The sequence below is a fragment of the Sphingopyxis sp. L1A2A genome (assembly GCF_005502465.1).
Lineage (GTDB): Bacteria > Pseudomonadota > Alphaproteobacteria > Sphingomonadales > Sphingomonadaceae > Sphingopyxis.
Window position 1 is genome coordinate 1 of sequence record NZ_SCOT01000016.1, and the last position, 57,671, is coordinate 57,671.

36 protein-coding genes (1 of these 36 running past the window's edge) are annotated in these 57,671 nt (G+C 65.2%); 18 read left to right on the plus strand and 18 right to left on the minus strand.

What is annotated here, in order from left to right; translation table 11 throughout:
- The first annotated feature begins 29 nt into the window (after window positions 1-29).
- Window positions 30-2,627, plus strand: coding sequence for a nitrate reductase (locus FFS68_RS10940; RefSeq protein WP_137753233.1), 2,598 nt, complete (start codon window positions 30-32; stop codon window positions 2,625-2,627).
- Window positions 2,617-3,405: a uroporphyrinogen-III C-methyltransferase gene (gene cobA, locus FFS68_RS10945; RefSeq protein ID WP_137753234.1), complete on the plus strand. Its 789-nt coding sequence runs from the start codon at window positions 2,617-2,619 to the stop codon at window positions 3,403-3,405. Before FFS68_RS10940 ends, cobA begins: the two co-directional genes overlap by 11 nt.
- A 10-nt stretch (window positions 3,406-3,415) precedes the next feature.
- On the opposite strand, the gene FFS68_RS10950 is transcribed toward cobA, so the two are convergent.
- The gene (locus FFS68_RS10950; protein WP_137753235.1) at window positions 3,416-4,126 is read right to left on the minus strand and encodes an anti-sigma factor; all 711 of its coding nucleotides are present in this window, start codon (window positions 4,124-4,126) and stop codon (window positions 3,416-3,418) included.
- On the minus strand, window positions 4,123-4,611 hold the full coding sequence (locus tag FFS68_RS10955) for an RNA polymerase sigma factor (RefSeq protein ID WP_137753236.1): 489 nt from the start codon (window positions 4,609-4,611) through the stop codon (window positions 4,123-4,125). Before FFS68_RS10955 ends, FFS68_RS10950 begins: the two co-directional genes overlap by 4 nt.
- Before the next feature lie 126 nt (window positions 4,612-4,737).
- On the opposite strand from FFS68_RS10955, the gene FFS68_RS10960 reads away from it, so the two are divergent.
- From FFS68_RS10960 to FFS68_RS10970, 3 genes are all read left to right on the plus strand, one after another.
- Window positions 4,738-6,006 (plus strand): S8 family serine peptidase, encoded by a 1,269-nt coding sequence (locus FFS68_RS10960; RefSeq protein ID WP_137753237.1) that lies wholly within the window; start codon window positions 4,738-4,740, stop codon window positions 6,004-6,006.
- A 92-nt stretch (window positions 6,007-6,098) separates the two neighbouring features.
- Window positions 6,099-7,073 carry a hypothetical protein gene (locus FFS68_RS10965; RefSeq protein WP_137753238.1) on the plus strand — a complete coding sequence of 325 codons (975 nt, stop codon included), beginning with the start codon at window positions 6,099-6,101 and terminating at the stop codon, window positions 7,071-7,073.
- A gap of 194 nt (window positions 7,074-7,267) precedes the next feature.
- Window positions 7,268-8,374 carry a 2OG-Fe(II) oxygenase gene (locus tag FFS68_RS10970; protein WP_137753239.1) on the plus strand — a complete coding sequence of 369 codons (1,107 nt, stop codon included), beginning with the start codon at window positions 7,268-7,270 and terminating at the stop codon, window positions 8,372-8,374.
- Between the two features lie 14 nt (window positions 8,375-8,388).
- Here FFS68_RS10970 and FFS68_RS10975 read toward each other — a convergent pair whose 3' ends face one another.
- From FFS68_RS10975 to FFS68_RS17895, 5 genes are all read right to left on the minus strand, one after another.
- Complete coding sequence (locus FFS68_RS10975) at window positions 8,389-8,805, minus strand: helix-turn-helix transcriptional regulator (protein WP_137753240.1); 417 nt, start codon at window positions 8,803-8,805, stop codon at window positions 8,389-8,391.
- A gap of 260 nt (window positions 8,806-9,065) precedes the next feature.
- The gene (locus FFS68_RS10980; RefSeq protein WP_137753241.1) at window positions 9,066-11,270 is read right to left on the minus strand and encodes a BamA/TamA family outer membrane protein; all 2,205 of its coding nucleotides are present in this window, start codon (window positions 11,268-11,270) and stop codon (window positions 9,066-9,068) included.
- A gap of 101 nt (window positions 11,271-11,371) precedes the next feature.
- A complete protein-coding gene (locus tag FFS68_RS10985) occupies window positions 11,372-12,736 on the minus strand; it encodes an HlyD family type I secretion periplasmic adaptor subunit (RefSeq protein WP_137753242.1) in 1,365 nt (454 codons plus the stop codon).
- Window positions 12,733-14,529, minus strand: coding sequence for a type I secretion system permease/ATPase (locus FFS68_RS10990; protein WP_171003832.1), 1,797 nt, complete (start codon window positions 14,527-14,529; stop codon window positions 12,733-12,735). The genes FFS68_RS10985 and FFS68_RS10990 overlap by 4 nt, the downstream gene beginning before the upstream one ends.
- Before the next feature lie 2 nt (window positions 14,530-14,531).
- Complete coding sequence (locus tag FFS68_RS17895; protein ID WP_171003833.1) at window positions 14,532-15,740, minus strand: sigma-70 region 4 domain-containing protein; 1,209 nt, start codon at window positions 15,738-15,740, stop codon at window positions 14,532-14,534.
- Window positions 15,741-16,104: 364 nt separating this feature from the next.
- Between FFS68_RS17895 and FFS68_RS10995 the strand changes: the two genes are divergently transcribed.
- From FFS68_RS10995 to FFS68_RS11030, 8 genes are all read left to right on the plus strand, one after another.
- The gene (locus FFS68_RS10995; protein ID WP_137753244.1) at window positions 16,105-17,676 is read left to right on the plus strand and encodes a TolC family protein; all 1,572 of its coding nucleotides are present in this window, start codon (window positions 16,105-16,107) and stop codon (window positions 17,674-17,676) included.
- A 361-nt stretch (window positions 17,677-18,037) separates the two neighbouring features.
- Window positions 18,038-20,146, plus strand: coding sequence for a calcium-binding protein (locus FFS68_RS11000; protein WP_171003834.1), 2,109 nt, complete (start codon window positions 18,038-18,040; stop codon window positions 20,144-20,146).
- Between the two features lie 464 nt (window positions 20,147-20,610).
- Complete coding sequence (locus tag FFS68_RS11005; RefSeq protein WP_137753246.1) at window positions 20,611-21,597, plus strand: M23 family metallopeptidase; 987 nt, start codon at window positions 20,611-20,613, stop codon at window positions 21,595-21,597.
- 465 nt (window positions 21,598-22,062) lie between these two features.
- Window positions 22,063-31,482, plus strand: coding sequence for a DUF5801 repeats-in-toxin domain-containing protein (locus FFS68_RS11010; protein ID WP_137753247.1), 9,420 nt, complete (start codon window positions 22,063-22,065; stop codon window positions 31,480-31,482).
- Window positions 31,483-31,582: 100 nt separating this feature from the next.
- Window positions 31,583-32,980 carry a TolC family outer membrane protein gene (locus FFS68_RS11015; protein WP_137753248.1) on the plus strand — a complete coding sequence of 466 codons (1,398 nt, stop codon included), beginning with the start codon at window positions 31,583-31,585 and terminating at the stop codon, window positions 32,978-32,980.
- Window positions 32,977-35,163, plus strand: a complete 2,187-nt coding sequence (locus tag FFS68_RS11020) for a type I secretion system permease/ATPase (protein WP_137753249.1) — start codon at window positions 32,977-32,979, stop codon at window positions 35,161-35,163. Before FFS68_RS11015 ends, FFS68_RS11020 begins: the two co-directional genes overlap by 4 nt.
- Entirely contained in the window at window positions 35,160-36,221 is a 1,062-nt protein-coding gene (locus tag FFS68_RS11025) for a cell wall hydrolase (protein ID WP_137753250.1), read from the plus strand. The genes FFS68_RS11020 and FFS68_RS11025 overlap by 4 nt, the downstream gene beginning before the upstream one ends.
- The gene (locus FFS68_RS11030) at window positions 36,218-37,495 is read left to right on the plus strand and encodes an HlyD family type I secretion periplasmic adaptor subunit (protein WP_137753251.1); all 1,278 of its coding nucleotides are present in this window, start codon (window positions 36,218-36,220) and stop codon (window positions 37,493-37,495) included. The genes FFS68_RS11025 and FFS68_RS11030 overlap by 4 nt, the downstream gene beginning before the upstream one ends.
- Before the next feature lie 39 nt (window positions 37,496-37,534).
- Here FFS68_RS11030 and FFS68_RS11035 read toward each other — a convergent pair whose 3' ends face one another.
- The 3 genes from FFS68_RS11035 to FFS68_RS11045 all read right to left on the minus strand — a co-directional run bounded on the left by FFS68_RS11035 (window position 37,535) and on the right by FFS68_RS11045 (window position 42,809).
- Complete coding sequence (locus tag FFS68_RS11035) at window positions 37,535-38,275, minus strand: response regulator transcription factor (RefSeq protein WP_137753252.1); 741 nt, start codon at window positions 38,273-38,275, stop codon at window positions 37,535-37,537.
- Between the two features lie 559 nt (window positions 38,276-38,834).
- Window positions 38,835-40,019: a transglutaminase-like cysteine peptidase gene (locus FFS68_RS11040; RefSeq protein WP_171003835.1), complete on the minus strand. Its 1,185-nt coding sequence runs from the start codon at window positions 40,017-40,019 to the stop codon at window positions 38,835-38,837.
- 129 nt (window positions 40,020-40,148) lie between these two features.
- On the minus strand, window positions 40,149-42,809 hold the full coding sequence (locus FFS68_RS11045; RefSeq protein ID WP_137753254.1) for a sensor histidine kinase KdpD: 2,661 nt from the start codon (window positions 42,807-42,809) through the stop codon (window positions 40,149-40,151).
- 271 nt (window positions 42,810-43,080) lie between these two features.
- Between FFS68_RS11045 and kdpF the strand changes: the two genes are divergently transcribed.
- Genes kdpF through FFS68_RS11070 form a run of 5 tightly spaced genes read left to right on the plus strand, consistent with a single transcriptional unit; the run spans window position 43,081 to window position 48,245 of the window.
- The gene (gene kdpF / locus FFS68_RS11050) at window positions 43,081-43,170 is read left to right on the plus strand and encodes a K(+)-transporting ATPase subunit F (RefSeq protein ID WP_137753255.1); all 90 of its coding nucleotides are present in this window, start codon (window positions 43,081-43,083) and stop codon (window positions 43,168-43,170) included.
- Window positions 43,171-43,182: 12 nt separating this feature from the next.
- Window positions 43,183-44,886 carry a potassium-transporting ATPase subunit KdpA gene (gene kdpA / locus FFS68_RS11055; protein ID WP_137753256.1) on the plus strand — a complete coding sequence of 568 codons (1,704 nt, stop codon included), beginning with the start codon at window positions 43,183-43,185 and terminating at the stop codon, window positions 44,884-44,886.
- 13 nt (window positions 44,887-44,899) lie between these two features.
- Complete coding sequence (gene kdpB / locus FFS68_RS11060; protein ID WP_137753257.1) at window positions 44,900-46,927, plus strand: potassium-transporting ATPase subunit KdpB; 2,028 nt, start codon at window positions 44,900-44,902, stop codon at window positions 46,925-46,927.
- Between the two features lie 10 nt (window positions 46,928-46,937).
- Window positions 46,938-47,525 carry a potassium-transporting ATPase subunit KdpC gene (kdpC, locus tag FFS68_RS11065; protein ID WP_137753258.1) on the plus strand — a complete coding sequence of 196 codons (588 nt, stop codon included), beginning with the start codon at window positions 46,938-46,940 and terminating at the stop codon, window positions 47,523-47,525.
- Window positions 47,526-47,534: 9 nt separating this feature from the next.
- Window positions 47,535-48,245, plus strand: a complete 711-nt coding sequence (locus FFS68_RS11070) for a response regulator (RefSeq protein ID WP_137753259.1) — start codon at window positions 47,535-47,537, stop codon at window positions 48,243-48,245.
- Here the strand turns inward: FFS68_RS11070 and FFS68_RS11075 are convergent, their stop codons facing one another.
- From FFS68_RS11075 to FFS68_RS11110, 8 genes are all read right to left on the minus strand, one after another.
- The gene (locus tag FFS68_RS11075) at window positions 48,246-49,427 is read right to left on the minus strand and encodes a dipeptidase (RefSeq protein ID WP_137753260.1); all 1,182 of its coding nucleotides are present in this window, start codon (window positions 49,425-49,427) and stop codon (window positions 48,246-48,248) included. It lies immediately after the preceding gene.
- Window positions 49,424-51,001 (minus strand): serine hydrolase, encoded by a 1,578-nt coding sequence (locus FFS68_RS11080; protein ID WP_137753261.1) that lies wholly within the window; start codon window positions 50,999-51,001, stop codon window positions 49,424-49,426. The genes FFS68_RS11075 and FFS68_RS11080 overlap by 4 nt, the downstream gene beginning before the upstream one ends.
- Window positions 50,998-52,134: a hypothetical protein gene (locus FFS68_RS11085; RefSeq protein ID WP_137753262.1), complete on the minus strand. Its 1,137-nt coding sequence runs from the start codon at window positions 52,132-52,134 to the stop codon at window positions 50,998-51,000. Before FFS68_RS11085 ends, FFS68_RS11080 begins: the two co-directional genes overlap by 4 nt.
- Window positions 52,131-53,171 carry a DUF1611 domain-containing protein gene (locus FFS68_RS11090; RefSeq protein ID WP_137753263.1) on the minus strand — a complete coding sequence of 347 codons (1,041 nt, stop codon included), beginning with the start codon at window positions 53,169-53,171 and terminating at the stop codon, window positions 52,131-52,133. Before FFS68_RS11090 ends, FFS68_RS11085 begins: the two co-directional genes overlap by 4 nt.
- A 20-nt stretch (window positions 53,172-53,191) precedes the next feature.
- Window positions 53,192-55,378: a TonB-dependent receptor gene (locus tag FFS68_RS11095; protein WP_171003836.1), complete on the minus strand. Its 2,187-nt coding sequence runs from the start codon at window positions 55,376-55,378 to the stop codon at window positions 53,192-53,194.
- A 4-nt stretch (window positions 55,379-55,382) separates the two neighbouring features.
- Window positions 55,383-56,525: a membrane dipeptidase gene (locus FFS68_RS11100; protein WP_137753265.1), complete on the minus strand. Its 1,143-nt coding sequence runs from the start codon at window positions 56,523-56,525 to the stop codon at window positions 55,383-55,385.
- Between the two features lie 87 nt (window positions 56,526-56,612).
- Window positions 56,613-57,617 (minus strand): dipeptide epimerase, encoded by a 1,005-nt coding sequence (locus FFS68_RS11105; RefSeq protein WP_137753266.1) that lies wholly within the window; start codon window positions 57,615-57,617, stop codon window positions 56,613-56,615.
- Window positions 57,617-57,671: the 3' end of a serine hydrolase domain-containing protein gene (locus FFS68_RS11110; protein WP_137753267.1), read on the minus strand. Its footprint extends 1,925 nt past the window's final position; the window shows 55 of its 1,980 coding nt (coding positions 1,926-1,980); its start codon lies beyond the right edge, outside the window; its stop codon occupies window positions 57,617-57,619. The genes FFS68_RS11105 and FFS68_RS11110 overlap by 1 nt, the downstream gene beginning before the upstream one ends.

Sequence of the window (57,671 nt, forward strand, 5' to 3'; positions counted from 1 at the left end):
CCCCTAACCCCTCCCTATGAGGGAGGGGAATGATGACCGCCATCCGCACCACCTGCGCCTATTGCGGCGTCGGCTGCGGCATCAGTGCGACCGTCACCGGCGCGCGACAGGTCGAGATCGCGGGTGATCCCGACCATCCTGCGAACCGCGGCAAGCTCTGCTTGAAGGGTACGCATCTGGGCGAGACCGTCGGACTCGAAGGCCGCCTCCTCCACCCCATGATCGGTCAGAAACGCGCCAGCTGGGACAAGGCGCTCGATCTTGTCGCGAAGAAATTCCGCGAGACCATCGCCCGCCACGGCCCGGGCAGCGTCGCCTTCTACGTCTCGGGCCAGCTGCTCACCGAGGATTATTATGTCGCCAACAAGCTGATGAAAGGCTTCATCGGCACCGGCAATATCGACACCAATTCGCGGCTGTGCATGTCGAGCGCGGTCGCCGGGCACATGCGCGCGTTCGGCGAGGACGTCGTCCCCGCCACCTATGACGATCTCGATGCGGCCGACCTGATCGTTCTTGTCGGGTCGAACACCGCCTGGTGCCACCCGATCGTCTATCAGCGCATCCGCGCGCGCTGCGACGCGGGCGCCAAGCTGGTCGTCATCGACCCGCGGCGCACCGAAACCGCCGACGAGGCCGACCTGCACCTTGCGATCCGCCCCGGCAGCGACGTCGCGCTGATGAACGGGCTGTTGCACTATTGCCGCGAGGCGGGCGTGGTCGATCAGACTTACCTCGCCGCACATGTCGCGGTGCCCGACAATTTCTGGGACCAGCTTGGAGAGGGGAGCGACCTGTGGTCGGTGGCACGGACATGCGAAGTGCCGGCCGCCGACCTCAGGCGTTTCTATGAGCTGTTCGCCGCCCATCCGCGCACCGTCACGATGTTCAGCCAAGGGATCAACCAGGCGACCGCCGGCACCGATCAGGTCAACGCGATCCTGAACCTCCATCTCGCCACGGCACGCATCGGCAAACCCGGCGCCGCGCCCTTCTCGATCACCGGCCAGCCCAATGCGATGGGCGGGCGCGAGGTCGGCGGGCTGGCAACCACGCTTGCCGCGCATATGGATTTTGCCCCCGAGAACCGCGCGCGCGTTCAGCGTTTCTGGGCCGCGCCGGCGATCGCCGAAAAACCGGGACTGAAAGCGGTCGATCTGTTCCGCAGCATCGGTGAGGGACGGATCAAGGCGCTGTGGGTGATGGCGACCAACCCCGCGGTGTCGATGCCCGACGCCAACCGGGTGCGCGCGGCGCTGGCCGACTGTCCGTTCGTCGTCGTCAGCGACGTGATCGAAAAGACCGACACCGGCGCCTTTGCCCATGTCCGCCTGCCCGCCGCCGCCTGGGGCGAAAAGGACGGCACCGTCACCAACAGCGACCGGACCGTCAGCCGTCAGCGCGCGCTGTTCCCGCTGCCCGGCGAGGCGATGCCCGACTGGTGGATCATCAAGGAAGTGGCGCGGCGCATGGGGTGGAAAAACGCCTTCACCTATGACCGCCCCGCCGACATCTGGCGCGAGCATTGCCGCCTATCGACTTATGACAATGACGGCGACCGCCTGTTCGCGCTGCCCGGCGCGGCGCAGGGCGGCAATGCTGCTTATGACGACATGGCGCCGTTTCGCTGGGGCGGCGACCACCCCTTTGCCGACGGGCGCTTTTCAACGGGCGACGGCCGCGCGCGACTGGTCCCGGTCGTCCAGAAGGCGCTGCCCGAACCGCTCGCCAAATGGCCGCTGACGCTCAACACCGGGCGTTACCGCGACCAGTGGCACACGATGACGCGCACCGGCCTCGCGCCCAAGCTGGCGCGGCACCGCGAGGAGCCACTGGTCGAGGTGCATCCCGACGACGGCGCGGCGCTCAATCTCACCGACGGCGGCCTCGCGCGCGTCGATACGCCGCAGGGCGACAGCCTCTTTCGCGTCGCGTTCCACGCCGGGCAGCGGCGCGGCGAAATGTTCGTGCCGATCCACTGGACCGACCGGACCAGCAGCGGCGGTCGCACCGGGCTCCTGTCGCGCCCGCTCGTCGATCCGGTGTCGGGCCAACCGGGGTTCAAACGCACCCCGGCGGCGATCGCCCCGGTCGCGGCGAAATGGCGCGGCTTCCTGCTGCTGGCCCGTGACATCGCCGATCGCCCCGCCTGCCTGTGGGCGACGCGGATCGCGGTGCCGTCGGGCGCCCTGTGGGAGCTTGCGGGCAATAGCGACCTGCGCGCCATTGAGGCGCTGCTGCCCAAAGGCGAGCGCATCGAGGCGCAGGATGCCGGGCGCGGCACCCGCCGGATCGCAATCGTCGCCGACGGGCGGCTCGCCGCGGCGCTGTTCGTCACCGAAACCGGTGAGCTGCCACCGCGCGACTGGCTGATTGCGCAGCTGTCGGCGCCCAACGTCGCCCCGACCCTGCTAGCCGGGCGCGCGCCGGGCGCCCAGATCGATGCCGGGCCGATCATCTGCGTCTGTTTCGACATCGGACTCAATACCATCACCGCCGCGATCCGCGATCAAGGCCTGGCCGATGTCGCCGCGATCGGCGCCGCGATCGGCGCCGGGACCAATTGCGGGTCGTGCCGCCCCGCGCTCGCCAAACTCATCGCCGAGGAGAAGATCGATGCCGCATGACGATTTTGCGCCGGGAAGCGTCTGGCTGGTCGGCGCCGGGCCGGGCGATCCCGAGCTGCTGACGATGAAGGCGGTGCGGCTGATCGAGGCCGCGGACATCGTCTTTACCGACGCATTGGTCGGACCCGCAATCCTGGCGCTGATCCCGCCGCACGCCGAGCAGGTCAGCGTCGGCAAGCGATCGGGCCGTCATTCAAAGGATCAGGGTGCGATCGACGCGCTGCTGGTGGCCGCCGCCGCCGCGGGCAAGCGCGTCGTCCGGCTGAAGGGCGGCGACCCTTCGCTGTTCGGCCGCGCCGCCGAAGAAATCGCGGCGCTCCGCGCCGCAGGGCATCCGGTCGATGTCTGCCCCGGCATCACCGCCGCCAGCGCCGCGGCGGCATCGGCGGGCCTTTCGCTGTCGCTACGCGGGGTCGCGCGCGACGTGCGCTTCGTCACCGCGCACAGCCAGCGCGGCGAAGCGCTCGACCTCGACTGGGACGCGCTGGCGAAAGCCGGCACCACGCTGGCCTTTTACATGGGACGCAGCGCCGCCGACGCCATTTCGCGCGAGCTGATCGCGGCGGGGATGGCGGCGGACACGCCCGTGCTGATCGTCTGCGACGTCAGCCTGCCCAGCGAAAAACAGCTGACGACCCGGCTCGACCTGCTCGGGCTCGCCACGCGTGCGCTCGCCGACAAGGCGCCGACGCTGATCCTGGTGGGTGAGGCGATGCGCCAATTGACGCGGGCAGAGATTCGCGAACCGATCGGAAGCAAGGCGCGCGCCGACCTTTGATCGGCCAGCATTATTGCGCCTGGCGCGCGGCCCAGCCACCGTCGCGGGCGGCGCGTTCGGCATCGGCGTCCAGCGGTTCGCCGGCCATCATGTCCGCCGCCATCGCGGCCAGTTCGCCCGACGCAGCCTGTCGGTAATCGCCACGCGCTTGGCCGCGCCGGGTGCGTTCCAACTGCCAGCCGCCGCCGGCTCGGCAGCCGATGCCGTCGATCGCACCGCTCTCAAAACTTCGGCAATAGCGACCGGCGTTGTCGCGGAAGCTGAGCCCGATCCGCACCGCCGCGTCGGCGGGCTGGTTCGATGCCAGCCGGGTGTCGAGCGCATCGGCCAGCGGTCCCGACGCCACGAGCACGCCATTTTCGCTCGTCACATCGGCGGTCGGCGCCCACGGCTGCAACCCGATCGTCAGGCCGAGCACCAGCGAGGCCGCAAGCGCCCCCCAGTGCATCGGTTCCAAGCGCGAACGCCTGGCCGCGCGGCGGCCGTTCAGGCTGGTATCGACCTTGTCATCCATGACCAGCAGCGCGCTGAGCCGCTCGGGCACTGCTTCTTCGGCGACGGGGGCGTAGTGCGCGGTCAATTGGGTCCGCAGCGCCCGGAGACGCGCAATCTCTGCCGCCAGCGCAGCGTCGCCAGCCGCCTCGCGTTCGACCCGGCGGAAGGTCAGATCGTCGAGTTCGCCGTCGACGAACGCCGCGACAATGTCGGGGTCAAAGCTCATGCTGCCTCTCCCAGATGATGGATCAAGGTTTCGCGTCCGCGCGCCAGGCGCGAGGTGACAGTGCCGATCGGCACCTCCAATATGTCCGCGGCTTCGCGGTAGGCATAGCCTTCGACGAGCACGAGCATAACGACCTCGCGCTGTTCGTCGGGCAGACGCGCCATCGCGCCATCGACATCGCCGCACAAAGCGCCGGCCTCGACCTCGGCGATCCCGTCACCGGCGATCTGTACGACGTCGCCGTCGATCGATTGATGCGGACCACGGCGGCCGGCGGCGCGGCGCTCGTCGATCCAGAGGTTGCGGGTGATGCGATACATCCAGCTATCCAGTCTTGTTCCTTGTTGCCACTGATCGCGTGATTTCAAGGCGCGTTCGATGGCCGCCTGACACAGGTCGTCGGCATCGCTGGCGTGGCGCGTCAAGCCGCGCGCAAACCGGCGCAAGCGCGGCAACAGGGCCACCAGTTCCTCTTCGAAGCGCATATCCGCCTTTTCATCACAGCTGGGGAAGAAACGACGCGATCCTATCGTTTCTTCCGCGACATGCTAAAGTTTTTCCAAATCATGCTGCGGCCCCCTGCCGCCACCCCGCCCGAACGAGGAATTTTCGTGCGATATCTGACCGCCCTGTTGCTGATGATCGGCCTGTTGTTGGGGAATGCGCCGCAGCTGCGCGCCCAGATTGCGCTGCCTTCGGTTCAGCTTCCCGACGCGGCGCGCACCTTGCCCCCCCTCCCCGACCTTGGCAACCAGCCGCTGATCGCGGTGGGCGATACATTGGCGCAGGCACGATTGGGCCGGATCACGGACATCTTGCGCACCCAGCGCGACCGGATCGAGCCCGACCGCAACGGCCAGCCTGCGGTTCGCGGCATCCTGATCGCCACCGGCATCGACGACGCGATGATTGCGCGCGCGCAAAGCGACGGGTTCAAACTGATCGATCGCGATCGCATCGACGGGCTCGATCTGGAAATCGCCCGCTTTGCCGTGCCGCCCGGGCAAAGCCTGGCGCGGGCGCAAAAGCGCCTCGCCAAGCGCCTCCCCGATGCCGCCATCGATGCCGATCATCTCTATTTTGCCAGCGGACCGGGCGGGTTGCTGCCCGCCGCGGCGCTGGCCACTGCTCCCGCCCGATCGTCCGCAACGCCGCTGGGCCTGATCGACGGCGGCGTCGCCGCGCATCCGTCGGTGGCGGGCCGGGTCGAGCAACGCGGCTTTGCCAGCGGCGCACCGACCGCCAGTCGCCACGGGACGGCGGTCGCATCGCTGCTGATCGGCAACGGCGCCGTGCGCGGCGCGGCGCCGGGGCAATCGCTGCTTGCCGCCGATGTCTTTGGCACCGACCCGGCCGGCGGCAACGCGAGCGCCATCGCGCGGGCGCTCGGCTGGCTCGCCGGGCGCGGAGTCGCGGTGACGACGATCAGCCTGGTCGGCCCCGACAACAAGCTGCTCGCCATCGCGATATCGCGCGCCCAGCAGCGCGGCATGCTGATCGTCGCGGCGGTCGGCAACGACGGTCCCGCCGCACCGCCCGCCTATCCCGCCTCCTATAAGGGTGTGTTCGCGGTGACCGGCGTCGATGCCAAACAGCGCGTCCTGACCGAAGCCGGACGGGCGCTGCATGTCGATTTCGCGGCCCCCGGTGCCATGGTGCTCGCCGCCACCGGCGCGGCGACGGCCGAACGGCTGCGCGGCACCTCGTTTGCCGCGCCGCTGGTCGCCGGGCGGCTCGCGCACCATTATCCCGCCGCATCGACCGGCCATATCGCGGCCGCGGTCACCGCACTGGTCGTCGAGGCCCGCGATCTGGGCAAGACGGGCCGCGACAAAATCTATGGCCATGGCCTGATCTGCGGGCGCTGCGGCGGCCAGTAACCCCGGCGGGCTTTTTTTCGGAAGAATTTCGCCAGCCCCATCGTTCTCCTCTCAGACCCGCCCCTTCGGGTCGCAAATTCAGGAGACGAACAATGGCTAATCGCATTTTCATTTCGAGCCTCGCGCTGGCCGCGGCGGCGATGACATTTTCGGCCCCGGCGTCGGCGCAGTTGCTGGGCGGCAGCGGCGGGCTTGGTGGCGGGCTCGGCGGCGGGCTCGGTAGTGGGCTGGGCGGGACGCTCGGCAATCCGACCGGTCCGATCGGCGGCACCCTTGGTTCCGCCGGCGAGCTCGGCGGTTCGGGCCGCGGCGACACCCAGATCGATCGCCGCTCGGGCCGGGTCCAAGGCAAAGGCAGCGCCGATGCCAACGGCAAAGGCTCGGCCAACGGCAATGGCGACCTGCTCGGCAACCGCCTGGGCGGCAGCGCCAATGGATCGGGCAACGCCGCGGGTAGCGGCGCCATCGACGCTCAGGCGGTCGGCACCGACTTTGTGGGTCAGACCGCACGCGGCGCGGTTGGCACCGCGCGGGGCACCGCTTCGACCGTCACCGGCACCGCGCGCGGTGCGGTCGGGACTGTCCGCGATCGGGCCGGTGGCGCGCTGTCAGGCGTCTCAGGCAGTGCCAGCGGCGCTGGCTCGGTCGCGGGCAGTTTTCAGGGCGGACTGGGCCAGCTGGCCGCCGCGGGCAGCGGCGCCGCGAACGGCAGCGGCATGTTCGCGGTCGAACCGGGCATGCCCGTCACCGACCCGCGCGGCAAAGTGATCGGTTATGTCCAGACGTTGCGCCAGACCGGCAGCGGTGTCGTGCAGGCGGTGACCGTCGAAGTCGGCAACCGCGTTGCCACGCTGCCTGCCGCCAGTTTTGCGGGCTCTGGCGACGTGCTGGTCACCGGCATGACCAAGGGTCAGCTGAAAAAAACCGCCGATCAGCAGGACGAGGCCGCAAGCCAGCCTGCCAACCGGCCCGCGAGCCAGTCGGCGAGCGAACCCAGCAGCCAGCCCGCACCGCAGGCTGCCCAAAAAAGCAATCGCGCCGATCGCGGCAACACCCGCGCCGACTGACGATTTGGTATCTCGAAAGAGGGAATACGCCGGCCTTTGCGCCGGCGTATTTTTTTGCCGCTCGGGCGCTCCGTCCCTTCCGATCAGACCGCTGTCCTGATTTCGATCAGCCGGCACCGGCGCGAGGGCGCTTGTGCGCCCTTGCCCGCGATGCTAAAAAACTTGGGCATCACGCGGGGGCGGGGGGCGATTTCATGAATCAATTGCTGAAGAGTGTCGATTCAATCCCGAAACCGGGTTTCGGTTCACCTGGGCCATGGTTCAAAGCCCATGTTCTGGATGTGAACCCGCACTATAGTTTTCACACCGTCGCCGGCCGCGTCACTGTCCTGTTTTTCATGGGAACCGCTGCGACGCACGAGATCAAAGCGGCGCATGACATACTGATCGGTTCCGCGGATCGCTTCGACGACCGCCAATGCTGTTTTTTCGGAATCACGGTCGATCCGGACGATGAACCCGCGGGCCGGATCAAAACCCGGATTCCGGGCATCCGCTATATCCTCGACGACGATCGCGCAGTCAGCACCGCCTATGGCGCCTGCCGCGACGGATCGGACCTGTACGAACCCTATATCATGATCCTCGACCGCCAGCTGCGCGTCGCGGGGCGCTTTTTCATTGCGGACGTGCAGGACGCACTGGCGCTGGTCGAAAGCCTGATCGACGAAGCCGCGCCGGAGGATTGGGCGCCGGTGCTGCTCGTCCCGCGGGTGCTTGACCTGGCAACCTGTCAGACGCTGATCCAGCTGTACGACGCCGATGGCGGCCAGGAGTCGGGCTTCATGCGCGACGTCGGCGGCAAGACGGTGACGATCATCGACCATGGCCACAAGCGCCGGTCCGATGTCACGATCAAGGATGATGCGCTGTGCCGGATGCTCAATGTGCGGGTCAATCGATGCCTGCGGCCGGCCATTCAACGCGCGTATAATTTCGACGTGACGCGTATGGAGCGATATATTGTCGCTTGTTATGACGCGTCGGTCGGCGCCCATTTTCGCGCCCACCGCGACAACACGACCATGGGCACCGCGCATCGCCGCTTTGCGGTGACGATCAATCTGAATGATGAATTCGACGGCGGCGAGCTGCGGTTTCCCGAGTTCGGCACCCGGACCTATCGCGCGCCGCCCGGCGGCGCGATCATCTTTGGCTGCAGCCTGCTCCACGAAGCGACGCCGGTCACCAAGGGACGGCGCTACGCCTTCCTGCCCTTTCTTTATGACGATGCCGCCGCGGCGCAGCGCGAGGCCAACAACCAGTATCTGGGCGACGGGGTCGGCGTCTATCGAAAATAGCCGCTTTCACCAGATCAAAGTTCGATCGAGATTTTCACATTCTGGGCTTTGATGCCGGCGAGTGCCGCGATGCTCAGCTTCGCGGCATAGATCATGATGCTCAGCCGCTGTGGATTGGCAAGACCGGCCGGAATCTCACCATGTTGCCAGCCCGTCGACATCATCATGTCGAGCTCGTCGTCCTGCGACGCCGCCTCGAGGCCGCCGACGAGTTCGAGTTGCGATATGCCGAGCACGCCGGCCAGCACCCGCAGGTTGCTCAGCCGCGGCTGCGTCTTGCCCGACTCCCACGCCCAGATCGTTGGCCGACTCAATCCCGTGCGAACCGCAAGTTCGGACCGGCTGATCCCGCACTGTTCGCGAAACCGGCGCAGCCGCGTCGGCAAGGGTTCGACCATTTCAAATTCGATCGGGTGGGCCGAGGCGCTCATGGCGATAATGTTTCGCCGCGCGCAGACTGCGGGGCGCGGAGCAGGCAACGCCGACGTTCGCCGCGCTCGGCACGCCCTGGAATCAAGCCGCTTTCGCTGATGATATCCGCATCCATTGACGCCCCCTCAAGCACCGCGCCACGATAGACAGTGAATCTCAGAAATCGCAGTTTTCCGCCATTCCCCGATGGGGACATGCGAAAATCCGCCTGTCCCGCGATCGCACATGTCGCGGCCGAACGCTGCGCTGGGATCGGGGGCTAGAACGCGGTGCCCAGCGCGATCGAAAATGTCTTGGCCCGGTCGCCGTTCTGACGCACGACCGGTTGCGCGAGGTTGAAGCGCAGCTTGCCGGGGCCGGCATTGAACGACAGGCCGACACCCACCGCGACCCGCGGCTTTGCCGAATTGCCGATCAGCCGCTCGCCCGGCAACAGTTCGGCTTTGGAGGCGCCGAACACCGAACCGGCATCGACGAAAAGGCTGGGCGACACGCCGAATTTGTCCATCGCCCCGTCGAGCCGAAACGACACTTCCAGCCGCCCCACATAATAAGCGCGGCCACCGACCGCCGTTGTCAGGCCCGCAGGGGCGGTCAACGGCACCACCTTGGGTCCGATGCCGCGCAGGTCGAAACCGCGCATGCTGTTGCCGCCGATATAGAAGCGGTCGAACAGCGGAATCTCGCGGCCGCCGATCGGCTTCATCAGCCCGCCCTCGATACCCAGCGAAACATCGATATTGCCGCTGAGCCGGCGATGAAAATTGCCGCCGACACGCGTCCGCACATAGCGCGTGGTGCCGCCCGGTCCAGCAACATCCTGCGTCACCCGCAACTGGAACCCGCGCGTCGGATCGACGGTGCTGTCGCGGCGATCAAGGCTGACCGAAACGCTGAGCACCGAGCTCGTCGACTGGCCGAGCGCATTGCAAAAGGGGCTGCCGTGAAGCCCGACATCGCACTGGGCGTTTTTCTGGCGGATGACGAAATCCTCGTCGGCATAGCGATAATTGGCCGCAACGCGCAAACCGCGCCCCAGCGGCTTGCCGAGGTAGACATTCACCCCGCGCGCGGTTTGCCGGAACACCGAGGATTTTTCCTGTTCGTCGAACCCGACCGCCGTCGATTGCGAATAAAAGAAGGTCGGCGCCACCGACAGCTTGCTGCCCATGAAATTGGCGTCGGCGACCCCGAACTCGGCCAGCCGCTGGATCTTCGAATAGCGCACCGACGCGGTGATGTCGCGGCCGGGAGCGCCGATATTGGTGCGGGCAATCTTGACCGTGCCGATCGGCCCTTCGAGCGAGGAATAGCCGCCCGAAAAGGCAAGGCCGCCGCGCGGCAACGTCTTGATCGACAGCGGGTCGGTTTCACTGGCCTGGCCGTCGGCGCCGTCGATGCCCGTCGCGATGTCGGTCACCGCTTCGACGTCGCTTTCGCCTGCCATCGCGCTATCGTCCGCGGCCGCTCCCAATTGGGAAGCATCGGGGCGCGCAGCCAGTGCGGCGCGCCGCGAACCGGGATCGCCCAGCCAGGGCGCGGTCGACACATCGGCATCGAACGCCGGAAATTTGCGCAGGCTCGCCGCCGCTTGCCGGCCGGTCCGCTTGGCGCCGCCGATCGCGAAGCACGGCGGCCCCATGCGGTTCTGCGCCGCAATGACGCAGGAGAGATGCACCATGTCGGCGGGCAGCGCCGGCGCATCGAACGCGGTGACGGGCGCCGACGGCGGAAAACGCGCCGTGAAGACCGGCTCCAGCCGCGTCGGCACCGACTTCGCCGCGGTGCGTGACACACGGCTGCGCTTCGTCCCCTTGCCGCCGCCGACCCGGTCGTCGGACTGCGTCGCGGGTGACGAACGCTTGCTGCCAAGCGGTTCGCTCCCCGTGTCCGGGCAGTCGCCACCGGCCCACCCGCCGCTTTGCCATGCGTCGGCGCCGCGCGCGATCAGCGCCTGCCGCCGCGCGCCCGCGGTCTCCAGCCAGGGCGCGGCGGAAACATCGGGGTCGAAGGCCGGGAATGGCGCAGGCGCCGCCACGATTTTCGCCGCGCCGCGCTCGACCGCTGCCGGTGACGGCGGTTCGGCGCCCGCGGCTTCATCCGCCGCGGCCATCACGGGCGCTGTCGGCGCGTCCCAGTCGATCACAAATGATGCATGGGGATCGGCACCATCGTCGGCGATCGGACCGCCGACAGGCCAGATGGCGTCTGCCGGTTCGGGCGCCATCTGCACCGTCGAAACAAGATCGTCGGATCCGGCGGCGCGCGCCATCGCCGCTGTCCGCGGCTGGCCGCGACCGAGCGGCTGGCCTTCGGTCAGCGACAGCACCCGTGCCATAGCGGTCGATTGGCGCAGCGCCGGATGCGGTGACGATTGGAGGATGACCGGCTCGCGCGCGTGCAGCGGTGCCGTCTCGCCGAAACCAAATGTCACCGCGACGCCCAGCGCAGTCCCCTGCACCATCTGATGGACACCCCGGAACAAGATTCCGTACCCCGACAACCTCTTCCCCCTTTTGCGCCGGCCAACCCCTGGCTCTCATTGTGGTGAGAGCCGCTTCGGGGTCATCCTTCCCGGAAAGATCGATTGAAACTGTCGATCATCGGCTGGAACAAATATTGCAGCAAAGAACTGGACCCCAGGTCGATGTAAACTTCCGCGGGCATGCCCGACATCAGCTGGACATCGGGGTATTTCTTCAGCTGCTCGGCCGATATTTCGACGATCACTTTATAATAAACCTGCTGCGCGTCCTTGTCATAGATCGCATCCGGGCTGACCTCTTTGACGACGCCAAGCAAATTCGGAATGACGCGCGCTTTATAGGGCGTCAGCTTGATTTCTGCCTCCAGCCCCGAATGGACCATGTCGATGTCGTTGGGCCGCAGGCGCGCCGACACCACGATCTTTTCGGACGTCGGCACGATGTCGAGGATCGGTTGACCGGCACCGATCACCCCGCCGGGCGTGATCAGCCGCAAATTGGCGACCCGGCCATCGACCGGCGCCACCACCTGCTGGCGGCTTCGAATGTCGCCGCTGACCTTCAGCTTTTCGCGCGCCTCGGCGATCCGCAGCTGGACTTCGCGCTGCTGACCCGCCGCTTCCATCACCATCTGCCCGCGCAACGACACCATCTGGGCGCGCGTTTCACCGATCGTGTCGCGCAGCCGGTCCAGATTGTTGGTCAGCTTGCCGCGCTCGCCATCGACAAACGCCTTCTGCCTCTGCAACGCGAGCAGCCGCGATTTACGTTCGAGCCCCTCATCGACCAGCATATCGACGCCCATCTGTTCGTCTTCGAGCAGCTTTGCCTGGTCGGTGAGTGCCACAATCTGGGCGTCCGAGCTGCGGATGTCGGCACGCGACTGGCCGATCCGCTGCGACAGGATCTGCGCCTGTTCCGACAAGCCGCGGCGCCGCGAAGCAAATTCGGCATTGGACGCGGCGATGATTTCCTTGACCTCGGGGTCGTCTGCCGCCGCCAGCAGTTCGGCCGAATAGCGCACCGTGGGCAGCCCCAGCCGCTCCGCCGACAACCGCGCGTCCTGCGCGAGCAGGCCGAAAAAGGTCGATCGTATCGCGGCGTCGGACGCATCACTCTGGGTCGCGTCGAACAGCACCAGCGGCTGCCCGGCGCGCACCTGCTGCCCCTCGGCCACCAGAAAGCGGCTGACGATGCCGCCCTCCAGATGCTGGACCGTTCGCCGTCCGCCGCCTGCCGCTTCCAGAAACCCGCTCGCGATCGCAGCGCTGTTGAGCGGCGCCGCCCAGCTCCAGACAACAAAGGCGAGGACAAACAGGCCGATCGAAATCAGCGCCAGCCGAAACGATCCGCTGACCTTGGGGCCACCGCTGTCGCCATCAGGCGCGGGAAGCGCCAGGCGCACCGGTTCATGGTCACCGCCCAGCTGAAAGGGAATGTTCATGCCTCCATCCCCTTTTGTTTGAACATCGCCGGGGGCGTCTTGGCGGGATCGCTCGGAGGCGGTGCCTCGCCGGTTGGAATCGCCCGCCGTTTCCCGGACATTTCTTCGACCACCGTCCGGGCGTCGCCGAATTTCGCGACTTGGCCATCCATCAGTAGGAGGATCTTGTCGGCGAGTTCGAGCAAATTGGAACGGTGCGAGACGATGATCGTCGTCATGTTCAATGCCTTCAATTTCTTGATCGTCGCCAGCAAGGCCGCATCGCCGCGGGCATCGAGGCTGGCGTTCGGCTCGTCGAGCACCACCAGCGGCGGCAGGCCGAACAGCGCCCGCGCCAGGCCGACGCGCTGCCGCTGGCCGCCCGACAGCTGGTATCCGCCGTCGGTGAGCAGACAATCATAACCGCCGTCGAGGCGCAGGATCATCTCGTGACAATCGGCGAGCTTTGCCGCCGCGATCACATCGGTATCGACGGCGTCGGGACGAAAGCGGCCGATATTCTCGCGGATCGTGCCGGGCAGCAGTTCGACATCCTGCGGCAGATAGCCGACGTTCGGACCGAAATCGCTGCGCATCCAGTCAAAGGTGTCGGCGCCGTCGAGGCGGACATGGCCCGAAATGGGCTTCAGCACGCCGACGAGCAGGCGCGACAAGGTCGTCTTGCCCGACGCCGACGGACCGACGATCGCGAGCGACATCCCCGGTTCGATCGCAAAGCTGACGTTTTTCAGGATCGCGCCCTTCATGCCCGGCACGGCGTAGGTCAGATTTTCGATCGCCATGGCGCCGGTCGGTTTCGGCAACGCCATCTGTGATGGCCGCGGCGTCGGCAGGTCGCAGAATTGCGACAGGCGTTGCAGGCTTTCGCGCGCGAGCACGAATTGTTTCCAATAGCTCATCGCCGCCTCGATCGGCGCGAGCAGCCGCGCGATGAGGATCGACCCGGCGATCATCGCGCCGCCGGTCAGTTGTTGGTCGAGCACCAGCAAGGCCCCGACCCCCAGCACTGCGATCTGCACCAGATTGCGGACGAATTTCATCCATGCCAAAATTCTGCTCGACTGAAATTGGGTTGCGTCGACCGCTTCGGTCTCGGCAACATAGCGGGTCCGCCAGTGCGCGACGGTGTCTTTCCCCATCCCCATCGCATCGATGACTTCGCTGTTGCGCACCAGCGACTCGGCATATTGCATATTGCTTGCGGCGAGCGACTGCGTCTCGCTGATCGCGGTGCGGGTAATGCGTTCATTATACCAGGTCAGCCCGAACAGGGTCACCGCGCCGATCGCCGCGATCAGCCCGAATATCGGGTGCAGCAAGAATACGACCAGCAGATAAAAGGGCACCCACAGCATATCGACGACGCTGAACACCGTCGGCGTCGAGATGAAATTTTTCACCTGCGCCATTTCGCGCAGCGCTTCGAGCCGGGTGTTCGGCGCGATCAGCCGCTGTTCGAGCGAGCGGATCAGCAGCGACGGGCCGAGTTGCTGGGCCATCCAGGTCCCGACCCGATTGGCGACCTGCTGGCGGATGCCGTCGAGAATCGAACCGAGCCCGATCACCAAGGTGATCGCCAGCGCCAGAAAGAACAAGGTGTCCTTGCTCTGGCTGGTCAGGACGCGGTCGAAGACCTGCATCATGTACAGCGACATGGCGAGCGCCGCCATATTGGTGATCGCCGAGAACAGGATCAGCCGGACCGCAATCGCGCGCTGGGGGCGCAAAAGATTTCGCAACAGATTGTCGGGATTGGCGGGCGCGCGCCGGGCCGCGATGGCGTTCCAGGCCATGTTTAACGCTCCCAGATCGCCGGGCTGTCCGCGGCATGCAGCGGCAGCACGAGCCCCGAGATCAACCCGGCGAGCTCCATCTGGCGATGCACGCCCAGTTTGGCGCGCACCCGCTTCAGATAGGTTCGCGCGGTTTCTTCCGACAGACCGCATCCTTCGGCGGCGTTGCACAGGCTGCTGGATTTCAGAAAATGACCCAGAAAACGCTGTTCGGATGGCAATAGCCCAAGCGCTTCAAGCAACGACGTCGGCGCATCGACCTTGCCCGGTCCCATGATGATCACCATCGCGCAGCGGGTCGTGCCGTCGCCCGTCCGCGACTTGGCCGAAATCACATAAGCAAGGCGCCACTCGCCGTCGCGGCAATCGAGCCGGAAGACATCTTCGACCGGCGCATCGGCGGTCGCCGTCGCGGCGCGCCGGATGCTTTCGCGCAGCTGTTTTGCCTGCCCCGGGTTGGCGGCGACGATGGTTCCGTCGGCGCCGCGGATCAGCCATTTGCGCTGCTCAACCAACCCCGCGGCGGCGCTGTTCAGGAACAGCGGTTGACCATCGGCCGACAGCAGCGCCATCGACAGGGAAACCCGGTCAAACATCCCCTCCAGCATGGCGGAGCGTTGCGATTGGTGCGCCAGTTGCGCGGTACCGGTTGCCGATTCGGCCAGCAGCGGCGCGATCAACTGCAAGGAACCGGCATCGCGATCGCTGAATTGGTCCGCGCCGTCCTGGCGAAAGAAGAGCGCACGAATGATCTTGCCGTCACGCTTCATCTGGATGGCGATGCCGCTGTGCAGCGCTGTATTTGCTGCTGCATCGCCGACACCGCCCGCGGCGATTCCCAGACCGAACGCTGCGCCCGAAAAATGAAAATGATGCACTGGCTGCTCGCCGATCCGCGCCCACAGATCATCCGCCATCGTCAGCAGCTGCCGGGTAACCGCCATGTCGCCGCGCACATGATCAAAACCGATCAGGAAGGCATGGCGCTGGGGACCGGAACCGGGAAAGGCGACGGTGAGGATGGCCGATGCAATGTCGAATTGCGCCAGATAGTCGTGCCACAGCCGACGGGTGTTCGCCGCAACATCAAGCGCGTGGGTATGACCCGACGCCCCTTTGGAATGATCATGTTCATCGACCCCTTCAAAGAGATCGAAATCGTCGCGAACTGCTTCTGCGTAATGCGTTGAAAATTCCATGGTCGCAGACATTATGGCCCCCATAAGACATGGTACCCGCAACGAAGCCAAAGCTCGCAACAGGGGATGCACGCGCGACCATGATGTCTGGCGCGATGTTCTGAGTACGGTCCAGAACGCGCGCGCCCGCCGGGGTTGCCTGAAGCATTTTCTACCCGGCGTTAGCTGTCGATTGATGCGAATCTCTCGATAGCGTCGCCTGCCGTGACGGCTGCAAGCGACCCCCATTGTCTATTTCGATTCGGCGGATTGAGTCTATTATCCCCTCGGACATATCCGTTAGGGTAGTTTCCCGCCCTGCCCCCGCGCATTACTCTGGCAAGATCAGAACAAGAGGGGTCGGCACTCGAATCCGCGATGATTCAGGAGGGGTGACGTGCGCAAATCATGGATATTCTTGGCGAGCGCGATGAGCGCGCCCGCCGCCGTAGCGGCGTTCGCGGTCGGCTCCGCGCCGCTGATGGCGCAATCGATGTCGCCCAGTATCGCGCCATCGAGCACGATGGCGTCGCTCGCCCGCCAGGTCATTCAATCGAACCCCGACATTGCGGCGCAGCGCCAGCAAGTCCGAATCGCCGAGGCGCGGTTGCAGGGCGCCGAGGCCGGCTATCTGCCGACGATCGAGGCCAATGGCACCGTCCAGCGGCGCGAGATCGACATCAAGAATGGCCGCAGCACCAATGATTCGCAATTCACCGCCAGCCAGGCCGGAATCGAAGCCCGGCTGCGCTTTTACGATGGCAATCGCACCTATAACGCGGTCAAGATTGCCAAGGCTGAGCTGGACGCCACCACGGCGGGACTCGACGCAACGACGTCGGACATCCTGCTCGAAATGCTGACGAGTGCCGCCGACGTCCATCTCAACCGCAAGATCCTGCAATATTCGCAGGCGCAGAGCGAGGCGATCGGCGAACAGTTGCGCGCGACGTCGCGCCGACTCGAATTTGGCGAAGCGACCCGCACCGACGAGGAACTGGCGCGGGCCCGGCTCGCAACGTCGCAAGCCGGGGTTCTCGCCGCGACCGAGGAACTCAGTATCAACGGTCACCAGTTTCGCGCCGTCAGCGGGCAATCGGGGACGATGGTGCCGCCGTTGCCACCGTTGGCCGCGGTGCCCGGTTCATTGCCCGCGGCCCAGAAAATCGCATTGGACACCGCGCCGCGCTTGCGGGCGGCGCGGCTCAATGCCCAGGCCGGCAAATCGGGGGTGCGCTTTGCCAGCGCCGCCTTGCTGCCGCAGCTCGACGCGGTGAGCGGCTATGACTATCTGACCGGCGGCGCGGCCAACAACTTCACGGGCAAATATCCCGACGACCGCTCGTCGCTCTATTATGGGCTGGAGGTGCGGGTACCGATTTTCCTGCCGCGCGATCATGCCGAGGTGCGCCGCGCGCGCGCCGTCCGCGATCAACGCTTCTCGCAAACCGATGCGGCGCTGCGCACCGTCGCCGAAGAGGTCGCCAGCAGCTGGACCCGCTGGCAATCGGCAAAAAGCACCATCACCGCCGCCGAAGCCGCAGTGACCGCGATCGAGGCCGCGGCCGAAGGGATCAAGAAAGAGGCCGTCGGCGGCAACCGCACCCTGACCGATGTGCTGAACGCTCAGAACGAACTGCTATCCGCCCGCGTCACCCTCGAGCGCGCACATCGCAATGAATTTGTCGCCCGCGCCAGTTTGCTGGCGGCGACGGGGCAGCTCGATGCAAAAGCGATTCTCGAGGGCCGCTGTTGCGGCGCCGACACCATCGATCGTCCGGGCATGTCCGCGCTGGGCCGACCGATCATGGCCAGCACGGGCGCGGTCGTCGCCAACCCGTCGACATCGCCGCGGCCGCAGACGTCGTCGCTGGGGCGCCCATCCGACCGCACCGTCGAGAATGACGTCGCCGCGGCGATCAATTCATCGCGCCCAGCCACCTCGTCGCTCGGCCGCAAGCTGAATTAGGATCGGTTTCTGTAATCTGACCACGCCGTTTCGACCTGGGGTGGAACGGCGGAAATCTGCGCGTCCGATCGAATTTTTGTGCCCTCGCCAAGCGATGATCTGCCCCATAATGAACCACTTCACAAAATTGTCGGCCATGTCCCCAAGCAGGAATATTCGGCCCCAGTGACCCGCCATATCCATTGGTCATGGCCTCGAATTTTCGCGGCCATTGGGGGGATGATCAAGCCGAGTCGGCGAAACCGCATCCCTGCGACCCATGAATGAAGAGGATAGCGAAATGCCTACAGTTGGACCTTCTAACGCACCGAACACTCCGAAGCTGCCGACCGCGCGCGGGCAGGTACTTGGAACCAATGCGGTGGATTTTATCGACCTCAACGCAATCGTCTCCACCTCCACCCTGCCGTATAATGCGCGCGGTAATGGTGGGAACGACACCGTGTATGGCAATAACCTCGACAACGACCTCTATGGCGATGCCGGGAACGACAATGTCATCGGTCGTTATGGCAATGACCGCGTCGACGGCGGCACCGGCAACGACACGCTGATCGGCGATCAGGCGTCGTTCGTCGTCGTCGGACCTGGAAACGTTGTCTATACCGGCGATGACAATGGCGGCCTCGACGGCAACGACACGCTGCTCGGCGGCGCCGGCAACGACACGGCCTGGGGTGGCGGCGGAAACGACTTCATCCGCGGCGATGCCGGCAACGACACGCTCTATGGCCAATCGGGCGATGACCGTATCGAAGGCAGTGCTGGCGATGATTTCATCGACGGCGGCACCGGCAACGACAATTTGTACGGCGGCACCGAATCTGACATCGTGCTTGGCGGCGACGGCGACGACTACATCAACGGTGGCACCAATGCCAACGGAGTTGACCAGTTGTTGGGCGGCGCCGGCAATGACGTCATTTTTGGCGACGGCGGGCCGAACCGCAACGCCGATGGCGACTATGCCTATAACCAAAGCGGCTATAACCCGGGCCTCGGTCACGCCGACGTCATCCTGGGTGGTGACGGCGACGACCAAGTCTTTGGTCAGGGCGGCGACGACCTGATCTTCGGCGAAAATGGCGACGACTTGCTGTGGGGCGATGATGGCAACGACACCATCCTCGGCGGCAATGGTTTCGACCAACTCGACGGCGGCGAAGGCAACGACTTGTTGCTCGGCGAAGACGGCGATGACGAACTGGACGGTGATGCCGGCAACGACGTCATTCGTGGCGGCAACGGCCTCGACTTCGTTCAGGGTGGTGCCGACGACGACGACATCGGCGGCGGTGCCGATAACGACACGCTGAACGGCAACGACGGCAACGACCTGGTCCATGGCGACGACGGCGACGACCTCATCTGGGGTCAGAGCGGCGACGACAACCTGTTCGGCGACGACGGCGACGATGTGATCCGCGGCAACGGGGATCCCTTCTTTGATCCGACCGATCCGTCGACCACGGATGCCGACACCATCTCGGGCGGCAACGGCAACGATACCGTCAACGGCGACGAAGGTGACGATGTTATCAGCGGCGACGCCGGCAACGACACTCTGTCGGGCGACGATGGTAATGACAACATTTCCGGTGGCACCGGCAATGACGTCATCAGCGGCAACAACGGGAACGATGTTGTGAACGGTGATGCTGGCAGCGACCTGATCTTTGGTAACGCCGGCAACGACAATCTGTCGGGCAATGACGGCAACGACCAAATCTTTGGCGGTACCGGCAATGACACCATCAACGGCAACAACGGCAACGACTTCCTGGCTGGTGAAGCTGGCAACGACACCATGTTCGGTGGCGATGGCGACGACGTCATGTCGGGTGACTTGGCGACGGATGGTCTGGGCCTTCCTGGTGGCGGCAACGACACCATGTCGGGCGGCAACGGCAACGACTTCATGCAAGGCGGCTTTGGCCAAGATGTCATGAATGGCGATGACGGGGATGACACCATCTTTGGTGACACCGGCAATGACACCATCAATGGTGGCCTTGGCGATGACTACATCGAAGGTGAACAGGGCAACGACTCGATCACCGGTGGCGAAGGCGACGACCATATGTCGGGCGGCACGGGCAAGGACTTGTTCAAGTTCGACTCGACCGATGCATCGCCGGGCTTCGGCAATGATGTGATCGGCGCACCGGGCTTCCTGGGATCGGGCCGCGACTTCAACCTGGCGAACCGCGATACGCTGGTGTTCGATGTCGACCCCGGCTTCGATCCCAACGTCGACATGCTGGTCATCACGGGCGACTGGGATGGACAAGGCGACGCGCTCGATGTCCTGGTCTTCACGGCGGCCGGTTCGGTCATCATCGAAGACTTCTGGGAAGGCGCCTCGGCTCCGATCGCAGCACTGGCAGCCGCGGGTGCCTATGACTCGGTTGCTGCGATTAATGCGTACAGCCAGGGCAATGCGACGTACGACATGATCACGTTCGTCTGAGGACAAGGCTTCGTACGGGGAGCCACTCCTCGACGGACCTCTGCTAACTGGAGGGCAGGCCGCGGCCTGCCCTCCTTTTTGTGTCTGGAGCGCGAAACATTTTTGTCGATGTCCCAACGAAATAGCCATGCCGCGCCCCGCCAAATTTGGCGATGTCCCCATCAGGGAATGGCAGGAAACCGGGATTTCCGCCAATTTTGACACAAGGATGACAGGGCAAGAATCATCCTAACGATGCCTGCTTTAGCCGAGCAGGTCTGCAGAGACAGGGTGTAAGAAAAGTAAGAGTTCTGCCAACGATCAGTGGGTGCCTTATCCACCGGCGCGTAGCAGATCTTCGAGTTCGGTCAGCTCCTGCTGGCTAGCCGTGTCCGCCGCCACGCCCCCTGGCGGCGGCCGGCGTCGAAGTTTCATCGACCTCCACATCGCGTCACGAGCATGTCGCCCGTATCGAGAACCCGACCATGATGCAGGCGTTCCTCCTTTCCTTTTCACTGGCCATGGTGTCGTTGCAGGGGCCATCACCCACGGTCGCCCCGGCATTCGGCTTTCCCGTCGAATGTACCGTCGGCCAGACCTGTCTGATCCAAAAGCTGGTCGACCATGATCCGGGCCCGGGCCGCCGCGACTATCGCTGCGGATTGCTGACGACCGACGGGCATGACGGCATCGATATCCGTCTGCGCACCATGGCCGAAATGCGCGCGGGCGTTCCCGTGGTGGCCGCCGCCGCGGGGACGGTGCTCCGCACCCGCGACGGCGAACCTGACGTCAGCGTCGGCGAACGCGGCGGGCGCGCCGGCAAGGACGCCGGCAACGCCGTCGTGATCGACCATGGCGACGGCTGGCAGACGCAGTACAGCCACCTGCGCCAGGGCAGCATCGGCGTGCGCCCCGGACAGCGGCTTGGGGCGGGCGAGCGGATCGGGCTTATCGGCCTGTCGGGCAACACCGAATTTCCGCATCTTCATTTCACGGTCCGGCATCACGACGCCGCGATCGATCCGTTCGTGGGCACCGGGTCGTTGGTCCCCTGCGGCGTAGCGGCACCCGCCACGGGACTATGGACGCCGACGGCGGCACGCTCCCTCGGTTATGCCCCCGCCGCCGTGATTGCCGCGGGCCTTGCATCGATCGCGCCGCCCAAGCCGGTCACCGATCGCGATCCACCCCCGGCGCTGGCCGGGCCGCGCGCGCCGATGATCCTGTGGGTCGACGCCATGGGCGCGCGGGCTGGCGATCAGCAGCGGTTTTCGATTGTCGGCCCAGACGGGCGGGTTGTGCACGACCAGCAATCGGAGATCGCCGACGGCGGCCTGAGCTGGTTCGCCTATAGCGGCAAGCGCGCCCCGGCGACGGGTTGGCCGCGAGGTCGGTACCTCGGTCGCTATGCGTTGCGACGCGGCGGCGCGATCGTCGCCAAAATAGACGTCCATGGCATTATCAAATAAGAAAAAATACGAACATCCCTTCAGATTTTTCTACTGACTTTTATGAGTAGATTGATAATTCAGATGATAGATCTTGTCATTGTTATTTATAAAGAAATTTATTGAGGCATAACAATCGCGCAATCATACTCATAATGCGACAATTTTTTGCAAACAAGTTTACAATCTATAAAGATATTAAGAAATAATTAACTCATAAGATATTGATCCTATACAAAAGTATAGGTGCCCATACCGGAAATTGCCATTGCAGAATCACCCCCCTGGGTTTGTATTTGCGGGGTCAGTGACAAGGCACGGGCATCGGTCGCCAAAGAGAACCCAGCACGATCACAAGAGCTTGCATTGCTCGTCCGCGCGACATCCGGCGCGGAAACGCAGTGCCATTCGCCCGTTGCCGCAGCGACCCCCGTACAGGTCGCTGCCGAGGGACTGGCGAGCTTTGAGGTGCAGGGGGCATAAGCGATGGAGCTGAAGCGGAATGAACAGGTTGGCGAACTCGCCACCATAGCCAAGGCTGTTCCGCCGGGCGCGACCAGCATCCTGCCGGTCGATGGCGTCATCCAATTGCCGGCCGGCACGCGGCTCGACGCGATCAAGCTGTCGGGCAATGATCTGGTCGTCACCCTGCCCGACGGGCAAGTGCTGGTCATCATCGACGGCGCGTTGCGTATCCCGCAGATCAAGGTCGGCCCGATCAACATCCCGGCGCCAACGGTTGCCGCGCTGATCGCGGGTCAGGAACCCGAGCCCGCCGCCGGTCGACCGCAAAGTTCGGGTGGCAATTTCGCCCAGACGCCGGGTGACATCGGCGACCCCTTTGCCCTGGGCAATCTGTTGCCGCCGACCGAATTCGGCTTTCCGCGGATTATCGACCTTCAGGTCATTCCCGGTGCGATCGACAATAAACCCAAAATTCTGATCACCACCCCCGACCAGGCAGTCGGCGTCACCGCCGCGACGGCCGTGGTGTCGGAAGCGGCGCTCGCGGCGCGCGGGGCCGAACCTGCCGGAACCGATCCGGCCTCGCCGCGCGAATCAACCAGCGGCACGATTCAGATTACCGCGCTCGACCAGCCCATTGTGGTCGCGGTCAACGGCACCGCGGTGACCGCGGTGGGACAGATCATCACGACCCCATTGGGTCAGATCACCATCACCAGCATCACGCCAAGCCTGATCGGCTACAGCTATACGCTGACCGACAACAGCACCAACCCCACCGCGACCGACACGGTCACCATCACCGTGACCGACGGCGATGGCGACGTCGCCACCGCGACCCTGACCCTGACGATCGAAGACGACGCCCCGATTGCGCGCGCCGACATCGACGATACCGTGCCCGGCAGCACCGCGCCGCAGGGCGGGAACGTCATCACCGGTGCCGGCACCGCCAGCGGGTCCGCGGGTGCCGATACGCCCGGCGCCGACGGTGCAACCGTTACCGGGATTCAGAGCGGGGCAGGAACCGAGTTCAGCCCGACGGGCGCGCCCGTCACCGGTCAATATGGCCGCCTGCTCATGGCCGCCGACGGCAGCTATGTTTATATCCGGGCGGCCGGGACACCAGGCGGCGTCTCCGATGTCTTCACCTATCGGCTGACCGATGGCGATGGCGATGTTTCGACCGCGACCCTGACCATCCGGATTGGCGACAGTGCACCCAGCCTGATTGTGCCCGGCGCGGGCGACGACGGCACCTTCGTCGATGAAGCCGGTCTGCCCGAGCGCGACGGCGAAAGCGCGGGCTCGCGTGACGGCGACGATTCCAATATAGCCTTGGGCGTCATCCAATATGGCGCGGGCGACGGGCCGGCGGCGATCACGATCAATGGCGTGGCGGTAACCGAAGTGGGTCAAGCGATCGAGCTGACGACCGGCACCTTCTACATCGTCGCGATCAATCCCGATTCGATCGAATATGCCTTTCTGCTGACCGACAACACGCTGGGCGATACCACGTCGCAACTGATCACGGTCGGGATCACCGACCTGGACGGCGACACCCTGTCCGCCGGTTTCAACATCGACATCATCGACGATGTCCCCGAAGCGGTCGCCGATTTCGACAGCATTGCCGCGGGCAGCTTTGGCCCGGCCGTCGGCAATGTGATCACCGATGCCGAAAATGATGGCGGGCGGGACATCCCCGGCGCCGACGGTGCGCGTGTGTCGTCGGTTTCGGGCGCCGGAGACGCTGTTGCCGCGGGCACGCCCGTTGCGGGACTCTACGGCGTCCTGACGCTGAACAGCAACGGCAGTTACAGCTATGTCCGCAATCCCGGCACGCCGGGCGGCGTGTTCGATGTCTTTACCTATAAGTTGACCGACGGCGACGGCGACACGGCAACCGCCACGCTGCGGATCGCGATCGGCGATGGCGGCGTGACGATCGACCTGCCCGACGGCGACGACGACGGCCAGCTGGTGTCGGAAGCGGGCCTGCCGAACGGATCGGCGCCCGATAGCGGCACCGCCACGACCCAGGGCAGCTTTACAATCGCAGCCACCGACAGCGTCGGCAAAGTGACGATCGCGGGACAAGAGGTGACGGCGGTCGGGCAGACGATCGCCGGAGCGTTCGGAACGCTGACGATCACCAGCATCAGCGCGACGTCGATCGGCTACAGCTATACCCTGACCGACGCGACCAGCGGCGACGATGTGATCGAAACCTTTGGCGTCGTCGTGACCGATCTCGACGGCGACAGCGCGAGCGGCACGCTGAGCATCGTGGTCGAGGACGATGTCCCGACGGCGATCGACGACATCGACTTGCTGCAGTCGGGCAGCGGCCAGAGCGCCGACGGCAACGTCCTGACCGGCGTCGGTGGTACCGATGCCAACACCAGTGACGGCGAGGCCGATATTCAGGGTGCCGACGGTGCCACGGTTACCGCCATCTCGTTCGGCGGCGAAAGCGGCGACATCGACGGCCTTACCGTCGGTGCCTATGGCACGCTCGAGATCGCGGCCGATGGCAGCTATGTCTACACGCTCGATCCCGAAAACCAGGACGTCCTGGGCTTGGACGGCAATGACGAGCTGACCGAGACTTTTGAATATGTCATCACCGACGGCGACGGCGACGAGGCAACCGCGACGCTGACCGTGACGATCCGTGGCCGCGACGATATCGTGACGATCAACGGCCTCAATCCCGAGGGCGCCGAAGCAACCGTATCAGAGGCCAATCTGCCCGACGGCTCCGCGCCCGACGGCGATGCGCTGACCCGGACTGGCAGCTTCACGTTCGGCGCCGCCGATGGCGTCGTGGCGATAACCATCGCCGGCGAAACCTTGTTCGATGGCGCGATCGCCGCCGGACTGGTCATCACCACCGATCTGGGCATTCTGACGATCACCGATTTCGAGCCGATCTTTGACGCGGCGGGCGACATCGTCGGCGGTACGATCAGCTATAGCTATGAACTGACCGACAACAGCGTGCTGCACAGCGGCGCGACCAATGCCGCGCTGACCGAATCCTTTGCGATCAAGATCACCGACAGCGACGGCACCGTCGCCACGGCGAGCTTCGACGTCCTGGTCATCGACGACAACCCGGTGGCGGACGCCGACGAGGGCGACGTTGGCGAAGGCCAGACGCTGGAAATCGATGCCGCGAACGGCCTGCTCGCCAACGACACGCCGGGCGCCGACGGCGCCGAAATTCTGGGGGTGCGCGCGGCCGGTGAAAATCCGTCGGCGCCGGCTATTGGCGGCATCGGCGCCGCCATCGTCGGCCTCTATGGCCAGCTCACCGTCGCCGCCGACGGCAGCTATATCTATGTCGCCAACCCCAATGCCGTCCCGCCCGCAGGCGCCGAAGATGTCTTTGTCTATACACTGGCCGATGGCGACGGCGACCGATCGACCGCCACCCTGACCATTCGTCTGAGCGACGCGGGCTTATCCGCCGACGCGGTCAAGCTCCAGGTCAACGAAGCCGCGCTGCCCACTGGCAGCAATTCCGACAGCGACGCCGAAACGGTGGTCGGCGACCTCAACGACAATGTCGCGGGCGGCACCGGACCTTTGGCGTTCACGCTGACCGGCACCGGGGTCGGCACCCATGGCACCCTGACGCTGAATGCCGACGGCAGTTATGTCTATACGCTCACCACGGCGGTGGCGGGGGCGCTCGCCAACAACGGCACCAATATCGTGCCCGCCGTCGAAACCTTTACCTATAATGTCACCGATGCCTTCGGCAATGTGACCCAGAATGTCATCGTCATCGATGTGATCGACGATGTTCCGGTCGCGCGGTCGGCACCGTCGATCACGGTGGCAGAGGATGCCGCGGCGATTTCGGGCAATTTGCTGGCCGATGACACACAAGGCGCCGATGGCGCCGCGGTGACGTCGGTGACCATCGGCGGCGTCGTCGTTGCCGTGGCGGCAACGGGAACGACCACCTACAGCAACGCCAACGGCACCTACACCTTTCAGGCCAATGGGGCCTGGACCTTTGATCCGGTATCGCAGATCAGCGCCTTCCCGATCCACGCCGACTTCACTTACACGATCACCGACGGCGACGGCGACCAGGCGGCGGCGATCCAGCAGATCCGGCTGGCCGACGGGGCATTGCCGACGGCCAGCGGCCCGATCCAGCTGACCGTCGATGACCAGCATCTGGAAAGCGGATCGACACCGTCGCCGGTGCAGCCGGTTTCATCCAGCGGCAACATCGTCTTTACCCCGGGGTCCGACGCCATCGCGTCGATCGGCTTTGGCGACATCTCGACGCTCGACGGCGGGCTCAGCTGGACGCTTGAGTCCGACACCCAGATTATCGGCTGGGACGCCGATGAAAATCCGGTTGTCGTGATCGACCTGAACCTGTCGGGCAATGTCGCGACGGTGACCGTCACGCTGCAATATAATTATGGGCTGCACCCCGACGTCACGATGGACGATCTGGCCGAACTCGGTTTCATCGAGGTCGTCGCCACCGACAGCGATGGCGATCAGGTTGCAGGAACGGTCAATATTTCGGTCTCCGACGACGTTCCCTCGATCACCGCATTGTCGCCGCCGGCAGGGCTGCTGACGGTCGATGAGACCAATCTTGCGCTCAACGCCACGGCCAGTTTCGCCAGCCTGTTCAACACGACCATCGGCGCCGATCAGGCGGGCAGCAGCACCAGCTACGCGTTCCAGGTGACCACGGCTTCGGGGCTGGTCGATGTTGCCACCGGCTCAAAGATCGTGCTGCAAGCGATCGGCAATGTGGTGGAAGGCCGTCTGCAGGATTCGCCATCGGTCGTCGCCTTCCGGCTGAGCGTCGCCCCCGATGGCCAGGCAACGCTCGACCAGATCCGCGCTGTCCGCCACCCCGACGAGAGCAATCCCGACGACCCGGTGACGCTGTCACCGACGATCATCCGGCTGACCGCCACGGTCACCGACGGCGATGGTGATCAGGCGTCGGCGATGGTCGCGGTTGGCGCGACTTTGGTCTTTAAGGACGATGGCCCGACGATCGACGCGACCAACGCCGACACCAACACGATCACCCTGACGACGCAGGACGCCGATACGCGGGGCAGCGCCTTTGACGTGGCGACCGCCGATCTGTCGTCGGCATTTTCGACTTCGATGGTCAATTTTGGTGCCGATGGCCCCGCTGGTGCGGGCCTGGTCACCTGGACCTATTCCCTTGCGCTGGGCTCGGCGGTCGCGACCGCCGCCTTGACCAGCAACGGCGTGCCGGTCACGCTGGCCCTTGTCTCCGGCGAGATCGTCGGCAGCGCGGCCGGCACGCCCATTTTTTCGATTGCCGTGAACGCCGCAACGGGCGTCGTCACCTTGACTCAATTTGCCGAAATCGACCATCCGTTGCCGGGCTCCTCGAGCAATTACGCCGCGCAGCTTGTCGAACTGGCGGCCAATCTGGTCGAACTGCGCGGCACCGCGACGATCGTCGATCGCGATGGCGACAGTATCTCGGACACCGTCGCCGTCGATCTGGGCGGCAACATCCGCTTCGCCGATGATGGCCCGTCGATTTCGGCTGGCGGCACCGCCCCCACGCTGACCGTCGACGAAAGCGATTTCGCGGCGAACGCGACGGCGAACCTGTCAGGACTCTTTGCGCCAACGACCGATTTCGGCGCCGACGGCCCGGGCACCGTGGCCTATGAACTGGGGATCACTGCCGGGGCGAGCGGCCTGATCGATTCGCTGACCGGCGAAGCCGTCATCCTGTCGATCGAGGGCGGCGTCGTGTTCGGGCGCACCTCGAGCCAGGAAGTGTTCCGCATTTCGGTGGCACCGGGCGGCCTCGTCACCTTCGACCAGTCGCGCGCGGTGCTCCACCTGCCCGATACCGGCCCCGACCAGACGCTCTTCCTGTCGGGCAGTAGCCTGATCACGCTGACCGCCATCGCGACCGACGGCGACGGCGACACCGCACGAACGACCGCCGACATCACCGGCCGCTTTGCGATCCGCGACGACGCGCCGCTGGCCGTCCATGACGAGGACAACGTCTCGCGCGACGGACAGATTTTTGCCGACGGCAATGTCCTGACCGGTATCGGTGGCACCGACGACAACGGGATGGATGGATCGCCCGACAATGCCGGGGCCGATGGCGGCCTCAGCGTCGTCGGCGTGGCGTTCGGAGCGACGGTCGGCACCATCGGCGCCGCATTGGCGGGCGATTATGGCTCGATCATGATCGCCGCGGACGGCAGCTATCGCTACGATCTCGACCCCAATGACCCGGCGGTCATCGCGCTGACGTCCAGCACGACGCTGACCGAAACTTTCCAATATACGGTGCGCGATGCCGATGGCGACACGTCGATCGCGACGATCACCATATCGATCACCGGCGCCAATGATTTCCCGATTGCGCGCGCCGACACCAATTGGGTGCTCGACGGCCCCAGCGGTTCGGACCCAAGCGCCGCCGGCAACGTCCTGCAGGACATCGCGCATCCCGGCGCACCGTTCGGCAGCTTTGCCGACGTCGCCGACAATGACCCCGATCTGGAAGCGATTACCGTCACCTCGGCGGGAACCTATGTCGGCCTTTACGGCACGCTCGTGATCAACGCCAACGGCAGCTACACCTACACGCTCGACGAGGACAAGCCGGTCGTCAACGCGCTCGACAGCGGGCAGACGCTGGTGGAAAGTTTCGCCTACACGATCAGCGACGGATCGCTGTCGGTCGGATCGACCCTGACGATCACGGTGTTCGGCACCAACGACGCGCCGACGATCGGCACCGCGATCGCGCGGGTATCGGAAGAAGGCCTGCCGAACGGGCTTCCCGACACCGCGCCCAACGCAACGCTCGACACCACCAACAGCACGACGTCCAGCGGCACGCTGGCGATTGCCGACGCCGACGCTGGCGAAACGCTGAGCGCGACGCTGGGCAGTCCCGGCGCGGTGCTGACCGCGGGCGGCGTCCCCGTCGCCTGGACCGGCGTCGGCACCGGCACCCTGATCGGATCGGTCGGGGGATCCGAGGTCATCCGCGTCACGCTGGCATCGAACGGCGCCTATACGGTGACGCTGTCGCGCGCCGTCGATCACCCGACCGTCGCCCTGGAAGACCTCAAGGATTTCTTTGTCCCCGTATCGGTCTCCGACGGCACCACGACGACGACCAATGCATCGGCGATCCGCGTGATCATCGAGGATGACGCCCCGACCGCTACCGGCGAGACGGGCGCGACGTCGCAACCGATGCAGGATGTGAACACGCTCTTCATCCTCGATTTCAGCGACAGCATCGACAATGGCGAACTCGACACGATGATCGATGCCGTCCAGGGCGCCCTGTCACAGCTGGATACCGCAGCCTCGGGCGCGCTGACGATCCGCTTCGTCATCTTCTCGTCGGGTTCGTTCGCCTCACCGTCCTTCACGACCGCGGCCGATGCGAACGCCTATCTTGACTCGCTGAACCCGCTTGGCGGCGGTGTGCGTCCGTCGCAGGATGCGCCGCCCGACGGGATCGGGTTCAACACCAATTACACCGGCGCGATCCAGACCGCGCTCGCCAATTTCTCCACCATCCCGGGCGCCAGCAATCAGGTGTTTTTCCTGAGCGACGGCAACCCCAACCAGCAGGTCCAGTTCGGTGGCATGCCCCCGATGGTCACCAATTCGCTGACCGCGGCGACTGCCACGGCGTGGAACAACTTCGTCGACAACAACAATGTCAATGTCACCGCGATCGGCATCGACAACAATCCGCTGCAACCGCTCAATATCCAGCGGCTGCGCGACGTCGACCTGAACGCGGCGCCGAACAACGAACCGATCCTGGTCGACGATTTCCAGGATCTGGTCGCGACGCTGCTGGCGGTGATCGTCCCGTCGGCGGTTTCGGGCGATCTCGACGCCAACGACTTTTTTGGCGCCGACGGTGGTCGATTGCTGTCGATCACCATCGGCACCACGACCTACACCTGGGATGGCGCGTCGAGCATCGCGCTATCGACCGGCGGCACCATCGCCGGCACGACATTGGCCGCCATTGCGACGCCGATGGGCGGGACGCTGACGCTCAATTTCGCGACCGGCCAATATAATTACCAGCCGCCCAGCCCGATCACCGTCACCGCGACCGAGGTGTTCAACTATGTGGTGACCGACCGCGACGGCGATACCGCGACGGCCAGTCTGTCGGTCACCATAACCGCGCTGGCGCCGCCGATCGCAGTCGACCTTGACGGCGACGGGGTCGAGTTCGTGTCGAACGCAGCAGGGGTCAGCTTCGACTATGACGGCGATGGCATTGCCGAAACCACGGCCTGGGTCGCGGCCGACGACGGGCTGCTGGCGATCGACAAAAATGGCGATGGCAAGGTCAACAACGGCGCCGAACTGGTGTTCGGCGGCGCGGGCCTGTCCGACCTGCAGGGGCTGGCCGCGGCTTATGACAGCAACGGCGATGGCAAACTCGACGCGGCCGACACCGATTTTGCGAAATTCGGTATCTGGCACGATGCCAACAGCAACGGCGTGACCGATGCAGGCGAATTCCGCTCGCTGATCAGCGAAGGCATCACCAGTATCGCGCTGACATCGGACGGGCGCGCCTATACGGCCGCCGATGGGCAGGTGCAGGTAAAGGGCGAAGCACTCTACACCCGCGCCGACGGCAGCACCGGCAAGCTCGCCGATGCGGCCTTCGCCACCAATTTCGCCGATCAGCAGCGGGTTGCCGCCGCAACCGGCACCGCGGGCGTTTCGACCGCGATGCTTGTGGCCGGGCTGGCCGCCGCCACCCCGCTGGCGGCGCGCCCATCCGCGGCGCCCGATGGGGACGCCGCGGTGGCGGGCCAGCAGGCCGGCGTATCGGGCGAAACCGCCGAACAATCTGCGCCCCTTCCTGCCGGCAAGGCCGACGGACTCGTCCATGAATACTTCTCCGGTCCGGCGACGGCGCGGATCGAAGCCGACCCCGGGCAACGGCAGATGGACGAAGACGAGAGCCGCGAACTGCGCAGCGACGAACTCGACACGATGGCGCCCGACCCGACCTATGGCCAGCTTCTCACCGACACCGAGCTCGACCTGTCGTCGGCGCCGGTCAGCGGCGCGGCATCGACCGATCAGGTCCAGATGACGCTGCCCCCACAGGCGGTGCTCGACCCCGCCGCGGCCGAACTCGACGCGATCGTCACCGCCGCGCTGGAGGGGCCGCAGGTCGAACTCGACGCGCTGCTCGGTCCCGCACCGCCCGCGGACCCAGGGCTGGCAAAGATCATGCTGGGCGACGGCGGCGCGAATGGCGTCCTTGGTGACAACGGCATGGATGTGGCCGGACATTCTTTCATGGCCGATCTCGCGCAGCAGCATGTCGCTGTGCAGCTCGAACAATTGGCGTCGGCCGGCCACGCCTAAGCGACCGGCAGCGATGCCGGAAATGATGAAACACCGGCGCAGGTGAAAGATCACACCGAAGGATCTTCGACTTCGACCGGACAAATGCAGGGGACACAAGATGCCGAAATTTCGTACCGCAGCATTGTTGCTTACCGCCGCCGCGCTCGTCGCGGTGCCCCATGTCGCCCGGTCCCAGCGCATCGAGCTGAAAACCGCGGTCGAAACCGCGGTGCAGACCAACCCTGAAATCAACCAGGCGGTCGAGAACAAGACCGCGATCGAATTCGAGCGCGAGCAGGCGCAGCGCCTGTTCGCGCCGCGTGTCTCGGTTGAAGGGTCGATCGGGATCCGCCGCCTCGAAAACAGCACGCGGCGCACGCTTGGCATCGCCGACAACGAGCTTTACCCGATGGAGGGCGGCGTTAGCGTCGAGCAGACGCTGTTCGACGGCGGCGTCCGGCGCAACGAGGTCAAGCGTCAGGCAGCGCGCACCGACGGCGCCGCCTTCCGGGTCGAGGAGCGTTCGCAATTTATCGCGCTGCAGGTGACCCGCCAATATCTCGACTATCTGTTGCAACAGCGCATCGTCGCCGCCTCTGAAGACAATATCGATTTCCACAGCAAGCTGGTGACCGACCTGCGCGAAGGCGTTGCCAAGGGGTCGTTGAGCATCGCCGATCAACAACAGGCCGAAGAACGGCAGCAGGCGGCCCGCGCCCGGGTGACCGAGGCCAATCTCGATCTCGTCAACACCTCGGCATCGTTTCGCACCCTGACCGGTCTCGACCTGGTCGACGGCGCCGCGCTACCGCCGTCGCTGGCGGGCAATATTCCGGCGACGCTGGAAGATGCGCTGGCGCGGGCGCGCGAGCGCAACCCCCGGGTCCGCGAAGCCCAGGCCGACCTTGACGCCGCGCACGCGCTGGTCCGCAAGTCGAAATCCGAAATGTCGCCGACCCTCGCGCTCGAGGGCAACGCCCGGATCGGCGACGATATCGACGGTTTCCGCGGCGAAACCAATGACCTGCGCGCCGGGCTCGTGCTGCGCTGGGACATTTTCAACGGCGGCATCAAACGCTCGAAGGTGCAGGAAATGTACCGCCGCGAAAAGGAAGCGCGCTACCGGATGGACCAGATGGTCCGCGAGGCCGAAGAGGATGTCCGCGTCGCATGGAACACCTGGGACGCGCAGGGAAAGCTGGTCAAGGAACTGGAAGAACAGAGCCGGGTTTCGGACGAATTGTTGCGCTCGTACCGTGCGCAGTTCAACGTCGGTCGCCGTTCGCTGCTCGACGTGCTCGATGCCCAGAACACCCGATATAACGTTCAGGTTCGCACCGAGACCGCAAAGTTCGCGCAATTTTACTCCGAATTCAAATTGCTGGCGGCGCTCAACGACCTGCTCGCAGCGATGGATGTCCAGCCGCCCGCTGCCGCTGCCGCCACCGCGCGCGACCGTTTCAAGGTCAAGCCGACCCCCGAGATAAATCCGGAAGCGATGCGGGATCCCACATGAATTATCCAGCAGACGCCCGCGGCGCGCGGCGTTCGCGCCAACCGCCGCCCGCGGCAGATTTTGAAGCATGGCGCGCTACCCCCGCCCAGGGTGACGAACTGCTGGGTGCGGTAGCCGCGGTTGCGGCGCTGTTCGAGCGTCCCTTCTCCGATCTCCGGGCGAAAAAGGGGCTGGCGCTCGACGATGACGGCCTGGTGCCGCTCGACCAGCTCGACCACGCTCTCGCGGCGGTCGGCCTGCGCTGCGATCTCGTCCGCCGCTCGCTGGCCGGATGGAACGCCCACGACGTCCCCGCCATCCTGCTGCTGGCGGACGACCGATCGCTCGTGCTGACTGCGATGGACGATCAGGGCTGCTGGGTCCGCCTGCCGGGCGCGAGCAGCGACATTCAGATCGACCGCCGGCTGTTGGAGACCGCCTATTCGGGTCAGGGCGTCATCGTCCGCCATGACCCGGCCAGTGAAACGGCGCGCGAGCGGCCGTGGGATCAAGCCACCCGCCAACATTGGTTCTGGAGCGAAGTCTGGAAGGAGCGCGGGCAATATGGCTATGTCATGTTCGCCTCGCTGCTGATCAACCTGCTCGCATTTGCGATGCCGTTGTTCACGATGAATGTGTACGACCGCATCATTCCCAACAAGGCGGCTGCCAGCCTGTGGATGTTGGCACTCGGCGCGCTGTTTGCCATCGCGGTCGAATATGGCCTGCGGCTGGCGCGCACCGGATTGGTCGACGAGGTCGGCCGCGGCATCGATGCCCGGCTGTCGCAGCGCCTGCTCGACAAGGTGCTCAACCTGCCGCTGGCGACCCAGCGCGGCAGCACCGGCGCCCTCGCACGGCGCGTGACCGACTATGAACAGGTGCGCGATTTCTTTGCCTCTACCACCGTCGTCCTGCTGACCGACATCCTGTTCCTGGTCGTGTTTGTCGCGCTGATCGCGGTGCTCGGCGGGTGGCTGGCGGTCATACCGCTCGTTGCGATGATGGTCATGCTGGCGATGGGTTGGGTGCTGCAACGCCGGATGAGCGCTGCGGTCGCCGACGCGCAGGTCGACGCCAGCATGTTGCAGACCACGCTGATCGAAACGATCGGCAGCCTCGAAACGGTCAAATCCTGCCGCGCCGAAGGCCGGATGCTAGGAAAATGGCGGCGTCTTTCAGCATCGAACGCCTATACTCAGGAAGAAATGCGCAAGCTGACCGCAACCGCGGTCAACCTGGCGACGCTGTGCCAGCAGGCGACCGGCATCGCGCTGATCATCGGCGGCTTTTATCTGTTCAACGCGGGCACCATCTCGATGGGCGCAATCATCGCAATCGTGATGCTCGCCAGCCGGTCGCTCGCCCCGGTTGGGCAACTCGCTTTCCTGATGACGCGCGGACGGCAGGCCTTCGTGACGCTGAACAGCCTGCAACAATTGATGGATCAGGATGACGAGCGCGACAAAGGCAGCCGCTCGATCACACCCGAGGTCCGCGACGGCCGGTTGCAGCTGGACCATGCCGGTTTCTGTTACCCCGAAACCGACCGCGAATCGCTTGCCGACGTCAGCCTGTGCATCGAGCCCGGCGAGCGGGTCGGGCTGATCGGCCGCGTTGCGTCGGGCAAGTCGACACTCGGGCGGGTGCTGTGCGGTCTTTATGACCCGACGAGCGGCAGCTATCGCATCGACGGCCTGGAAAGCCGGCAATATGATCCGCACGACCTGCGCTCTACGCTGCGCTACGTCGGCCAGGATGCCGAACTGTTCAGCGGCACGGTGCGCGAGAATTTGCTCGTCGGCGCCAGCGATGCCGACGACGCCAGCATCATCGATGCGGTCCGGCGATCGGGAGCCGACGAGTTCCTGGGCCGCGACACGACGGGTTTCGATTTCCACATCGGCGAACGCGGTGCGCGGCTGTCGGGCGGACAGCGCAGCTTTCTGGTGCTGGCCCGCGCGCTGATGACCCCGGCGCATTTGCTGTTCCTCGACGAACCGACGGGCGCCATGGACAGTCAGACCGAAAAACATTTTGCCGAGCGGCTGCAAGCGGCCATTCCCGCGAGTCAGACGCTGGTCATCGCCACGCACCGGATGACCGTACTCGGGCTGGTCGACCGGCTGATCGTCATGGACAATGGCCGGATCGTCGCCGACGGCCCGCGTGACGAGATCCTTGCCCAGCGAGCCGTAGCATGACCGCCGCGACCGCCCGCCGATATGGCACGGTGGCCAGCGACGACAACCGCCGCACGATCTTGTGGCTCGCCGCGATGGCGGCAGTGGTGACGCTGCTCACCTCACGAACGATGTGGGAGCAGTTGATCTTGCTTGTCGGCGGCAACAGCCCGGATACCGTCTACAGCAGTCCCGACGCGCCGGTGATCGCCGACCCTGAAATGGCGCGGCTGATCAAGCTGACCGAAGAGCCGGGCCCGACGGCGCTCTACGCGCCGGAAACCGCGATGACGCGCAACCAGGCGATCCCCTTTTCCACCGGCCCAGTCGCCTCGGCCAAGCCATTTCACCCTGCCACTGCCGATCAAAGAGCTGTGATGACCGCGCTGCGCTGCTTGACCCAGGCGGTCTATTTCGAAGCCGCCTATGAACCGATCGCCGGACGGCGCGCGGTCGCGCAGGTCGTCATCAACCGCGCGCTGCACCCCGCCTTCCCCAAGTCAATCTGCGGCGTCGTCTATCAGGGCGTCAATCGCCCGGTCTGCCAGTTCAGCTTCACCTGCGACGGGTCGCTCAATCGGCGCCCCAATCCCGCCAAGTGGCAGGAGGCAGAGGATGTCGCGCGCGCCGCGCTCGCGGGTTATGTCGAAACCTCGGTCGGGCACGCGACCCATTATCACGCCAATTATGTGTCGCCCTATTGGGCGCCCAAACTGGTCAAAATTGCGCAGCTGGGCGCCCATATCTTTTATCGCTGGCCGGGAAAATGGGGAACGCCGGGGGCTTTTTCGGGTCGCTATAGCGGGCTGGAGGCAATCCCGGCGATCCTGCCGCGCAGCGCCATCGTGCGGTCGCGCGACGGTGCTGACGGGCAAAACCTGATCCAGGCATCGGCCGGCGGCACCCTCGATGCGGTGCAGGAGCGCCGCGCCGACAACGATGCCGGCGGCCGTCTCGACCCATCGCTCGGCTGGGAACTGGCAATCCCCGAACCCGAAGAAACCAGCCGGGCATCACGCATGATGGCACGGCAACAGGGCGGCGAATTTGACGTCGCTGCAAAGGAGAGTGGTTCATGATCAGATCGCAGCCCTATGTCGGCACGCGCCGGATCATCCTGGCGTCGGGGGTCGGTCTTTTTGCCTTTGTCAGCTGGGCCAGCTTTGCCCAGGTCGATGAAGTCACCCGCGGTCAGGGGCGCGTCATCCCTTCGAGCAAGGCGCAGATCATTCAGTCCGCCGAACCGGCGACGATATTGAATATCGTCGTGCGGTCGGGGCAACCGGTCCGCAAGGGGCAGTTGTTGGTGCGCCTCGACGACACCGAATCCTCTTCGCAGCTCGGCCAGATCGCGGCCGAAAACCGCTCGCTGGCCGCCCGCGCCGCGCGGCTGGGCCGCGAAGGCAATGGCGCGGCGGGCGGCGATTGTACGCCCAACGCAAGCGGCGTTCGGCCTGCCGAGTGCAGCCAGGAAGCCGACCTGCAATCGGTCCGCGCGGCGACCCAGCGCAGCCGCCGGATGGCGCTGAACGCCGCGGTCGAGCAGCGCCGCCGGGATTATGGCGAAGCGCAGGCGACGATCGCCTCGCTGCGATCGAGCCTTGGGCTGGCGCAAAGCCAGGTCGATCTGCTGGCACCGCTCGCCGCCAAGTCGATCGTGCCGCAAACCGAACTGCTCAATGCCCAGCGCGAGGCGACCGAAGTGCGCGGCAAGCTCGCCGCGGCCGAGCAGGCGGCGTCGCGCGCCGCCGCCGCGATCAGCGAAGCGCAGGCGCAGGCCGCATCGGCCGGTCTGGAGTTCCGGCAGGAGGCGCTCGACGAGCGCAACCAGATCGTCGCCAAGATGGCGGTCAATTCGGAATCGCTGCGCGGCGCCGCCGGACGCCAGCAGCGCAGCGAAATCCGCTCACCGGCAAACGGCATTGTCAACGATGTGCAGGTTACCACGGTGGGCGGTTTTGTGCAGGCCGGGCAAAAGATCATGCAGGTGGTGCCGGTCGGCGACAAATTGTTGATCGAGGCGCGCGTCGCACCGCGAGATATTGCGTTCATCAAGGTCAACGACCGCGCCAATGTCAAAGTCACCGCTTATGATTTTGCGGTCTATGGCGGCCTGTCGGGGCGTGTCGTCCAGATTTCGCCCGACAGCCTGTATGACGAGGCGACCAAGGAAGCCTATTTCACGGTCGTTGTCGAAACCGACGTCGCCTATCTGAAAAGTGGGGAGCGCCAATTGCCGATTACCCCCGGGATGATCTGCGACGTCGAGGTGCTGACCGGCAAGAAAAGCGTGCTGAGCTATTTGTTCAAGCCGTTCCTGCGCGCCCGGTCGGAAGCGTTTACCGAGCGCTGAGAACGGCGAGGTCAACGGCGGCGGCGATGTCGGTCGACGTCAGGCCGCCCGGCCCGAATAGGGCGGTGGCCTAACCACGGCGCGGACGGGTCTTACCTCGCGGAGGGTCAGCTGCACCGGCTCCCCCAGGCCATTCTTGACCCCCCAGGTTGCCGCCTGCGTGCGGTTTTCGACGCCCAGCTTGCGCAGGATCGCCTTCACATGCACTTTGACAGTGGCTTCGCAGATGCCGAACTGCCGCGCGATCACCTTGTTCGCCATCCCGGCCATGATGCTTTCGAGGATTTCGATCTCGCGGTCGGACAAGCCCACCGACGCCGCGCTGCTCTTCCAGTCCCCGCCCAGCGCGGCCGGAACCCAGCTGGTGAGATTGTTGACGAGCTGCGATGGAAAGACTTTCTCGCCCAGCGCCGCCAATTTGATCGATTCGACCAGCGGAGCGCACAGGATTTCCTTGACGATGACCGCGTCGACGCCGATCTGAAACGCCTCGACCACGTCTTCAAAGACATAGTGATCGAAAAGCAATGCCAGCTTTGCATGGACCTTTTTCGCGGCAAGCCGACGGCATGCGTCGAGTCCAAAGCCGGTATCCCCGCCATCGACGACGATGACATGGCCATCGACGTCATCGGCTATCGCCCCCTGAGGGTCAAACAGCGCCGAGGCATCGGCAACCGATGCTTCGATCTGAAAGCTCTCGCCGGAAAGGATGTTTCGCAACCCTTCCCTCGCGATTTCATATTTCGCCAAGAGCGAAATCTTGATCAACTGCGACATTTCCGCCTCCCCTGAATTCTCAGTCAAGGCGACCCAACTTGTCTGGACTTCGGTCTAAACCCCAAATACCCTTTGTTTTCCATCGCGGCGGACCCCTCCCCACGTTGAATAAATTAACCTTTTAGTTTCGTTATCCAATAACTACCTATAAGGTTATACAACTTAATGACAGATTCTACGAGGATTTTGATACATACCCACTAAGGGGTATCGGCGATTCCCGCCCTACGCACCGCCGCTCGACTGTCGCGCGCCGCAAACCCGATTTAATTGCATCTAATGCAGCATGTTATTTTTCGGCGCCGCGGCAACCGCGTCCCTAGCCTTTCGGGTAGGCGCGCGCGCGCGGGCCGCCCCGAATTGGGCCGCATTCACTAATAATATTGGTTAATGCCCCGCGGCCGACCGATAAGGGGCCTGTTTTGCGCGCGTCAGTTTGCGCGAGTCGCGGCAAGCGCGATGCTGCCAGTTTGGCGATATTCGCGATTGCCCTAAAACAGTTCGGGAAATGCAGCAAAAACGATGCCGCGCGACCGCGACATTGTTTGCCGGTCAGACCCTATCTGGTCCCACGCGACGACAAGCGCCCGAACATCCTGGGCAGTGCGTTGACGATCGACAGATGCGCCGAAGCGAGCTTGGTCCCTGCCCGGCCGGCGACCGCGGTTTTGAAGGACCGCCGTTCGGTCGCGGCGGGCGCCGCGCTGGCGAACACCACCGACGATGCCTTCGCTGTCGCCGCAGCCGCCATCACCACCGGCGCCGGGTTATCGCGATAGCCGTGGACCCAACGCCGACTGCCGCTGAACGACAGGATCGGGCGCACGGCATTGGCCTGGCGCCCGTCGTAGATACGGTCGGTCATATTATCGAGCACGACCCACCCGGCGTTCGACCGCACCAACAAGAACGCATGGTCGGCGTTGATCGCCAGGTCGCGCAGCAGGACGAGCTTCATGCGATCGTCGTCGATGCCCGCCGCGCGGAGCATGTGCATTTTCAAGATGGCGAAATCTTCGCAATCGCCGCTGCCGCGGGCCATCGTCTCGTCGGCGGTCGCCCAAAAGTCGCGCTGCCGGTAATTGCGGTTGTCGTCGATATAGGCGATCTGGCGATTGACCCACAGGTTGACCCGCTCGAGCGTCGCGGCTTCGCCCAGGCCGTGGGTCACCGCGGCGCGATCGAGCTGCGCCTGCATCAGTCGCGCCGCCGGGGCGCGGCGAACGCGCGCCCAGCGATCGTCGAAGCGGGTCGTTTCAACCGGGATGGCCAACGTCCCCAGCTCGCTGTCGTCATCCAGCGCGGGGGCCGCGACCGCGGCGACCGGCGCGGTACAATCGCGGCGCCGCGGCCAAGCGGCCTGTGCCAGCGACAGGACCAGCAGGCGCGCGGGCTTGACAAAGCCGTCAGCCCCCGCCCTGACCGCGCGAACGGCGCCGGGTTCGCCGCGCGCCGGGACGATCCGGGCGATCGGCGCCGGCTGTTCCTGGCTCATCCGCATCCGATCGAGCGCGCTTGGCATGTCCGGGGCGACGGCAAGCGGCGCAGCGGAAGAAGGCGCCGACGAGGCCAGCACTGCGGTCGCGCGGCAGGTGTCACCGACCGTAAAATGCTTGGCATTGGCGACCTTCGCGACCGGTGTCTCGATCGCCGCAGAGGCCGTCGCAGGCAGCAGGACGGCGATGGCGGCCATGGCAAGCGCGGCAACGCCGATGAAGGCAGGAGGAGACGGGCGCGCGTTCATAGCGCGAGCCATGACGGAGCGAGGTGAGAATATGCTTCAGCGACATGGTTAACGCCGCGTTGACTGTCGGAATGCGCCGATGCCGCCGTACCCCGCTGACGGAGCATTTACGACGCAGCGCTGAGTCGGTTAGTCGGCCATCGCCACGACCAGCTTGTCGGGAAAGGTCAGCGTGAAGGCGCCGCCGCCGTCGGGGTGATTGGCGGCCGCAATGCCGATGCCCAGCGCGTCGGCAAAGCCCTTGGCAATCGCGAGCCCCAGCCCGCTGCCGCCATGCCGATCGGTGCCGGCGCCCTGGGCAAAAGTATCGAAAATCGCGGTTTCGGTGCCCGGTTCCAGCCCGGCGCCGCGATCGCGGACGGTCAGCAGCAGCGCATCGGGGGTACGGCGCCCGATGATCGAGATCGGCCCGGCATTGCCGCCGTGCTGGACCGCATTGGCGACGAGGTTGAGCAGAATATGATGGAGCAGCCGCTCGTCGGTTTTGACGAACGGCAGGCTGGGCGGCACCTGAAAATCGATATGATGCCCGCGCAGCATGTCTTTGAGGTCGTGGACAACCCCGGCGACCGCGTCGGTCAGATCGACCGACGCCAGGCTGAGATGGATACCGCCCGCGTCGATCCGCACCAGTTCGATCAGATTGTCAAGAAAGCGGCGCAGGCGCGACAGTTCGGCGCGCGCGGTCGGCAGCGAACGGGCGTCCGGATGCTCGGCGCCGATCGCCTCGATCGCCGCAGTGACCCCGGTCAGCGGGGTGCGCAGGTCGTGGCCGATCGACGACAGCAGCGCGGCGCGCAGCCGGTCGCGTTCCTCGAGCACCGACAGGCTGCGCATCTCGTCCTCGAGATAGAGGCGCTCGTGCGCCAGCGCCGCCTGTCCGATCAGGGTCGAGAGCAAGGTCGCCTTGTCGGCGGCGACCGGCGCGCTGTCATCGTCGCGCGCGATGCCGAGCACCGCTAAGACGCCCAAACTGGTCTTGAGTGGGTGGAACTGCCAGTCGGAGGCCAGCAGGGTACCGGTGCCGCGCCCGGCGGGTTCACCGCTGCTCCACGCCCATTCGGCCGCCGCCTGATCGATCGGCGAGATCGTCGCCTCGCGCGGACACGCCACGATCGAGGTCAAAATACCGTCGGTTTCGGCGAGCATGACGCAGCGCACCGCCAGCAGCCGCGACACTTCGTCGCACGTTGCCACCGCGGTCGCTTCGCGGTCCGACGCGCGCGCCAGCATCTGTCCGAACGCCGCGAGCGACGCATTCTCTTCGGCGCTGCGCACCCCGATCCGGGCGCGGGTTCGCAGCCTTCCGGCGAGGTTGCTGGTCACCGCCGCCACCCCGGTCAGCACCAGCATCGTGAGTACGCTTTGCGGGTCGGCGATGGTGAAAGTGTGAATGGGGTCGAGAAAAAAGAAGTTGAACGCCAGCGCCGCGGCGATGCTGGCGAACAGCCCGGGACGCAGGCCGTAGAGCGTCGCGGTGACGATGACCGGGACCAGATAGAGCAGATCGACCGCGCCGCGCCCGATCAGCGGCTGCGCAAACTTCGCAAGCAGCGTCGTCGCCGCAATCAGCACCAGCGCGCCTATATAGGCCGCCGGCTGGCCCCAGCCGCGCAGCCAGCCTTTCCACCCCGCCTCGCTGGTCGCCGTTTCAGGCGAAGGAATGACATGGGCGGCCAGATCTTTGGAGCCGCGGATCAGCGTTTCGACCACCGATCCGTGGCGCAATTCGAACCACCAGCTGCGCTGCGAGCGGCCGATGATCAGCTGCGTCGCCCGCTGTGCGTCGATCTGGCCGCGCAGCCCGGCGATGACATTTTCCGACGGGATGGTCGCGATCGTCGCGCCCAGCGTTGCGGCGAGCGACAGTGCGGCGGCAATCCGGCGCTTGGTGTCCTCGTCGAAATTCTCGCTGCGCGGGGTTTCGATATGCACCGCGGTCCATGGCGCGTTCAGCCCATCGGCAAGCCGCTTCGCCGTCCGCACCAGCGCGTCGACCCCCGGCTGCTCGCTGATCGCCACCAGGATGCGCTCGCCCGCCGCATAGGTGCCCGCGACGCCGCTGGCATCAAGGTCGTGCAGCATTTGGCGATCGACGCTGAGCGCCGCGCGGCGCAGCGCCATTTCGCGTAGCGCCGACAGGTTCGGTTTGGAAAAGAAATGGCCGAGCGCACGTGACGCTTCCTGCGGTACATAGACTTTGCCGTCTTTCAACCGGTCGATCAGTTCGTCGGGCGGCAGGTCGACGAGCTTGATCTCGGCGCCCTCGAACACGCTGTCGGGCACGGTCTCGCGCACCCGGACGCGGGTAAAGCTGGCGACAACGTCGTTGAGGCTTTCGACATGCTGGATGTTGAGCGTCGTATAGACGTCGATCCCGGCATCGAGCAGCTCGGCGACGTCCTGCCAGCGCTTGGGGTGGCGGCTGCCCTCGACATTGGTGTGCGCATATTCATCGACCAGCGCCAGCGCCGGCGCGCGGCGCAGCACGGCGTCGAGGTCCATTTCGGTGAGTGTCCGGCCGCGATATTCCTGTTCGCGGCGCGCAACGACTTCCTGCCCGGCAAGCAACGCTTCGGTTTCGGCGCGGCCGTGGGTTTCGACCACCGCCACGACGACATCGACCCCGTCGCGTTTCAGCGCCGCGCCTTCCATCAGCATCGCATAGGTCTTGCCGACCCCGGGCGCGGCGCCGAGGAAAATCTTGAGCTCGCCGCGATCCTCGCGCCGCGCCTGGCGCAGCAACGCGTCGGGCGAAGGTCGTTTTTCCGGGGCAGCAGGCGTCGGCATGAACGGGGCTTAGCTGAAGGCGGACGCCAGCGCCAAGCCGCGACGCCGGGACTTTATGGAAACCTTATGCCGATCGGCGGATTCGCCCGCGAAACTTTACGGCAAAGGGGCGTAGCGGCGCCCACATCCTGTCGGATTCCCCGCCGCACCCGCTGGGGGGCCGACTTGGCCGGAGACTGAAACCATGTCCGATATTTTGTGGCTCGGCCTGATCGCGCTGCTGTTTGCGGCGACGCTCGGTTACGCGCGTCTTTGTGACGGAGCGTAAGCCGTGAGCACCTCGCTGATCCTCGCTGGCGTTACCGCCGCCGCCCTCCTCGTCTATCTGCTCGCCGTCTTGCTGCGGCCCGAGCGTTTCTGATCGGAATCTGACATGACCGTCGCTGGCTGGGGCTTGATCCTCCTCTTCGTCGCCATCCTCCTCGCGCTCGCCAAGCCGATGGGGATGTGGCTGTTCGCGCTCTACGAAGGGCGCGCCACTCCGCTGCACCGGGTCTTCGGCCCCGTCGAGCGCGGTTCTTATCGCCTCGCGGGGATCGACCCCAATGAGGAGCAGGGCTGGCGGCGTTACGCGCTGCACATGCTGTTGTTCAACGTCGTGCTGCTGTTGTTCACTTACGCGATCCTGCGGCTGCAAGGCGTGCTGCCGGGCAATCCGCAGGGGTTCGGGGCGGTCGGCGCCGACGGCGCATTCAATACCGCGGTCAGCTTTACCACCAACACCAATTGGCAATGGTATTCGGGCGAGACGACGCTGTCGAACCTATCGCAGATGCTCGGGCTGACGATCCACAATTTCCTGTCGGCGGCGACCGGTATCGCGATCGCTTTCGCGCTGTTCCGCGGTTTCGCGCGGCGCGAGACGAAGACGATCGGCAATTTCTGGGCCGATATGACGCGCGTCACCCTCTATCTGCTGCTGCCGATCTGCATCGCCTATGCGATCTTCCTGATCGCGAGCGGCGTGCCGCAGACGCTGGCGGGTTCGATCGACGCGACCACGCTGGAGGGCGTCAAGCAAACGATCGCGCTCGGCCCGGTCGCGAGCCAGGAAGCGATCAAGATGCTCGGCACCAATGGTGGCGGCTTCTTTAACGCCAACAGCGCGCATCCGTTTGAAAACCCCACCGCTCTCACCAACCTCGTCCAGATGCTGTCGATCTTTGCGATCGGCGTCGGGCTGACCTGGTGCTTCGGCAAGGCGGTCGGCGACACCCGCCAGGGCTGGGCAATCCTCGCCGCGATGGGCGTGCTGTTCATCGCCGGGGTCACCGTCACCTATTGGCAGGAAGCCGCGGGCAACCCGGTGCTGCACCAGCTGGGCGTTGCGGGCGGCAATATGGAGGGCAAGGAGGTGCGCTTCGGCATCGCCGCGTCGGCCCTGTTCGCGGTCGTCACCACCGCCGCGTCGTGCGGCGCGGTCAATGCGATGCACGACAGCTTCACCGCGCTTGGCGGGATGATCCCGCTGTTCAACATGCAGTTGGGCGAAATCGTCGTCGGCGGGGTCGGAGCGGGCATCTATGGCTTCCTGCTGTTCGCGATCCTCGCGGTGTTCGTTGCCGGGCTGATGGTTGGGCGCACCCCCGAATATGTCGGCAAGAAGATCGAGGCGCGCGAGGTCAAACTCGCGGTGCTTGCGATCGCGATCCTGCCGCTCGTCATCCTGGGATTCACCGCGATCGCCAGCGTGCTGCCTGCGGGCCTCGCCGGGCCGCTCAACAAGGGACCGCACGGCTTTTCGGAGATTCTCTATGCCTTCACCTCAAGCGCCGGGAATAACGGTTCGGCCTTTGCAGGACTGAGCGCAGGCACGCCCTTTTACAACGGGATGCTCGGCGTCGCGATGTGGCTCGGGCGCTTCTTTGTGATCGTCCCGGCGCTCGCGATCGCCGGCAGCCTGGCCGCCAAACGGCATGTCCCCGCCACCAGCGGCTCCTTCCCCACCACGGGCGGGTTGTGGGTCGGGCTGCTGGTCGGGGTCATTCTGATCCTTGGCGGCCTCACCTTCCTGCCCAGCCTCGCGCTTGGTCCCATCGCCGATCACCTCGCGGTGACCAGCGGCCAGCTCTTCTGACGGATATAAAGCCATGAACGCTCCCACTTCAATGTTCAGCGCCGCCCTTGTCGTCCCCGCAATGCGCGATGCAGTGTGCAAGCTCGACCCGCGCCAGTTGATCCGCAATCCGGTGATGTTCGTCACGGCCGTCGTCGCGATGCTGCTGACCGTGCTGCTGGTCATCGGCGAACCCGGATTGCCCATCGGGTTCGAGATCCAGCTTGTCATCTGGCTGTGGCTCACCGTCCTCTTCGGCACCTTTGCCGAAGCGCTGGCCGAAGGGCGCGGCCGGGCGCAGGCGGCCTCGCTGCGCGCCACCAAGGCCGAGCTGCGCGCCAAGCTGATGCTTGGGGTCGGCGACACCTATGAGATTGTTGCCGCCAGCCAGCTGGAAAAGGGCGAGATCGTCCTGGTCGAAACCGGCGACCTCATCCCCGCCGACGGCGAGGTGATCGAGGGCGTGGCATCGGTCAACGAAGCCGCGATCACCGGCGAAAGCGCGCCGGTAATCCGCGAGGCGGGCGGCGACCGATCGGCGGTCACCGCAGGCACGCGGGTGATTTCGGACCGCATCAAGGTGCAGGTCACCGCCGAGCCCGGTCAGGGTTTCCTCGACCGCATGATCGCGCTCGTCGAAGGCGCCGAACGCCGCAAGACCCCGAACGAGATCGCGCTGACCATCCTGCTCGTCGGGCTGACGATCATCTTTCTGATCGCGGTATCGACGATCCCCGGCTTTGCCTATTATGCCGGCGGCTCGGTGCCGGTGGTGCTGCTCGCGGCGCTGCTGATCACGCTGATCCCGACCACCATCGCCGCCTTGCTGTCGGCGATCGGCATCGCGGGCATGGACCGGCTCGTCCGCTTCAATGTGCTGGCCAAATCGGGACGCGCGGTCGAGGCGGCGGGCGACGTCGATGTGCTGCTGCTCGACAAGACCGGGACGATCACCATCGGCGACCGTCAGGCGAGCGAGTTTCGCGCGCTGGCCGGGATCGAGATCGACCGGCTGGCGGAAGCGGCATTGCTGTCGAGCCTCGCCGACGAAACCCCCGAAGGCCGCTCGGTCGTCGCGTTGGCGCGCGAACGCTATGCCATCCGCGTCGAAACACTGCCCGCGGGGTCGGAGGTCATTCCCTTCACCGCGCAGACCCGCCTGTCGGGGGTCGTCGTCGCCGGGGTCACGATCCAGAAGGGCGCGGTGGATTCGGTGCTGAAAGCGCACCCGCAGGGCGAAAACGCCGCCGTCGTCGAACTGCGCAAGATCACCGAAGAAATTGCGCGCTCGGGCGGCACGCCGCTCGCGGTGGTCAAGGACGGGCAGCTTCTCGGCGCCATCCACCTCAAGGACGTCGTCAAGGCAGGAGTGCGCGAACGCTTTGGCGAGCTGCGCAAGATGGGCATCCGCACCGTGATGATCACCGGCGACAACCCGCTGACCGCCGCGGCGATCGCTGCCGAGGCCGGGGTCGACGATTTCCTGGCCCAAGCGACCCCCGAGGACAAGCTGGCGCTGATCCGCCGCGAACAGAGCGAAGGCCGTCTCGTCGCCATGTGCGGCGACGGCACCAACGACGCCCCCGCCCTCGCGCAGGCCGACGTCGGCGTCGCGATGAACACGGGGACACAGGCGGCGCGCGAGGCGGGCAATATGGTCGACCTCGACAGCGATCCGACCAAGTTGATCGAGATCGTCGGCCTCGGCAAACAATTGCTGATGACGCGCGGCGCGCTGACCACCTTTTCGGTCGCCAATGATGTCGCCAAATATTTCGCGATCATCCCGGCGATCTTTGTCGTCCTCTATCCGCAGCTCGGGGTACTCAATGTGATGGGGCTGGCGACGCCGGAAAGTGCGGTGCTGTCGGCGATCATCTTCAACGCGCTGATCATCCCCTGCCTCGTCCCGCTCGCGCTGAAAGGCGTGCGCTATCGGCCGATGCCCGCGGGCCAGTTGCTCGGGCGTAACCTGTCGGTGTTCGGCCTCGGCGGCCTGATCGCGCCGTTCGTCGGCATCAAGCTGATCGACCTCGCCGTGTCCGGCCTCAACCTCGCTTAAGGACCAATCGATGTTCAACGACCTCAAATCCGCCATTCGCCCCGCGCTGGTGCTGACCCTGCTCTTTGCCGCGCTGCTCGGCGTCGCTTACCCGCTCGCGATGACCGGGATCGGCCAGACGCTGTTCCCGGCGCAAGCAAACGGCAGCCTGATCCGCGATGGTGACACCGTCGTCGGGTCTGAACTGATCGGCCAGAAATTTGTCGGCCCGACCTATTTCCACGGCCGCCCCTCCGCCGCCGGCGCCGACGGTTATGATGCCGCCGCCTCGGCGGGTTCGAACCTCGGCCCTGCCGCGCAGGCGCTGACCGACCGCGTCAAAGCCGACGTTGCCAAACTTTCCGAAACGACACCGGGCTCTCCTGTCCCGCCTGACCTGGTGACGACCTCTGCCTCGGGGCTTGACCCCCATATCAGCCCCGAGGCGGCTTTTTCGCAGGTGAACCGGGTTGCCGCGGCCCGCGGCCTTCCCGCCGCGCAGGTCCGCGCGCCGGTCGCGGCCGCCGTCGAACATCCGGCGCTAGGCTTTTTGGGCGAGCCGCGGGTCAATGTCCTGCTGCTCAATCGCGCCCTCGACCGCGCCCGCCCGCAAAGCTAAAGCGGTGCGATGCCGGGCCCCGCGAAAATCCTGATCGTCGAGGACGACGCGCATATCCGGCGGCTGCTGCGCGCGACGATGCAGCGCGCCGGGCATGAGGTGGCCGAGGCAGCCGATGCGCGCTCGGCGCTGGCGTTGCTCGACATCGAAAAACCCGATGTCGTGCTGCTCGACCTTGGCCTGCCCGACCGCGACGGGCTCGAACTGATCGGCCCGGTTCGCCAGCGGTCGGCGGCGACGATCATCGTGGTGTCGGCGCGCGACGACAGCGCCGAAAAGGTCGCCGCGCTCGACCTGGGCGCCGACGATTATCTGACCAAGCCGTTCGACACCGACGAACTGCTGGCGCGGATCCGGGCGACGCTGCGCCATCAGCGGGCGAGCGCAGCGGGCGAAGTGGTTTCGGTGATCGAAACCGGCGACCTTCGCGTCGATCTCGACCACCGCCGAGTCGAGCGCGGCGGTGCCGAAGTGCACCTGACCCCCAAGGAATATGGCGTGCTCGCCGAACTCGCGCAGCGCCCCGATCGCGTCCTCAGCCACGCGCAGCTGCTCAAGGCGGTGTGGGGACCGGCGCATGCCGAGCGCGTCGAATATCTGCGGATCGCGGTGCGCGGCCTGCGCCAGAAGCTCGAGGTCGATCCGGCGCGCCCGCGGCTGATCGTCAACGAACTCGCGGTGGGTTATCGCCTGTCGCTGCGCAATGCCAAGCCTGATTGATCAGCGCGCCTGCTGCGCCGCCAGGATGCGCAGGATGTTACCGCTCCACATTTTTTCGATATCGCCGTCCGAATAGCCCGCCGCTTTCAGCCGCTCGGTCACCTTGGGCAGCGCCGAAATATCCTCGATCCCGGTCAGGCCGCCCCCGCCGTCCCAGTCGGCGCCGAAGCAGATATGGTCCACCCCGCCGACCTCGATCGCGCGCAGCACCATCGTCATATATTGCTCGAAATCGGCCGCCCATAGCGGCTCGACCTTGTCGAGCGCGCGCCATTTGCGGTTGAGCTCGGCCTGCTCGGCGGGCGCCAGCGTGCCGATGCGCTCATATTGTCCGAACAACGCGGCGCGCGCCGGGGTCATGTTCATGTCCGACATGAAGATCGTCGAAATGCACATCGCGCCGCCCTTAGCCGCGAGCGCCTTGAGCCGCGCTTCGTCCAGATTGCGCGGATGATCGTTGGTGGAGCGCAGGCTGGAGTGCGACAGGATGATCGGATATTCGGACAGCGCCAGCAGCTGATCAAAGGCCGCATCCGAGGCATGGCTGGCGTCGATGACGATGCCGAGCCGGTTCATCTCCGCCACCCACCGCTTGCCGAGGGGGCTGAGGCCGTTCCAGCGCGCCTCGCCGGTCGCGCTGTCGGCGAACTGGTTGGTCCTGGAATGGACCGGCCCCGCCATGCGGACGCCCTTTTGGTGAAACTCGGCGAGCAACGCCAAATCCTCGCCCAGCGGATAGCTGTTTTCCATCGACTTGAAGGCGATCAGCTTGCCCGTCTTGGTTAGCGTCCGCGCATCGGCGACTGTGCGCGCGGCACCAATCAGGTTGCTATGCCTGGCGATCGTCGCGTCGATCAGGTCCGACCGGGCGCGCGCAAAGGCGAGCGCGTCGGCATAGCCCTTGGCATCGAGCGCCCCCTGTTCGGTGTAGATGACAAAAAATCCGCCATCGAGATTACCGTCCTGCATCCGCGGAATGTCGATCTGGACCATGTCGTCGGTCGGGCCGTGGCGGTCGGCAAAGCTCCACCCCTGCCGCTCGAAATGCAGCGGGGTGTCGAGGTGGGTGTCGAGCACCAGCATCCGGCTGTGCAGCGGTGCCTCCGGCGCTTTCACCGCTTCCTCGCCGGTCGAGCACGCAGAGAGCGCGGTTGCGGCCAGCAGGATCGCGAAAGGCTTCACTTCTTGTCCTCCACCGGTTTCAGGTCGAGATCATGATAATCCCAGCTGAAATCGGCAATCTTGCTCACCGCCTTCATCGTCACCCCGGTCACCCTGCCCTCGGCATCGAGCGCGAAGGTGACATAAGCGGGTTCGATCGCCGGGTCGTCGAAATCGGTGACGAAGCTGTCATATTGCCAATGTTTCAGCCGTCCCGCCATCCGCGGGGTCGAGGTAAAGTCGATCGTCAGCCCGTTCGTCGCCGACCCGATCACCACATCGCCATACCAGGGATCGCGATACCGCCCGGCATAGCCCGGCAGCGCGAGCGACGGCCCCGATTTGACCGGCGAGGCCTGCGTCTGCTTCAGATATTCCACTCCGCCCGCGAGGCGCGATTGATACCAGCTCTCCCATTTGTCGATCCAGCCATAGTCGGGTTGATCGAGATAATGGTCCAGCAGGTCGAAATAGAGGCCGAGGAGCATCCCGCTGTCTTCGCTGTTCATCATGATCGCAAAGCCGACATTTTTGTCCGGGATCATCACGACGCGGGTAATCGACCCGAACACCCCGCCGCTATGCTGGACGATACGGTGGCCGCGATAATCCTGCACCTGCCAGCCCAATGCATAGGCCTGCTGGTTCGGCTGCGCAGGCTTCAAGCTGTCGGGCAGCGGGGTGATCGGCATCGGGGTGACCGGCGCCCACATCTCTTTGGCCTGCTGCTCGCTGAACAGCCGCTTGCCGCTCGGCAGCGCCCCGTAAGCCAGTTGGACCTTAAGCCATGCCGCCATGTCGTCGGCGCTGAGCGCGAGGCCGCCCGCGGGCGCGCCATTGCGGCCAAGTTCGTCACGTTCATCCAGCGCCTGCTGCGGACCAAGACCACGCAGCGGTCCCGACAGCCGCGCATGCGGCCATGAGCGGTTGGGAATGCGAAAGCGGTCCTCGCTGTCGGTCGTCCCATCCTTCATGCCGCCGGGGCGCAGCAGGCGGTCGCGCATGAACACCTCCCACGTCTGGCCGGTGACCTCCTCGATCAACTGGCCCGCGACCGCGTAGAGGATATTGTCATAGGCATAGGCCGAGCGAAAACTGGTTTGCGGCTTGAGGTAGGCGACGCGCTCGACGGTTTGCTTGCGGGTGAGGTTGGTGCGCGGCACGAACATCAAATCGCCCTGCCCCAGCCCCAGCCCGCTGCGATGGACGAGCAGGTCGCGGATCGTGATCTCGCGCGTCACCCACGCGTCGTGCATGCGGAACCACGGCATATGTTTGATGACCGGATCGTCCCATGCGATCTTGCCCTCGTCGACGAGGATCGCCAGCGCCGCGGCGGTCATCGCCTTGCCCGTCGAACCGGTCTGGAACAGCGTTTGTTTATCGACCGGCGCGCGCTCACCGAGCTTGCGGACGCCCCAGCCGCGCGACAGCGTCGTCTTGCCATCCTCGACGATGGCGATCGACACGCCGGGCGCACCGATCTTCTGGCGCAAGGTTTCGACCGTTTCCACGATGTCCTTGGGCGGTTCGGCCCAAGCGGGCGCCGCGACCGACAGCATCAGCGACAGGGCAAGCAGGCGGACGGCTTTCATGGGATGGTCTCCATTGGAATGACGGATGGGCGCAGCAAACGCCAGAGGCCGATGGTGAGCAGCGGCGCGACAAAGACGATCAGGAACAGCCAGGCGAGGAAACGGTAACCGCTGGCGATCAGATCGACGAGGCCGATGCGCGCCGCAACGAACATGCAGCCGATTAAGATGACGCTGCCGATCGCAGCGCGCGCGCCAGTACCCAGCAGTGGGCGACCACGCGCTTCGACGACCCCCGACACCCGCTCGTTGATCGCATGGATCGCGCCGACTCCGCTTTCGAGCAGCGCGGCAAAGATCATCAGCTGGAACAGGATGTGGAACCCGGGCACCGCCATCTGGCGCAGCAGAAAATCGGACGGCAACGTCTCGGCGCCGATCGCGGGGTAGAAGGCCATCATCGCGACAAAGAACAGGATTGCGGGGAGCATCGTCAGCGGACCGGCGATGATGCCCGCGACCACCGCATCGCGCTGGCTGGTCAGGTGGCGCAGCACCGGCAGGATAATCACCGCGCCGACGATGTTGTAACTCGCATAGGTCAGCCCGCCCGCAACCCAATTGCCCGACGGCGGCGGCGCATTGGAAAACCCTTCGGCAATCAGACCACCGAAACTGGTCAGCGCAAAGATCAGGAACAGCGCATAAACTGCATAGATCAGCATCGAGGCATATTTGAAGAGCGTCTCGACGGTATCAGTGCCGAAGGCCGTGAAGGCGATGATGCCAATCGCGAGCAATATGGAACCGGCAAGTTCGGGCCAGCCAAAGGTCGCGGCGCCGATCGCGCCCGCTGCGGCGCCGAATACCGCCAGGATCAGGATGACGAAAATCAGATAGGCCAGCTCGAACGCGACCCAGCCCGGACCAAGAAGTCCCTGAAAAAAGGCGCGATAGTCATAGGCGCCCATCTTGCGCGCCAGCGCGAAGGTGACCGCCGCGACGACGCTCCAGATCAAGGTCGCAAGCAGCATCGCCGATAGCCCGCCCCATGGCCCCGATGGTACGAAATATTCGGCGAGTTCGCGGCCGGTTGCATAACCACCGCCGATGATGACCGCTTTCAGCGCCAGCCCGGGCAGCAGGAAGCGCTGGAACCAGCTCGACTTACTGCCCGTCTCGCTGACATTCATGCGAGGCACTTATCGACGAGCGCGTCGAAGGATGCGCCGCCGCGGATCGGGTCGGTGACCGGTAGCCCCAGCCGCTCCCGCTCCGCCGCCATCAGTGCTTCGGCAGCATCGGCGTCATAACTCGACGTGTTCAGGCTGACCCCGCTGCAGCGGATCGCCGGGTTGGTTCGGCTGCCGAGCCGGATCGTCAGGTCGATGACCTCCTCGATCGAGGGCAGCGCGAAACTTTCCATGCCCAGGATCACCTTGCGCGTCGGATCGTGGCAGACGACGAAGACATCGGGCTGGCTGCCATGCAGCAGGCCGAGCGACACCGCGGCATAGGCGGGGTTGAAGATCGACCCCTGCCCCTCGATCAGATCCCAATGATTTTCAGGCGCATCTGGGCTCAAAATCTCCGCCGCCCCCGCCTCGAAATCGGAAACGACCGCGTCCATCGGCATCCCGCCGCCCGCGATCATGATGCCCGTCTGGCCGGTAGCGCGAAAATCGGCATCGATCCCGCGCTCGACGAACGCGCGGTGCAGCGCCAGCGCGGTATATTTCTTGCCGAGCGCGCAGTCGGTGCCGACGGTCAGCAGCCGCTTGCCGCTGCGCTTGCGGCCGTTGCCGATCGGGATGGACGGCGGTGGGGTGCGCACGTCGATCAGCCGCTGGCCGGTGCGCTTCGCCGCTTCGGCCAGCGCGGGCAGGCTCGCCAGCCGGACGTGCAGGCCGCTGACAATATCGAGTCCAGCCTCCATCGCATCGACCAGCGCGGCGATCCAGCTGTCGCCGATGACCCCGCCCTGGTTCGCCACCCCGATCACCAGCGACCGCGCGCCAGCCGCCCGCGCCTCGGCGGGTGACATCGGCGGCAGGCCGGTGGTGACGGTACAGCCGCCGATCGCTAGCTCACCGACGCAGCGATCGGCCGCCCAATCGGCCAGACCAAAGGCGGTCTTGGCATAGCCCGCCTCGGTCGTGTCGCCGAGGAACAGCAGATAGGGCTGCGGCAGGGTCAGGCTGCTCTCCAGCCTGCCGGTGGGCGCGTTCATCGTTTCCAACTCCAATCCGCTCAATAAGCCAGGTCGAGCGCGACACCCACGGTCCGCGGCTGCAGCGGCGAAATGCCAAGGAAGCTGGGCTGATTGAGCCCGTTGGCAAAGGTCGATCGCGCCATTTCACCCTGATTGTCGAGCAGGTTGCGAGCATAAGCACGCAATGTCCAATGATCGTTGAAGGTGATCGAGGCATTCAGGTCGACCGACGTGTAGGGCTTCGCGGTGGCCACCAGCGGATCGCTTTCGACCAGCGACAGGCGGTTGCTGGCGTGACGAATGCCGGCGCCGAAGCTGCCCTTGTTGCCGCCGCCCAAATCGAATTCGTAATCGGCACGCAGCGCGCCGCTGAATTTCGGCACGGCGGGCAAGCGGTCGCCGTCGACCCCGCTGATGTCAGGTACGTCCTCACTCAGCACCGCGTCGGTATAGCTGCCCGTCGCGCTGATCGTCAGGCCGGGGGTCGGACGCAGCGCAAAGCTACCCTCGATCCCTTTGCTCCGTGCCTTGCCGCCGTTCGCGCCGCCCGACACGCCGCCGAACGAGCGCACGACCTGAATGTCGGTCCAGTCCATCAGGAACAGCGCGACATCGACCGAAACCAAACGATCGGCGAAGTCGGCCTTCAGCCCGATTTCATAGTTCTTCATGCGGTCGGCATCGACCGTCGGCGGGACGTTGGGAACGATGACATTCGGTCCGCCGGGGCGATAACCGGTCGCCAGGCGCGCATAGAGCATCGCGTCGTCGTTGATGTGGAACTGCGGACTAATCGAATAGGTGAACACGCTTTCGGCCGATTCGCCGGGATCGTCGGCCTGCGGCACAATGGCGCCCGAGCTGATCTGCCGGAACGTCTGCTTGTTGCGCGCCCAGCGGAGCCCGCCCGTGATTTCAAACTGCTCGCTGAGCTTGAACGTGCCGTTGCCGAAGATCGCATATTCCTTGTACGTCGCGGGCAGCCCGACGATCGCCAGCGGATCGAGACCGGAGATCGGATTGCCCGCCATATCGAACGAGCGGACAAGCTGCGAATTGCTCGTTGTCTCGTCGGTGAAGAAGCCGCCGATCAGCCATTCAAACCGCCCGCCGCTGGGCGACGCAAGCCGCACTTCCTGCGTCCATTTCTTCAGGCCCAGATCGAGCAGGAACGGCGTGATCCCCGGCGGCACCGCGCCGCCGGTGAGCAGCGGGAAGAGCACGCCGAAGGCATAGCTGGCATCCTGCACCTGCGCGCTCTGCGTCTTGCTGTAGGTCGTCGCCGAGGTCAGCGTGGCGCCGCCGAAATCATAATCGAGCGTTGCCGAATAATAGTCGAGATCGATGTCGAAGGATTCGGGGACAAAATTGTTGAACGAGCGTCCGTCGCCAAGCCGCGCGCCGGTCAGGTCGGCGGCATAAAGCGCGTTGCCCTGTGAATCGAGCGATTGCCAAATGCCCGCCAGCTTCACGCTGAATTCGGGGGTTGGGGTCCACAACAGGGCAGCACGGCCGCCGCGCTGTTCATAGTCATTCTGGTCCTTCAGCGCAGCATTGTTGACGGTATCGACCCAGCCCGGCGTGCTGCGCCATGCGAAGCTGCCGCTGACCGCAAGCTTGTCCTGCACGATCGGCACATTGACCATCACCTGCGCGCCCCAGCCGAGCCCGTCGCCGCCCTTGATCGCGAACCCCTCGACCCCGGCCTTGACGCTGAACGCATTGGTGTTCGGCTGGACCGTGACGTATTTCACCAGCCCGCCGATCGAGCTGGCGCCATAAAGCGTGCCTTGCGGCCCTTTGAGCACTTCGATCCGTTCCAGATCATAGGGCATCAGGTCGATCGTGAACGCTCCCGCGCGGTTATAGATCGCGCTCGACCCAACCGGCGCATCGTCGAGATAGATGCCGACGGTCTGGCTGGCATTGAGCGGCGCGACGCCGCGCAGCGTGATCGTCGTCTGCCCGGGCGTGCCGCTGTTGCTGACATTCATGCCGGGGACGTACCCCGCATAGTCGACCAGCGATGCCGAGCCCTGTTGCTGGAGCTCTTCGCCATTCACGACGGCGATCGAAATCGGCACGTCCTGCACATTCTGGACCCGCTTTTGCGCGGTGACGACGATCTCGCCTGCCGCCTCAACCGCGCCCGCTTCCTGCGCCTGCGCCGGCATCGCGGCGATCAGTGCGGCCATGCTCGCCGCGAAATACAGTGCCTTGTTCATTGTCTTACCCCCAGACTTGCGCGAGCAGACGGCGGAAATTGCCCCCCAACACGGCGGTGATGTTGTCATTTGAATATCCCCGGCGGATCAGTTCCTCGGTCAGGTCAAAGACCTTCAAAGGATGATCGAAACCGTCGATGTCGATTTTGTCGCGAAAGGCGTAGCTGCCCTTGTAGGCGCCCTTGAGCAGTGCATATTCGTCCGGCTTCATGTCGTCATAGCCGTGCAGATCGGCGTCCGATCCGATCCCGACATGATCGATCCCGACCAGCCTGGCGACATGGTCGATATGGTCGGCCATATGCCCGACATTGGTCGGATCGGTGGTGCGCACGAACATGCGCACCCCGGTTATGCCCATCACCCCGCCTTTAGCCGCCAGCGCCTTGATCGCCGCGTCGGTTTTGACCCGCGGGTGATCGACCAGCGCGCGCGCGTTGCTGTGGGTGATCGCGATCGGTCCCTTGGCGATCGCGATGGCATCAAGGGTCGTCTGGTCGCCGCAATGTGAGACATCGACCAACATCCGCTGCTTATCCATTTCGGCGATGATCGCAGCGCCATAGTCGCTGACGCCGCCATCGACGCGTTCGGTGCTACCCGAACCGATCATATTCTGGCTGTTATAGGTGAGCTGCGCGCAGCGCAGGCCAAGGCGGCGGAACAGCGCGACATCCTCGATCTTCTCGAAATGCTCGGCATTCTGGATGCCCATGATGACGGCGCATGTCTTGTCCGCCTTGGCACGATCGAGATCCTGAACGGTGTCGACCAGCGTGAACACATGGCTGTTGCGCCCGGCAAAGCCCTGCCACCCCGCGAGGAAGGTCAGCGCCTGTTGCTTGGCATCTGGGCCGCCCAGGCCATAGGCATTGTGAAAACCCGTGATGCCGCTGGCACGAAATTCGGCGGCTTCGGCGTCGGTCAGCCGGTGCGCGACATAATCCTCCGCCAGCGTGATCTTGAGCGGCGCCAGCATGTCGATGACAAGCGACGCGGCCACCAGATCGACCGCGCGGCGCGAGTAGCGGCGCCCCGGCGCCGCGGCGAACGCATAGCTTCCTTTGTTCACCATCGGCGCAGACAAGGCGGCGCCGACCGCGCCCGCGATGACCGCGCGGCGCGTTACTGCGAATGACCCGGTCATTCCAGCCTCCCTCTCACCTAAATTTCAATATGACGACTATTGTCCTAATCAGAAAATTGTCAACCCATTTAGGACATAAAATTGTCATTATCCCCAAATTTCTGGCGGGCAGTGAATCATCCCGCCGCGATATTCGACGCCCGGCACCCGATCGCGCGCCAGGAAGGTCGGCCCATCGAGATCGACGATGTCGCACAGCTGCCCGAGGACGAACGACGGCGCCATCGACAGGCTGGTCCCCATCATGTTGCCGACCATCACGTCGAGCCCCAGTTTCCGCGCCTGCTGCGCGATCGCCAGCCCCTCGGTCAGCCCGCCGCATTTATCGAGCTTGATGTTGACGACGTCGAATCGGCCGACCAGCGTCGCGGTATCGGCAAGCGTTACCGCGCTTTCGTCAGCCACGAAGGGCAGCGGCCTTTTCAGCCCATCAAGATCGGCCTCGCGCCCGCGCTTCAGCGGCTGTTCGAGCTGGGCGACGCGGGTCTGGACCAGCACCGGCAGCAGCTCTGCCAGCGTAGCAATGTCATAGCCCTGATTGGCATCGACCCCGATCCACGCGTGCGGGCGTGCGGTGCGGATCGCGACGACGCGGGCGATGTCATCACCCAGATCGCCGGTCAGCTTGACCTTGATCGGTGCCTCCGGATCGATCGCCAGCGCCGCCTTCGCCATATTGCCCGCGCTGTCGGCGCCAAGCGTCAGCGTCGAGGGCAGCGCGCGCGGCGGTTTCAATCCGGCCAGCTCCCACACCGGCCGCCCCGCCTGCCTCGCCTCCAGATCCCAATAGGCGCAGTCGAGCGCATTCCGTGCGCCGCCCGGCGGCAGCAATTGCTGTAAATCGGCGCGCGTCGCGCCGCGTTCGATCGCGCCGCGCACGCGCGTCGCTTCGGCCAGCATATGGTCGATGTCGTCGCCCAGATAATAGACCCCAGCGCCTTCACCACGCCCGACATGCGTGCCGTCGGACAGCTCGGCGACGAGCAGCGCGGTTTCGGTGAAGACATGCCCCGAAATGCGGAACGGCTGGTGGTAGGGAAACCGCTCGACCCGCAGGTCGAGCGTCAGTTCCTTGATGCTTTGCGTCGCCATCAATAAACCATTCCAAAGCCATAGAGGTTGAAGGCGATTGTCACCCACACCAGC

What these genes read in the sequence shown, in the direction of transcription:
- FFS68_RS10975 (WP_137753240.1), bottom strand. Translation starts at nt 8,805, where the DNA reads ATGAGCGCCTCGGCCCACCCGATCGAATTTGAAATGGTCGAACCCTTG.
- FFS68_RS17895 (WP_171003833.1), bottom strand. Translation starts at nt 15,740, where the DNA reads ATGTCTGCGACCATGGAATTTTCAACGCATTACGCAGAAGCAGTTCGC.
- FFS68_RS11070 (WP_137753259.1), top strand. Translation starts at nt 47,535, where the DNA reads ATGCCGGGCCCCGCGAAAATCCTGATCGTCGAGGACGACGCGCATATC.
- FFS68_RS10950 (WP_137753235.1), bottom strand. Translation starts at nt 4,126, where the DNA reads ATGAGCTTTGACCCCGACATTGTCGCGGCGTTCGTCGACGGCGAACTC.
- cobA (WP_137753234.1), top strand. Translation starts at nt 2,617, where the DNA reads ATGCCGCATGACGATTTTGCGCCGGGAAGCGTCTGGCTGGTCGGCGCC.
- FFS68_RS10990 (WP_171003832.1), bottom strand. Translation starts at nt 14,529, where the DNA reads ATGGCCTGGAACGCCATCGCGGCCCGGCGCGCGCCCGCCAATCCCGAC.
- FFS68_RS11100 (WP_137753265.1), bottom strand. Translation starts at nt 56,525, where the DNA reads ATGACCGGGTCATTCGCAGTAACGCGCCGCGCGGTCATCGCGGGCGCG.
- FFS68_RS10940 (WP_137753233.1), top strand. Translation starts at nt 30, where the DNA reads ATGATGACCGCCATCCGCACCACCTGCGCCTATTGCGGCGTCGGCTGC.
- FFS68_RS10965 (WP_137753238.1), top strand. Translation starts at nt 6,099, where the DNA reads ATGGCTAATCGCATTTTCATTTCGAGCCTCGCGCTGGCCGCGGCGGCG.
- FFS68_RS11010 (WP_137753247.1), top strand. Translation starts at nt 22,063, where the DNA reads ATGGAGCTGAAGCGGAATGAACAGGTTGGCGAACTCGCCACCATAGCC.
- FFS68_RS10955 (WP_137753236.1), bottom strand. Translation starts at nt 4,611, where the DNA reads ATGCGCTTCGAAGAGGAACTGGTGGCCCTGTTGCCGCGCTTGCGCCGG.
- FFS68_RS10970 (WP_137753239.1), top strand. Translation starts at nt 7,268, where the DNA reads ATGAATCAATTGCTGAAGAGTGTCGATTCAATCCCGAAACCGGGTTTC.
- FFS68_RS11105 (WP_137753266.1), bottom strand. Translation starts at nt 57,617, where the DNA reads ATGGCGACGCAAAGCATCAAGGAACTGACGCTCGACCTGCGGGTCGAG.
- FFS68_RS11090 (WP_137753263.1), bottom strand. Translation starts at nt 53,171, where the DNA reads ATGAACGCGCCCACCGGCAGGCTGGAGAGCAGCCTGACCCTGCCGCAG.
- FFS68_RS11005 (WP_137753246.1), top strand. Translation starts at nt 20,611, where the DNA reads ATGATGCAGGCGTTCCTCCTTTCCTTTTCACTGGCCATGGTGTCGTTG.
- kdpA (WP_137753256.1), top strand. Translation starts at nt 43,183, where the DNA reads ATGACCGTCGCTGGCTGGGGCTTGATCCTCCTCTTCGTCGCCATCCTC.
- FFS68_RS11015 (WP_137753248.1), top strand. Translation starts at nt 31,583, where the DNA reads ATGCCGAAATTTCGTACCGCAGCATTGTTGCTTACCGCCGCCGCGCTC.
- FFS68_RS11025 (WP_137753250.1), top strand. Translation starts at nt 35,160, where the DNA reads ATGACCGCCGCGACCGCCCGCCGATATGGCACGGTGGCCAGCGACGAC.
- FFS68_RS10980 (WP_137753241.1), bottom strand. Translation starts at nt 11,270, where the DNA reads ATGGTGCAGGGGACTGCGCTGGGCGTCGCGGTGACATTTGGTTTCGGC.
- FFS68_RS11080 (WP_137753261.1), bottom strand. Translation starts at nt 51,001, where the DNA reads ATGAAAGCCGTCCGCCTGCTTGCCCTGTCGCTGATGCTGTCGGTCGCG.
- kdpB (WP_137753257.1), top strand. Translation starts at nt 44,900, where the DNA reads ATGAACGCTCCCACTTCAATGTTCAGCGCCGCCCTTGTCGTCCCCGCA.
- FFS68_RS11045 (WP_137753254.1), bottom strand. Translation starts at nt 42,809, where the DNA reads ATGCCGACGCCTGCTGCCCCGGAAAAACGACCTTCGCCCGACGCGTTG.
- FFS68_RS11035 (WP_137753252.1), bottom strand. Translation starts at nt 38,275, where the DNA reads ATGTCGCAGTTGATCAAGATTTCGCTCTTGGCGAAATATGAAATCGCG.
- FFS68_RS11020 (WP_137753249.1), top strand. Translation starts at nt 32,977, where the DNA reads ATGAATTATCCAGCAGACGCCCGCGGCGCGCGGCGTTCGCGCCAACCG.
- FFS68_RS11030 (WP_137753251.1), top strand. Translation starts at nt 36,218, where the DNA reads ATGATCAGATCGCAGCCCTATGTCGGCACGCGCCGGATCATCCTGGCG.
- FFS68_RS11095 (WP_171003836.1), bottom strand. Translation starts at nt 55,378, where the DNA reads ATGAACAAGGCACTGTATTTCGCGGCGAGCATGGCCGCACTGATCGCC.
- FFS68_RS11085 (WP_137753262.1), bottom strand. Translation starts at nt 52,134, where the DNA reads ATGAATGTCAGCGAGACGGGCAGTAAGTCGAGCTGGTTCCAGCGCTTC.
- kdpC (WP_137753258.1), top strand. Translation starts at nt 46,938, where the DNA reads ATGTTCAACGACCTCAAATCCGCCATTCGCCCCGCGCTGGTGCTGACC.
- FFS68_RS11040 (WP_171003835.1), bottom strand. Translation starts at nt 40,019, where the DNA reads ATGAACGCGCGCCCGTCTCCTCCTGCCTTCATCGGCGTTGCCGCGCTT.
- FFS68_RS10985 (WP_137753242.1), bottom strand. Translation starts at nt 12,736, where the DNA reads ATGAACATTCCCTTTCAGCTGGGCGGTGACCATGAACCGGTGCGCCTG.